Annotated in this window: 50 protein-coding genes, 1 tRNA gene and 1 other RNA gene (2 of these 52 only partly in view); 27 read left to right on the top strand and 25 right to left on the bottom strand. The window is 50.1% G+C overall.

What is annotated here, in order from left to right; all coding sequences use genetic code 11:
* From folP to rlmE, 3 genes are all read right to left on the bottom strand, one after another.
* A protein-coding gene (folP, locus tag ABD836_RS14105; protein WP_344937073.1) for a dihydropteroate synthase crosses the window boundary here: on the bottom strand, positions 1-526 show its 5' portion. It extends 350 nt beyond the left edge of the window; 526 of the gene's 876 nt are visible here — the first part of the coding sequence; its start codon is at positions 524-526; its stop codon lies beyond the left edge, outside the window.
* Positions 527-533: 7 nt separating this feature from the next.
* Positions 534-2,483 carry an ATP-dependent zinc metalloprotease FtsH gene (gene ftsH / locus ABD836_RS14100; RefSeq protein ID WP_344937164.1) on the bottom strand — a complete coding sequence of 650 codons (1,950 nt, stop codon included), beginning with the start codon at positions 2,481-2,483 and terminating at the stop codon, positions 534-536.
* 112 nt (positions 2,484-2,595) lie between these two features.
* The gene (gene rlmE, locus ABD836_RS14095; RefSeq protein ID WP_344937071.1) at positions 2,596-3,219 is read right to left on the bottom strand and encodes a 23S rRNA (uridine(2552)-2'-O)-methyltransferase RlmE; all 624 of its coding nucleotides are present in this window, start codon (positions 3,217-3,219) and stop codon (positions 2,596-2,598) included.
* 91 nt (positions 3,220-3,310) lie between these two features.
* Here rlmE and ABD836_RS14090 point away from each other — a divergent pair, with 91 nt between their 5' ends.
* Positions 3,311-3,619: a YhbY family RNA-binding protein gene (locus ABD836_RS14090; RefSeq protein WP_344937069.1), complete on the top strand. Its 309-nt coding sequence runs from the start codon at positions 3,311-3,313 to the stop codon at positions 3,617-3,619.
* A 4-nt stretch (positions 3,620-3,623) separates the two neighbouring features.
* On the opposite strand, the gene greA is transcribed toward ABD836_RS14090, so the two are convergent.
* From greA to grpE, 8 genes are all read right to left on the bottom strand, one after another.
* Positions 3,624-4,106 (bottom strand): transcription elongation factor GreA, encoded by a 483-nt coding sequence (gene greA / locus ABD836_RS14085; protein ID WP_344937067.1) that lies wholly within the window; start codon positions 4,104-4,106, stop codon positions 3,624-3,626.
* Positions 4,103-7,324, bottom strand: coding sequence for a carbamoyl-phosphate synthase large subunit (gene carB, locus ABD836_RS14080; protein WP_344937065.1), 3,222 nt, complete (start codon positions 7,322-7,324; stop codon positions 4,103-4,105). Before carB ends, greA begins: the two co-directional genes overlap by 4 nt.
* A 171-nt stretch (positions 7,325-7,495) precedes the next feature.
* Positions 7,496-8,626 (bottom strand): glutamine-hydrolyzing carbamoyl-phosphate synthase small subunit, encoded by a 1,131-nt coding sequence (gene carA / locus ABD836_RS14075; protein ID WP_344937064.1) that lies wholly within the window; start codon positions 8,624-8,626, stop codon positions 7,496-7,498.
* 284 nt (positions 8,627-8,910) lie between these two features.
* The gene (dapB, locus tag ABD836_RS14070; protein WP_344937062.1) at positions 8,911-9,717 is read right to left on the bottom strand and encodes a 4-hydroxy-tetrahydrodipicolinate reductase; all 807 of its coding nucleotides are present in this window, start codon (positions 9,715-9,717) and stop codon (positions 8,911-8,913) included.
* A 19-nt stretch (positions 9,718-9,736) separates the two neighbouring features.
* Positions 9,737-11,113: a YihY/virulence factor BrkB family protein gene (locus ABD836_RS14065; RefSeq protein ID WP_344937060.1), complete on the bottom strand. Its 1,377-nt coding sequence runs from the start codon at positions 11,111-11,113 to the stop codon at positions 9,737-9,739.
* 101 nt (positions 11,114-11,214) lie between these two features.
* Positions 11,215-12,342 carry a molecular chaperone DnaJ gene (gene dnaJ / locus ABD836_RS14060; RefSeq protein ID WP_344937057.1) on the bottom strand — a complete coding sequence of 376 codons (1,128 nt, stop codon included), beginning with the start codon at positions 12,340-12,342 and terminating at the stop codon, positions 11,215-11,217.
* A 176-nt stretch (positions 12,343-12,518) separates the two neighbouring features.
* Positions 12,519-14,447 (bottom strand): molecular chaperone DnaK, encoded by a 1,929-nt coding sequence (gene dnaK / locus ABD836_RS14055; protein WP_344937055.1) that lies wholly within the window; start codon positions 14,445-14,447, stop codon positions 12,519-12,521.
* A 120-nt stretch (positions 14,448-14,567) separates the two neighbouring features.
* A complete protein-coding gene (grpE, locus tag ABD836_RS14050) occupies positions 14,568-15,158 on the bottom strand; it encodes a nucleotide exchange factor GrpE (RefSeq protein WP_344937053.1) in 591 nt (196 codons plus the stop codon).
* Between the two features lie 192 nt (positions 15,159-15,350).
* Here grpE and recN point away from each other — a divergent pair, with 192 nt between their 5' ends.
* Positions 15,351-17,015 carry a DNA repair protein RecN gene (gene recN, locus ABD836_RS14045; protein WP_344937051.1) on the top strand — a complete coding sequence of 555 codons (1,665 nt, stop codon included), beginning with the start codon at positions 15,351-15,353 and terminating at the stop codon, positions 17,013-17,015.
* 70 nt (positions 17,016-17,085) lie between these two features.
* On the opposite strand, the gene fur is transcribed toward recN, so the two are convergent.
* Positions 17,086-17,502 carry a ferric iron uptake transcriptional regulator gene (fur, locus tag ABD836_RS14040; RefSeq protein WP_344937049.1) on the bottom strand — a complete coding sequence of 139 codons (417 nt, stop codon included), beginning with the start codon at positions 17,500-17,502 and terminating at the stop codon, positions 17,086-17,088.
* 76 nt (positions 17,503-17,578) lie between these two features.
* On the opposite strand from fur, the gene ABD836_RS14035 reads away from it, so the two are divergent.
* The gene (locus tag ABD836_RS14035) at positions 17,579-17,962 is read left to right on the top strand and encodes an outer membrane protein assembly factor BamE (protein WP_344937047.1); all 384 of its coding nucleotides are present in this window, start codon (positions 17,579-17,581) and stop codon (positions 17,960-17,962) included.
* On the opposite strand, the gene ABD836_RS14030 is transcribed toward ABD836_RS14035, so the two are convergent.
* From ABD836_RS14030 to ABD836_RS14020, 3 genes are read right to left on the bottom strand one after another with little or no spacing between them, the layout of a single operon-like run.
* On the bottom strand, positions 17,963-18,277 hold the full coding sequence (locus tag ABD836_RS14030; RefSeq protein WP_344937045.1) for an RnfH family protein: 315 nt from the start codon (positions 18,275-18,277) through the stop codon (positions 17,963-17,965).
* The gene (locus tag ABD836_RS14025) at positions 18,267-18,701 is read right to left on the bottom strand and encodes a type II toxin-antitoxin system RatA family toxin (RefSeq protein WP_344937043.1); all 435 of its coding nucleotides are present in this window, start codon (positions 18,699-18,701) and stop codon (positions 18,267-18,269) included. The genes ABD836_RS14030 and ABD836_RS14025 overlap by 11 nt, the downstream gene beginning before the upstream one ends.
* A gap of 17 nt (positions 18,702-18,718) precedes the next feature.
* Positions 18,719-20,089: a sodium-dependent transporter gene (locus tag ABD836_RS14020; protein WP_344937041.1), complete on the bottom strand. Its 1,371-nt coding sequence runs from the start codon at positions 20,087-20,089 to the stop codon at positions 18,719-18,721.
* 87 nt (positions 20,090-20,176) lie between these two features.
* Here ABD836_RS14020 and smpB point away from each other — a divergent pair, with 87 nt between their 5' ends.
* From smpB to ABD836_RS14005, 3 genes are read left to right on the top strand one after another with little or no spacing between them, the layout of a single operon-like run.
* Positions 20,177-20,656: an SsrA-binding protein SmpB gene (smpB, locus tag ABD836_RS14015; protein WP_344937039.1), complete on the top strand. Its 480-nt coding sequence runs from the start codon at positions 20,177-20,179 to the stop codon at positions 20,654-20,656.
* Positions 20,657-20,679: 23 nt separating this feature from the next.
* Complete coding sequence (locus ABD836_RS14010; RefSeq protein WP_344937036.1) at positions 20,680-21,177, top strand: SixA phosphatase family protein; 498 nt, start codon at positions 20,680-20,682, stop codon at positions 21,175-21,177.
* A 33-nt stretch (positions 21,178-21,210) separates the two neighbouring features.
* Entirely contained in the window at positions 21,211-21,834 is a 624-nt protein-coding gene (locus ABD836_RS14005) for a class I SAM-dependent methyltransferase (protein ID WP_344937034.1), read from the top strand.
* Between the two features lie 3 nt (positions 21,835-21,837).
* Here ABD836_RS14005 and ppk1 read toward each other — a convergent pair whose 3' ends face one another.
* A complete protein-coding gene (gene ppk1 / locus ABD836_RS14000; RefSeq protein ID WP_344937032.1) occupies positions 21,838-23,946 on the bottom strand; it encodes a polyphosphate kinase 1 in 2,109 nt (702 codons plus the stop codon).
* A gap of 158 nt (positions 23,947-24,104) precedes the next feature.
* On the opposite strand from ppk1, the gene ppx reads away from it, so the two are divergent.
* From ppx to ABD836_RS13975, 5 genes are all read left to right on the top strand, one after another.
* The gene (gene ppx, locus ABD836_RS13995; RefSeq protein ID WP_344937030.1) at positions 24,105-25,616 is read left to right on the top strand and encodes an exopolyphosphatase; all 1,512 of its coding nucleotides are present in this window, start codon (positions 24,105-24,107) and stop codon (positions 25,614-25,616) included.
* 35 nt (positions 25,617-25,651) lie between these two features.
* Positions 25,652-26,013, top strand: a transfer-messenger RNA (tmRNA) gene (gene ssrA / locus ABD836_RS13990).
* Positions 26,014-26,381: 368 nt separating this feature from the next.
* Positions 26,382-27,674, top strand: coding sequence for a replication endonuclease (locus tag ABD836_RS13985; protein ID WP_344937028.1), 1,293 nt, complete (start codon positions 26,382-26,384; stop codon positions 27,672-27,674).
* 90 nt (positions 27,675-27,764) lie between these two features.
* Positions 27,765-28,049, top strand: coding sequence for a hypothetical protein (locus ABD836_RS13980; RefSeq protein WP_344937025.1), 285 nt, complete (start codon positions 27,765-27,767; stop codon positions 28,047-28,049).
* Positions 28,030-28,338: a hypothetical protein gene (locus ABD836_RS13975; protein ID WP_344937022.1), complete on the top strand. Its 309-nt coding sequence runs from the start codon at positions 28,030-28,032 to the stop codon at positions 28,336-28,338. Before ABD836_RS13980 ends, ABD836_RS13975 begins: the two co-directional genes overlap by 20 nt.
* A gap of 72 nt (positions 28,339-28,410) precedes the next feature.
* On the opposite strand, the gene ABD836_RS13970 is transcribed toward ABD836_RS13975, so the two are convergent.
* Together ABD836_RS13970 and ABD836_RS13965 are read right to left on the bottom strand one after the other, a co-directional pair.
* Positions 28,411-29,283, bottom strand: coding sequence for a tetratricopeptide repeat protein (locus ABD836_RS13970; RefSeq protein ID WP_344937020.1), 873 nt, complete (start codon positions 29,281-29,283; stop codon positions 28,411-28,413).
* Positions 29,284-29,399: 116 nt separating this feature from the next.
* Positions 29,400-30,410: a hypothetical protein gene (locus ABD836_RS13965; protein WP_344937017.1), complete on the bottom strand. Its 1,011-nt coding sequence runs from the start codon at positions 30,408-30,410 to the stop codon at positions 29,400-29,402.
* Positions 30,411-30,535: 125 nt separating this feature from the next.
* On the opposite strand from ABD836_RS13965, the gene ABD836_RS13960 reads away from it, so the two are divergent.
* From ABD836_RS13960 to ABD836_RS13950, 3 genes are read left to right on the top strand one after another with little or no spacing between them, the layout of a single operon-like run.
* A complete protein-coding gene (locus ABD836_RS13960; protein WP_344937015.1) occupies positions 30,536-30,718 on the top strand; it encodes a hypothetical protein in 183 nt (60 codons plus the stop codon).
* Complete coding sequence (locus tag ABD836_RS13955; protein WP_344937013.1) at positions 30,694-31,776, top strand: Arm DNA-binding domain-containing protein; 1,083 nt, start codon at positions 30,694-30,696, stop codon at positions 31,774-31,776. Before ABD836_RS13960 ends, ABD836_RS13955 begins: the two co-directional genes overlap by 25 nt.
* The gene (locus ABD836_RS13950; protein ID WP_344937011.1) at positions 31,766-32,566 is read left to right on the top strand and encodes a hypothetical protein; all 801 of its coding nucleotides are present in this window, start codon (positions 31,766-31,768) and stop codon (positions 32,564-32,566) included. Before ABD836_RS13955 ends, ABD836_RS13950 begins: the two co-directional genes overlap by 11 nt.
* 689 nt (positions 32,567-33,255) lie before the next feature.
* On the opposite strand, the gene ABD836_RS13945 is transcribed toward ABD836_RS13950, so the two are convergent.
* Together ABD836_RS13945 and ABD836_RS13940 are read right to left on the bottom strand one after the other, a co-directional pair.
* Complete coding sequence (locus ABD836_RS13945) at positions 33,256-34,407, bottom strand: zinc-binding metallopeptidase family protein (RefSeq protein WP_344937009.1); 1,152 nt, start codon at positions 34,405-34,407, stop codon at positions 33,256-33,258.
* Positions 34,408-34,447: 40 nt separating this feature from the next.
* Positions 34,448-35,167 (bottom strand): SDR family NAD(P)-dependent oxidoreductase, encoded by a 720-nt coding sequence (locus ABD836_RS13940; protein WP_344937007.1) that lies wholly within the window; start codon positions 35,165-35,167, stop codon positions 34,448-34,450.
* A 607-nt stretch (positions 35,168-35,774) separates the two neighbouring features.
* Here ABD836_RS13940 and ABD836_RS13935 point away from each other — a divergent pair.
* From ABD836_RS13935 to ABD836_RS13920, 4 genes are all read left to right on the top strand, one after another.
* Positions 35,775-36,323: a porin family protein gene (locus tag ABD836_RS13935; RefSeq protein ID WP_344937005.1), complete on the top strand. Its 549-nt coding sequence runs from the start codon at positions 35,775-35,777 to the stop codon at positions 36,321-36,323.
* Positions 36,324-36,534: 211 nt separating this feature from the next.
* Entirely contained in the window at positions 36,535-38,280 is a 1,746-nt protein-coding gene (locus ABD836_RS13930; RefSeq protein ID WP_344937003.1) for an alkaline phosphatase D family protein, read from the top strand.
* Positions 38,277-39,407, top strand: a complete 1,131-nt coding sequence (locus ABD836_RS13925; RefSeq protein WP_344937001.1) for a metallophosphoesterase — start codon at positions 38,277-38,279, stop codon at positions 39,405-39,407. Before ABD836_RS13930 ends, ABD836_RS13925 begins: the two co-directional genes overlap by 4 nt.
* Positions 39,404-39,916, top strand: coding sequence for a hypothetical protein (locus ABD836_RS13920; protein WP_344936999.1), 513 nt, complete (start codon positions 39,404-39,406; stop codon positions 39,914-39,916). The genes ABD836_RS13925 and ABD836_RS13920 overlap by 4 nt, the downstream gene beginning before the upstream one ends.
* Before the next feature lie 102 nt (positions 39,917-40,018).
* Here the strand turns inward: ABD836_RS13920 and ABD836_RS13915 are convergent, their stop codons facing one another.
* A complete protein-coding gene (locus ABD836_RS13915; protein WP_344936997.1) occupies positions 40,019-40,993 on the bottom strand; it encodes a zinc-dependent alcohol dehydrogenase family protein in 975 nt (324 codons plus the stop codon).
* A 91-nt stretch (positions 40,994-41,084) separates the two neighbouring features.
* Positions 41,085-41,534: a DUF1499 domain-containing protein gene (locus ABD836_RS13910; protein WP_344936995.1), complete on the bottom strand. Its 450-nt coding sequence runs from the start codon at positions 41,532-41,534 to the stop codon at positions 41,085-41,087.
* 151 nt (positions 41,535-41,685) lie between these two features.
* Here ABD836_RS13910 and ABD836_RS13905 point away from each other — a divergent pair, with 151 nt between their 5' ends.
* Positions 41,686-42,147, top strand: a complete 462-nt coding sequence (locus tag ABD836_RS13905) for a MarR family winged helix-turn-helix transcriptional regulator (protein ID WP_344936993.1) — start codon at positions 41,686-41,688, stop codon at positions 42,145-42,147.
* Between the two features lie 90 nt (positions 42,148-42,237).
* Here ABD836_RS13905 and ABD836_RS13900 read toward each other — a convergent pair whose 3' ends face one another.
* Positions 42,238-44,547: a DUF6351 family protein gene (locus ABD836_RS13900; protein WP_344936990.1), complete on the bottom strand. Its 2,310-nt coding sequence runs from the start codon at positions 44,545-44,547 to the stop codon at positions 42,238-42,240.
* Positions 44,548-45,322: 775 nt separating this feature from the next.
* Between ABD836_RS13900 and ABD836_RS13895 the strand changes: the two genes are divergently transcribed.
* The 3 genes from ABD836_RS13895 (at position 45,323) to ABD836_RS13885 (ending at position 49,250) form a co-directional block, all read left to right on the top strand.
* A complete protein-coding gene (locus ABD836_RS13895; protein ID WP_344936987.1) occupies positions 45,323-47,545 on the top strand; it encodes a peptidase M19 in 2,223 nt (740 codons plus the stop codon).
* A 32-nt stretch (positions 47,546-47,577) separates the two neighbouring features.
* Entirely contained in the window at positions 47,578-49,026 is a 1,449-nt protein-coding gene (locus ABD836_RS13890; protein WP_344936985.1) for a hypothetical protein, read from the top strand.
* A 147-nt stretch (positions 49,027-49,173) separates the two neighbouring features.
* Positions 49,174-49,250, top strand: a tRNA-Met gene (locus tag ABD836_RS13885).
* 337 nt (positions 49,251-49,587) lie between these two features.
* Here ABD836_RS13885 and ABD836_RS13880 read toward each other — a convergent pair.
* Positions 49,588-50,607 carry an AraC family transcriptional regulator gene (locus tag ABD836_RS13880; RefSeq protein WP_344936983.1) on the bottom strand — a complete coding sequence of 340 codons (1,020 nt, stop codon included), beginning with the start codon at positions 50,605-50,607 and terminating at the stop codon, positions 49,588-49,590.
* 164 nt (positions 50,608-50,771) lie between these two features.
* On the opposite strand from ABD836_RS13880, the gene ABD836_RS13875 reads away from it, so the two are divergent.
* The 5 genes from ABD836_RS13875 to ABD836_RS13850 all read left to right on the top strand — a co-directional run bounded on the left by ABD836_RS13875 (position 50,772) and on the right by ABD836_RS13850 (position 56,476).
* Positions 50,772-53,780 (top strand): parallel beta-helix domain-containing protein, encoded by a 3,009-nt coding sequence (locus ABD836_RS13875; RefSeq protein WP_344936981.1) that lies wholly within the window; start codon positions 50,772-50,774, stop codon positions 53,778-53,780.
* Between the two features lie 100 nt (positions 53,781-53,880).
* On the top strand, positions 53,881-54,270 hold the full coding sequence (locus tag ABD836_RS13870; RefSeq protein ID WP_344936979.1) for a hypothetical protein: 390 nt from the start codon (positions 53,881-53,883) through the stop codon (positions 54,268-54,270).
* 418 nt (positions 54,271-54,688) lie between these two features.
* Positions 54,689-54,928: a type II toxin-antitoxin system ParD family antitoxin gene (locus ABD836_RS13860; protein WP_344936976.1), complete on the top strand. Its 240-nt coding sequence runs from the start codon at positions 54,689-54,691 to the stop codon at positions 54,926-54,928.
* The gene (locus ABD836_RS13855) at positions 54,928-55,221 is read left to right on the top strand and encodes a type II toxin-antitoxin system RelE/ParE family toxin (RefSeq protein WP_344936974.1); all 294 of its coding nucleotides are present in this window, start codon (positions 54,928-54,930) and stop codon (positions 55,219-55,221) included. Before ABD836_RS13860 ends, ABD836_RS13855 begins: the two co-directional genes overlap by 1 nt.
* Positions 55,222-56,302: 1,081 nt before the next feature.
* Positions 56,303-56,476 (top strand): hypothetical protein, encoded by a 174-nt coding sequence (locus ABD836_RS13850; protein WP_344936972.1) that lies wholly within the window; start codon positions 56,303-56,305, stop codon positions 56,474-56,476.
* A 264-nt stretch (positions 56,477-56,740) separates the two neighbouring features.
* Here ABD836_RS13850 and ABD836_RS13845 read toward each other — a convergent pair whose 3' ends face one another.
* Positions 56,741-57,671, bottom strand: the 3' portion of a protein-coding gene (locus ABD836_RS13845) for an acyl-CoA dehydrogenase family protein (RefSeq protein ID WP_344936970.1). It continues 215 nt past the right edge of the window; only the last 931 of its 1,146 coding nucleotides appear in the window; the start codon falls outside the window, past its right edge — the gene reads right to left on this strand; the stop codon is at positions 56,741-56,743.

The following is a 57,671-nucleotide window of genomic DNA, read 5'->3' as shown; positions in this document are numbered from 1 at the left end:
AAAAAGCATTGACCTCTGCCGCAATATCTCTATATACCGGGTTGTCTTGCATTGAATCGGGCTCGCCTTGCATATGCATCAAACTCACCGGCAAACCACTAGCAGCCGCCACCTGCAAAGCATTGGGTCGCTGCAATGCCCGCACATCATTAATAAAGCCAGCACCCAAGCCCACGCTTTCACGCATTACGCCTGCACTACTAGTATCAACCGAGATGATTACATCAAACCGCTTTGCAATAGCCTCAATCACAGGCAGCACCCGCTGACACTCTTCCGCTTCAGTTACTGGTGCAGCGCCAGGCCGCGTAGACTCACCGCCAATATCAATAAGACCGGCACCCTCTGAACAGGCCAAATCGACTTGCGCTAAAATTTTGTCGAGCAAAACTGAGCCGGCGTGGTATTTACCGCCATCAGAAAATGAGTCAGGAGTGACATTAATGATCGCCATAACCTGCGGCTCGCGCAGGTCTAACAGGCGTTCACCGCAGCGTAGCTGCGATGAGGGTTGAAAGTTATGCATTACCGACCTAGTGATCGCTCACCGAGTCGACAAAGGGATCTTCTGGACGATTTTTCTTATCAGGTTTAGGCGCCTGATCTTCATCGACTTCGTCTTTAACAGCTCGGCCACCACGACGGTCATCATCATCACCCCAACCCGCCGGTTTGCGAGGCGTACGGCCGTTCATGATATCGTCGATTTGTTTTGCATCAATGGTTTCATAGAGCATTAAGGCATCAGCCATCACGTCTAACTTACCACGATGCTCTTCCAGAATTTTGCGCGCAGCGGCGTAGCACTCGTCAATGATGCGACGCACTTCTTCATCAATCTGCCGAGCGGTTTCACCCGAGTGACCCTTACCGGCCTGACCGGCAGAGCGACCAAGAAAAACCTCTTCTTCAGCATCGTCATACATCAATGGACCCATCTTGTCGGACAAGCCCCATTTGGTCACCATTTTACGCGCGATATCGGTGGCACGCTGAATATCGTTCGACGCGCCAGTGGTTACACCATCCGCCCCCAGAGTCATCTCTTCAGCAATTCGACCGCCAAACAACGAGCAGATTTGGCTAATGATGTGGCGGCGACTCAAGCTATAACGGTCTTCCTCGGGAAGGAACATGGTCACGCCAAGAGCGCGCCCACGAGGAATAATACTGACCTTATAAACTGGATCGTGTTCGGGCACGGTGCGGCCAACAATAGCGTGACCAGCCTCGTGATAAGCGGTATTTAGCTTTTCCTTATCTGACATCACCATAGACTTGCGCTCGGCGCCCATCATGATTTTGTCTTTTGCTAAATCAAACTGCGACATGCTAACCAAACGCAAGTTACTACGGGCGGCGAACAGCGCCGCTTCGTTAGCAAGGTTGGCCAAATCGGCACCAGAGAAACCTGGGGTACCACGCGCAATAACCGAAGCTTCAACATCATCACCCAAGGGCAATTTGCGCATATGTACTTTTAAAATTTGCTCGCGGCCACGAATATCAGGCAGACCTACCATCACTTGGCGGTCAAAACGGCCAGGACGCAATAACGCGGGATCAAGTACGTCTGGGCGGTTAGTTGCGGCAATAACGATTACGCCGTCATTGGCTTCAAAACCATCCATTTCAACCAGCAATTGGTTCAGGGTTTGCTCACGCTCGTCATGACCACCACCCATGCCAGCGCCACGATGGCGACCTACGGCATCAATCTCATCAATAAAGATAATGCACGGCGCCTGCTTCTTAGCTTGTTCGAACATATCGCGAACACGAGACGCACCGACACCAACAAACATTTCAACGAAGTCAGAACCGGAAATTGAGAAGAACGGCACCTTAGCTTCGCCTGCAATCGCCTTCGCTAGCAAGGTTTTACCGGTCCCCGGCGGGCCCACCATCAAGACACCACGCGGAATACGACCACCGAGACGCTGGAACTTACCTGGGTCACGCAGAAATTCAACCAACTCCTGTACGTCTTCTTTGGCCTCATCCACACCTGCAACATCGGCGAAAGTGGTTTTAATTTGATCTTCACTCAGCAAGCGCGCCTTGCTCTTACCAAAGGCCATCGGGCCGCCCTTGCCACCACCAGCACCACCTTGCATCTGGCGCATAAAGAACATGAAAATCGCCAAGATAATCAATATCGGGAAGCTCGCCACGAGCAGCTGAGTCCACAAACTTTGACGCTCAGGCTTTGTGCCCTCAACGACGACGTCGTGTTGCAGCAAATCGTCAATGAGTTTCGGGTCGTCAAGCAACGGCCGCACGGTTTCAAAGCGGCTCTTATCCGCCCGCTCACCGCTGATCATAAGGCCGTCAATAACCACCTTGCGCACTCGCTCATTCTGAACCTCAGAAATGAACTGGGAGTAATTAAGCTGTTCTGTTGGAGACTGAACGCTAAAATTATTAAACACCGTCAATAAAACAGCGGCGATAACTAGCCACAACAGTAAATTCTTTGCCATATCGTTCAAAAACCGATCCTCACGCTGCACTGTTTGCAGAGGCTGCAAACGGGAAAAATGCCCGGATATCTGCCCACTCTACACCATAAATCCGACACCCTCTACGCAATATTCAAGCGCGCAGACCAGTGGCCACTAAATATACTTCTCGAGATCTCGGCCGCGATGCCGCAGGTTTGCGGGTCACCACTTTGCTAAATCGCGCTCGAAGTAGACGCATATATTCATCGAAACCCTCACCCTGAAATATCTTGGTGACAAAGCTCCCACCCGGACGGAGCACTAATCCCGCCATATCCAGTGCCAGCTCGCACAAATACATAGATTGCGGCTGATCAACATCTCTCATACCACTCATATTGGGGGCCATATCTGAAATTACAAGGTCAGCCTTGGTATTCCCCATATGTGCCATCAACTCATTAAAGACAGTTTCTTCAGTAAAATCACCCTGAACAAACTCAACCCCAGCGATGGAGTCCATCTCCAATATATCCGAAGCCAATACCCGGCCGTGATGCCCCACTAGCATAGCGGCAACCTGCGACCAGCCGCCCGGCGCGCTACCCAAGTCTACAATGCACATACCCGGCTTAATCAGGCGGTCTTTTTCCTGAATTTCGAGTAATTTATAGCAGGCTCTGGAGCGGTATCCGTCACGCTGAGCCATTTTGACGTACTGATCGTCAAAATGTTCCTTCAGCCATGCACCGCTGGATCCTTTAGGTTTCGCCACACTAACTCCGTTATTAGCGAGAATTGAGATACCGACAGCGCGCGCTTTCGAGTAAAATAAGCGCCCACGCTCTTTCCCGGTTCGATATATTATGCCCAAATTCAGCGCCAGCGATAAAAAACACCTACGCAGCATCGGTCACAAACTAAGTCCCGTTGTTATGATTGCCGACAAAGGACTTAGTGAAAGCGTTGCGCTGGAGCTGGATCGAGCACTAGATGATCACGAATTGATTAAAGTTAAAGTCAATATAGCTGAGCCAACTGAGCGCCGTGCACTTATTGAGCAACTGTGTGAAGCGCACAAGGCGCTGTTGATTCAGGCTATTGGCAAGATTGCCTTGATTTATCGCCCAGCGAAAAAGCCAAACCCGAAGCTGTCCAACCTGCTTCGGGCTTAAGCAATTACTCGGCGAGGTGCTCTACCTTGTCGATCTCATATTCAATATTGCCACCTGGCGCAACAACGACCGCGACGTCTCCCGCTTCTTTACCAATTAAGGCGCGGGCAATAGGCGAAGTCACCGAAATCTTACCAATTTTTACATCGGCCTCGTCTTCACCAACAATGCGATAGGTCACTTCTTCATCAGTGTCACAGTTAATTAACGACACTGTTGTGCCGAAAATAACCTTGCCAGTATAAGGGATGGCAGTAATATCAATGACCCGCACACCACCCAGCTTACCCTCGATCTCTTGAATCCGGCCCTCACAAAAACCCTGCTGGTCGCGGGCAGCGTGATACTCAGCATTCTCTTTTAAGTCACCGTGAGCGCGCGCTTCGGCGATCGCCTGAGTAATCCGCGGGCGATCAATCGATTTTAGTTTTTTTAACTCTTCGCGCAGGGCTTTTTCCCCTGCCACAGTCATTGGCAATAAACTCATTGCATAAACCCCTTGTGAACATCCTGTAAGCGGCGCACAGTTTTCTCTTCACCAAACACCAATGCCTGACAAATTGCCTCAGCACCGGCTAAAGTCGTGGTGTAACTCACCTTATTGGCTAGAGCGCTGCGACGGATCAACGAAGAATCCGCTATTGCCTGCTTACCTTCAGTCGTATTAATTATCAGATCGACATCACCATTTTTTACCATATCCACAATATGGGGGCGACCTTCCAATACCTTGTTCACACGCTGGCATTTAAGACCCGCTGCCGTCAACACCTTGTGAGTTCCGCGGGTTGCCAACAGGCTAAAACCTAATTCGACCAACTGACTTGCAACCGCGACCGCGCCCTCTTTATCTGGGTCACGAACACTAATAAACGCCTTGCCACTGGTCGGAAAGACTTCACCTGCGCCAACAGCAGCCTTGGCAAATGCTTCAGCAAATGTCTCACCCAAGCCCATGACTTCGCCGGTCGATTTCATTTCTGGCCCAAGAATGGGATCAACGCCAGGGAATTTATTAAAGGGGAAAACCGCTTCTTTAACAGCGAAATACTTAGGAACACGCTCTTCGGTAAAATCCTGCTCGGCCAAGCTGGTACCGGCCATGCAGCGCGCCGCAACTTTCGCTAGCGAAATTCCGATGCACTTAGAAACAAAAGGCACGGTACGTGACGCACGAGGGTTCACCTCAATCACATAGATTTCGCCATCCTGCACAGCCAGCTGTACGTTCATCAAACCCACTACGCCTAACTCGAGCGCCATAGCTTTGACGATTTCGCGCATGCGATCCTGTACATCCGCATCCAAAGAATAGGGAGGCAATGAACACGCGGAATCACCAGAGTGGACACCCGCCTGCTCGATATGCTGCATAATCGCGCCAATGACGACATGCTTACCATCCGAAACAGCGTCAAGATCAACCTCAACCGCTGCATTCAAAAAGTGATCAAGCAATACCGGCGAGTCGTTAGAGACACGCACCGCTTCACGCATGTAGCGCTCAAGCTCTTCTTCTTTGTAAACAATTTCCATGGCCCGACCACCCAATACATAGGATGGACGCACAACCAAGGGGTAACCAATTTCTGCCGCGGCGCGCAGCGCTGCTTCTTCAGAACGCACGGTGGTATTAGGCGGCTGCTTAATATTCAAACGCTGCAGCATTTGCTGGAAACGCTCGCGATCTTCGGCGCGGTCAATCGCGTCAGGTGTCGTTCCAATAATCGGCACGCCAGCTGCTTCTAAATCACGCGCTAGCTTCAGCGGAGTCTGCCCGCCAAACTGCACAATGACACCCTTGGGCTTTTCTTTGGCGACGATTTCAAGCACGTCTTCCAATGTTACCGGCTCAAAATACAAGCGATCTGAAATATCGTAATCGGTCGATACTGTCTCGGGGTTACAGTTAACCATAATGGTTTCGTAACCGTCTTCGCGCATGGCCAGCGCCGCGTGAACGCAACAGTAATCAAACTCAATACCCTGACCAATACGGTTTGGCCCACCGCCAATTACTAGAATCTTCTCACGATCAGACGGATTGGATTCGCACTCTTCCTCGTAGGTCGAGTACATATAGGCAGTAGACGTGGCAAACTCTGCAGCACAGGTGTCTACGCGCTTGTACACCGGGTGAATATCAAGACTATGACGCAAGCCGCGCAGCTGCTTTTCGCTCACTGCCAGCAATACGGCCAAACGCTGATCTGAGAAGCCTTTGCGCTTCAAACGCCACATCATATCTTTGGTGATGTCGGCCAAGGCCACCGTTTTCAAAGAATTTTCAGTTTTTACAATGTCTTCAATTTGAACAAGGAACCAAGGGTCGATCCAAGAGTGTTCATAGACTTCTTCAACACTCATACCCGCGCGGAAAGCATCGGCAACAAACCAAATGCGCTCTGGACCTGGGTTCGTCAATTCAGCAATCAGAATATCGCGGGCATCGTCACGATCAGTGTCGATCTGATGTTCAAAACCAGCAGAACCGACCTCTAAACCGCGCAGTGCTTTCTGCAACGACTCCTGGAAGGTGCGGCCAATCGCCATAACCTCACCCACCGACTTCATCTGGGTGTGCAGACGCGTCTGCGCTTCACCAAATTTTTCAAAGGTGAAACGTGGAATTTTAGTGACAACATAGTCGATAGCGGGCTCGAAAGACGCTGGTGTCGCGCCACCCGTAATTTCATTTTGCAACTCGTCTAAGGTATAACCAATCGCTAATTTAGCCGCAACACGGGCAATCGGAAAGCCAGTAGCCTTAGAAGCCAATGCCGAAGAGCGACTCACACGAGGATTCATTTCAATTACGACAAGACGACCGGTATCCGGCTCCATACCAAACTGGACGTTTGATCCACCAGTTTCAACACCGATCTCGCGCAGCACTGCACAAGAGGCGTTACGCATGATTTGATATTCTTTGTCGGTCAGCGTTTGCGCTGGCGCAACAGTTATTGAGTCGCCGGTATGAACACCCATGGGATCAAAGTTTTCAATGGCGCAGATAATAATGCAATTGTCGTTCTTATCGCGAACAACTTCCATTTCAAACTCTTTCCAACCAATCAAGCTTTCATCAATCAACAGCTCATTCGTCGGCGACAGATCTAGACCACGGGTACAGATCTCAATAAATTCTTCTTTGTTATAGGCGATACCGCCACCGGAACCACCCATGGTGAAACTAGGGCGGATAATCGCAGGAAAACCGATAGAGTCCTGCACCTGAAGCGCTTCTTCCATGCTATGAGCAATCGCCGAGCGTGGTGTAGCCAGACCGATACGCTTCATCGCTTTATCGAACAATTGGCGGTCTTCCGCCATATCGATGGAATCTTTAGTGGCGCCAATCATTTCCACGCCGTATTTTTCCAGCACCCCTTCGCGATCCAGATCCAGCGCGCAGTTCAGTGCAGTTTGGCCACCCATGGTGGGCAACAGCGCATCCGGACGCTCTTTCTCAATAATTTTGGCAACAGTCTCCCACACCACTGGCTCGATATACGTGGCGTCGGCCATTGACGGGTCAGTCATGATGGTCGCGGGATTCGAGTTTACCAAAATAACCCGATAACCCTCTTCGCGAAGCGCCTTACACGCTTGCGCGCCAGAGTAATCGAACTCACAGGCCTGGCCGATAACGATCGGACCAGCACCGAGGATGAGGATGCTTTGAATATCAGTTCTTTTTGGCATAAGTTCTAATCATCTGACTCTGTGCTTCGTTACAAAAAGTCGGACGTCGGAAGCTGGACGTCAGACGCTAAAGTCGGGCGCGATAATGCAATTTCTGGCCCGACGTCAGTCTCACAACGTCGGGTCAGTAAAATAGCCTACAAAACCGCGAGGCCGGACTTTCTACTCAGCCTACTTAGAGGCTTTAATCAAATCTATAAACTGATTAAACAATGGCGCGATATCATGGGGACCTGGACTCGCTTCAGGGTGCCCCTGAAATCCGAATGCGGGGATATCAGTGCGCCGAATTCCCTGCAATGACCCATCAAACAGCGATTTGTGGGTCACTTCTAAATTCCCAGGCAAGGAATCTTCATCAACCGCAAAACCATGGTTTTGGCTGGTGATATGCACAACCTTGGTCGCCAAGTCTTGCACTGGGTGGTTAGCGCCGTGGTGGCCAAATTTCATTTTGACGGTCTTGGCACCTGAAGCTAAAGCCAGCAATTGGTGGCCAAGACAAATACCAAACACCGGCAGACCTGTTGCAAGAATTTCTTTGATCGCCGCAATGGCGTAATCACAAGGCTCTGGATCGCCTGGGCCATTGGACAGGAACACGCCGTCGGGCTTCATCGCCAATATCTCGGCGGCGGGCGTCTTCGCCGGCACAACGGTCAAGCGGCAACCCCGATCGGCCAACATGCGCAAAATATTACGCTTAACGCCGAAGTCATACGCCACAACATGGTAGGGCAATTCAGCATCAGTCATGCTGCGACTGCCTTCACCTAGCTGCCAGCTGCCTTCGCGCCACTCATAAGACTCGGCGGTTGTCACTTCTTTCGCCAAATCCATGCCTTTCAAACCGGCAAAGTCTTTCGCTAATTGCAGTGCCTTGGCCTCATCGATATCGCCAGCCATTAAGCAACCACCCTGCGCACCTTTATCCCGCAGAATACGAGTGAGGCGACGGGTATCAATATCGGCAATGCCGACAATATTGCGGGCTTTTAAATAATCAGAAAGGCTTTGTTCACTACGGAAACTGCTAGCCGTCATGGCCAGATCACGAATAACCAAGCCAGCGGACCAAATTTCGGTCGCCTCTTCGTCTTCGCTGTTCACACCGGTATTGCCGATGTGGGGATAAGTAAGGGTCACGATTTGGCGGGCGTATGAGGGATCGGTTAAGATCTCCTGATACCCTGTCATCGCGGTATTAAACACGACCTCGCCAACCGAATGCCCATCGGCACCAATAGCGATGCCCCGGAATATGCTGCCGTCTTCGAGGGCAAGTATGGCTGGAACCGTCAAGACTACCTCCTGGATCAAACTTGCGGCCGAGAGTTGCCACCGACAAACGCGCCGGAACAACAACCTAGGTACCACAGAGGAAAATACGCGTGCAAAAAAGCGAGATGAAGACCTACTTCACCTCGCTCCCTGCGGGGATACGGAGCTTATAAAGCCCGGCACCCTAATCTGATGCGCGATTTTACGCGAAACCACCCCCGCTCGTCCACCGCAATAAATACCAGCAATGGCAAACTCGACGCGTTTTTGACCCACAATTCGACGTAACGCCGAGCCCGAACGGTTTACTTTAGCCCCAATACGTCCTGCATATCGTAGCGACCAGCTGCTTGCGCACTCACCCATGCCGCTGCACGCACAGCACCGCGACCAAATGACATCCGCGAACTGGCTTTATGGGTGATTTCAACCCGCTCGCCCTCGGCAAAGAATGACACCGTATGATCACCAACCACATCGCCGCCGCGCACGGTGGCAAAGCCAATCGTCTCGCGATCACGCGCGCCAGTTTGACCCTCGCGACCATAAACTGCGACTTTTTCAAGATCTCGACCCAGAGCATCAGCAACCACATGCCCCATGCTTAGTGCAGTTCCAGACGGCGCGTCTATTTTATGACGGTGATGCGCCTCAACAATTTCAATATCGACGTCGTCACCCAAGACCCGTGCCGCCATATCCAGTAATTTAAAGCACAAATTCACGCCAGTGCTAAAATTCGACGCTTGGCATATCGCAATTGGCGCAATAGCGGCATCAAGCTCAGCTTTTTGCTCAGCATTAAAGCCGGTGGTACCAATTACCATGGACTTACCCGCAGCGCCGCACAGACGGGCATTTGCCAACGTAGCCGCGGGAACAGTGAAATCAATCAACACATCAAAATCATCCAGTACGGCATTTAGATCGCCAACAATGGTAACGCCATTGCGACCTAAACCCGCCAACTCACCGGCATCAGCACCAATCAATGAACTCTCTGGACGCTCAATTGCCGCCGCCAACACACAGCTGTCATTGAGCGCGATAGCTTCAATTAGAATTTTGCCCATTCGCCCTGCGGCACCCGTCACTGCTACCCGTACTGTCATATTTCCCACCAAACGTAACTTAATTGTTCTTGCTGATATCGGTATCGCCAGATCCCGATTCCTCGTCTTCAATAGCCATATCCCGCACACTGGTCGCAGCCAATGCGGTATTCAATGCCTCATCAATCGCTTTCGTTACAGCGGCCACACCATACACCGGCCTGCGCGGCGCACCCAAACCCAGCATCGACGCAGTACCTTCGCTACGCACCGCATCGACCACCTGCTTTAAAGTCGTTTTTTCTAGTGGCGCATTAGGCAGATAACGTGGCGGCTCCTCGCTATTTTCGGTAATTAGGCCCGCTTCTTTAAGCGCACGCAGCACCCTCGTTACACCCTGAATTTGCACGCGCAAACGCAGCACAAAATCACTGGCCGAAAACGGCTTACGGGATTTGTAGTGACGCTGCGCAATCACACCCATAATTTGCAGCGCCAAGGTCTCGCGCTGCTTAATACTTAGGTCGCCACTGCGTCGAGTTGGCGCCACATACTCTGGATGCTGAACGTAAAACGCCACACTGCTACCGACCAGCAAAATCAGCCAGCTAATATACATCCACATCATAAACAAAATGAGAATGGCAAAGCCCGAGTATATTGCATAGGTGCCGCTGCCACTGGCCGACACGACCACGCTACCAAAACCCCAACCTAAACTCTGAAATAAAACACCAGAAACTACCCCAGCAATCATTCCCGCTCGCACCGTCACCCGGGTATTGGGAATAAACATATAGAAGAAGGTGAAGGCCGCAATAATCATCAAATACGGCGCTGCTTCGGTGGCAAAAGTGATCAAATGCTGCACAAAGGGCAGCTGATGACTAATTGCCTGCACAAAACTACCGCTGAGCACGCTGGCCGACAAACCAATTGCGGAGAAAACCAGCAGCGGCCCGATCAACATCACACTGCCATAGTCGGCAAAACGGCGACCAATACTGCGATGCTGATCTAGGCGCCAAATATAATTAAAGGTCGCTTCAATTTTTTGGATCAGTGATATCGCGGTGTAAAACAGTAGCGCGACACCAAAGGTCCCAAGCACGCCGATTTTGACATTATCGATAAAGCCGATAATTTTGTTGGTGATCTCCACCCCCTGCACACCCATCGGCGCCAGAAACTGGAGCATAATTGGCTCTAACTGCTTATTGTGCATCCCAAACGCTTTAAGCACCGAAAAGCTTACCGCCAGCATTGGCACTAAAGACAGCAAGGTGGTGTACACCAAGCTCATGGCGCGCAAAGTCAGCTCACCCTTGGTCAGGTCGTCCAACACCACATACACGTAACGGAGCACGTGTATCAATTTGCGGCGCAGCGCAGAATAATCAGCAACCTTTTCAGACCACAGATAATTCGCAACATATTGATTGAGGGTCTTATCCATACTTAATTCCGCGGCGTTTAGATGCTGCCAAGAATGGAGAAAAACAGAAGGGAAGTCGAGGGCCGATTCAGTAAATCAGCCCTCTGCTAGGCTTACCGAGTTTAGATTTTCATGTCGTCAAAAAAGGTTTTTACGCCGTCAAACCAGCTTTTCGCACGGGGCGACTGCTTATCATCTCCCGCAAGACTGGCCTGCAACTCCTGTAACAGCTCCTTTTGACGTTTACTTAATGACACAGGCGTTTCAACGGTCACTTTACATATGAGATCACCAGTACTACCACCGCGAACCGGGGTAATACCCTTACCACGCAAGCGGAAAGATTTCCCAGTTTGCGTCTCTTGAGGTATCTTGAGTTTAACTCGTCCCTCTAGCGTAGGCACATCCAACTCACCGCCCAACGCCGCGTCGGCAAAGCTAATTGGCACTTCGCAATGCAGATTTTTACCGTCACGCTTGAATATAGCATGGGGCCGCACCTGCATTTGCACATACAAATCACCCGCAGGACCGCCATTCGGGCTAGCCTCACCCTCACCAGTCAAACGAATACGATCACCCGTATCAACACCTGCCGGCACTTTTACTGACAAGGTTTTGGTTTCTTCAACCCGCCCCTGACCATGACAACTATTGCACGGATCGGCAATGATGGCGCCAGAGCCGCGACAATGCGGACAGGCTTGCTGCACAGCAAAGAATCCCTGCTGCATCCGCACCTGTCCCACACCGTTACAGGTACTACAAGTCACTGGCTTACTGCCTTTTTTAGCGCCGCTGCCGTCACATGGCTTACATGCAACCAAGGTCGGAATACGAATCTTGGCAGTGGAACCGTGCACCGCTTGCTCTAGATCAATATCTAGGGTGTAACGCAAATCCGAGCCGCGCTGTGGCCCGCGCTGACGACCACCGCCGCCTCCACCACCACCAAAGATATCACCAAACACGTCGCCAAAAATATCGCTAAACCCACCAGCGCCGCCGCCTCCGCCGCCACCTGCATTCACGCCTTCATGGCCAAAACGGTCATAGGCCCCGCGCTTTTCCTCATCAGAGAGCACTTCGTAGGCCTCAGTCGCCTCTTTGAAAATATCCTCGGCCTTGGGGTCTTCGGGGTTACGATCGGGGTGGTTTTTCATGGCAATACGACGATAGGCCTTTTTAATTTCCTTGCTGTCGGTATCGCGGCTTACACCCAGAATTTCGTAATAATCTCGTTTAGACATCGTTTCGCTTCACGCTTGACGGAAAATGAGAGGCGCTTGCGCTACCTCTCAATTCCTTAAAAAATTGGACACTCATCACATGCGAAACGGGAGTGCGCAAAACGCACTGCAAAATTGCATCAGCGTTCTCCGTCTCCCGTCTGGCATGCGGCTATGTGGGGCTACTGCCCCTGTACTTACTTTTTGTCGTCGTCTTTCACTTCTTCAAATTCAGCGTCGACTACATCATCGGCACCGCCGCCAGCTTGAGCTTCTTCAGCGCCACCTTCAGCCTGCGCCTGAGCCGCTTGCTCGGCATACATTTTCTCTGCCAAGCCACCAGAAGCTTCAGTCAGCTTCTTGGTTGCCGCCTCAATTGCTTCTATATCGTCACCTTTTAGCGCCTCATCAACCTCAGTCAACGCTGCTTCGATAGCCGCTTTTTCTTCATCAGAAGCTTTATCACCGGCTTCTTCCAAAGTTTTACGCGTGGCGTTAGCCAAGCCTTCTGCAGTGTTACGAGCAACCACTAGCGCCTCGAACTTTTTGTCTGCTTCAGCATTAGTTTCAGCATCGCGAACCATTTGCTCGATCTCGTCCTCGCTCAGACCGCTTGAAGCGGTAATGCGAATAGATTGCTCTTTGCCAGTAGCCTTGTCTTTAGCAGATACATGTAAAATACCGTTCGCATCGATATCGAAAGTAACTTCGATCTGCGGCAGGCCACGTGGCGCAGGTGGAATATCTGCCAAGTCGAAACGGCCCAGAGACTTATTGGCACTGGCCTGCTTACGCTCACCCTGAACAACATGGATCGTTACTGCTTGCTGGTTGTCGTCAGCTGTTGAGAATACCTGTGATTTCTTAGTCGGAATCGTGGTGTTTTTCTCAATCAGGTGAGTCGCCACGCCGCCCATGGTTTCAATACCTAGACTCAGTGGAGTAACGTCTAACAATAGAACGTCTTTTACTTCGCCAGACAGTACCGCACCCTGCAGGGCCGCACCCATGGCAACCGCTTCATCGGGGTTCACGTCACGACGAGCTTCTTTACCAAAGAACTCTGTAACCTTGGTTTGTACCAAAGGCATACGAGTCTGACCACCAACCAAAATGATTTCGTCGATTTCAGAAGCAGACAAACCTGCATCTTTCAGGGCGACCTTCATTGGTTCAAGTGAACGAGTAACCAAATCACCAACCAGTGATTCCAATTTAGCGCGGCTCAATTTTACAACCAAGTGCTTAGGACCGGTCGCATCGGCAGTAATATAAGGCAGGTTAATTTCAGTCTGCTGGCTAGAAGACAATTCGATTTTGGCTTTCTCTGCCGCTTCTTTCAGACGCTGCACAGCCAAGGAATCGCCTTTCAGGTCAATGCTGCTTTCTTTCTTGAACTCTTCTGCCAAATAATCAATCAGGCGCATATCAAAATCTTCACCACCTAAGAAGGTGTCGCCGTTAGTCGACAACACTTCAAACTGGTGCTCGCCGTCTACTTCTGCGATTTCAATAATGGAAATATCAAAAGTACCACCACCCAAGTCGTATACCGCAATGGTGCGGTCGCCCTTAGACTTATCCATACCGTAGGCCAGTGCCGCTGCAGTAGGCTCGTTGATAATACGCTTAACTTCTAGACCGGCAATGCGACCAGCATCTTTAGTCGCCTGACGCTGAGAGTCATTAAAGTAGGCCGGTACAGTGATAACCGCTTCGGTGACTTTCTCACCTAAGTAATCTTCAGCGGTTTTCTTCATTTTCTTCAATATTTCCGCAGAAATCTGCGGTGGCGCCATTTTCTCACCCTTCACTTCTACCCAAGCGTCGCCGTTATCAGCTTTGCAAATATTGTAGGGCACCATCTTAATGTCTTTTTGAACTACATCGTCTTCAAAACGACGACCGATCAAACGCTTTACCGCATACAGGGTGTTATGCGGATTGGTAACGGCCTGACGCTTAGCGCTCTGACCAACCAGAATTTCTTTGTCGTCGGTATACGCAACAATCGATGGAGTAGTGCGCGTACCTTCTGCATTTTCGATAACCTTAACCTTGTCACCGTCCATAACAGCTACACAAGAGTTAGTGGTACCCAAATCTATACCGATTATTTTACCCATTTTAAATCTCCGATTTACCTGGTCGCCACTTTTGGCGAACGCTATGTCTTGTTGTCAGATATTGGCCCTTATCCACAATTTTCAAGGGGACATAGACCATTTTTTACACAATATTAAAATTTATTCCGGCGCTTTAGCCACCACCACCATGGCAGGGCGCAATAAACGGCCATTCAAGGTGAAGCCTTTCTGCATTACGTCCATTACCGAGTTGGGCTCGGCATCTGGATTCGGCACCATGGCCATGGCTTGATGAAATTCAGGGTTAAACGGTTCACCCAGCGGATTGATTAACTCAACATTGTGGCGAGCTAAAGCGTCGAGCATCGATTTATGCGTCAACTCCACCCCGTCGATCATCGGCTTCAGCGATTCATTGTTCCTATCGGCCGAGGCTAAAGCGCGGTCGAGGTTATCGGCCACCACTAGCATGTCGCCTGCAAATTTCTCTAAAGCAAACTTACGGGCGTTTTCAGCGTCTTTCTCTGCACGGCGACGAATATTTTGAGCATCAGCCACGGCGCGCAGCGCCTGCTCTTTAGCATCGGCAGCGGCTTGCTTAGCCTCCTCCAACTGCACCTCAAGGCTCACACCCTCGGCAGCGGCCGACTCTTGATCAGCACCATCAAGCGCATCCTGAATCTCGCCGACAATCGCCTCTACCTGCGCATCCTCATCCTGCAATGCTGATTTATCCTGATCTTCTGCCACTTAAGCTATCTCCGTCATACCCTAATTTCTTGCGGCAGCAAGGCCGCGCTGACTGGTATATGGGGCTATAGCGTTTTTTTTCAAGGCAGGGAGAAAAATTTTCAATACCTTATTTACGATCTATTGCTCTGCCACAGCACTTTACTGTATAAATATACAGACAATTTCCCACACCCACCGTGAGAGAACCTTATGCTGAGCCACTTACACATCAGCAATTACGCTATAACTGAACGCCTCGACATCGAACTGCATCCAGGTATGACAGTGCTTACCGGCGAAACTGGCGCAGGCAAGTCCATTATGCTCGACGCACTCGGCCTCGCCTTAGGCGACCGCGCCGACAACGGCATTGTTCGCCCCGGCGCAGACCGTGCCGACATACACGCGCTTTTTGACATCAGCCAAATTCCAACGGCAAGCGCTTGGCTAAAAGAACATGAGCTCGATGACGACAATGAATGCCTTCTACGCCGCACCATAAGCAGCGAGGGCCGCTCCCGCGCCTATGTCAACGGCCAGCCAGTCACTTTGCAAGACGTTCGTGAACTTGGCAACTTATTGATCGACATCCACAGCCAGCACGCCCACCAATCGCTACTGCAAAAACCCTATCAGCGCGAGTTACTCGACGCCTTTGCCGGCACCACAGCTCTTGCACTCCAGGTTGCCGAGCACTGCGCCCAATACCAGCGCAGCAGTAAAGCCATTGCCACTCTGAGCGATAACGTCGCCGAGCAAAATGCCCAAGAACAACTATTAAGCTACCAGCTAGAAGAACTTAATCGCCTAAACCTTCAAGCCAATGAACTGGAAGAGCTAGAAAAGCAACAGAAGCAATTAGCGAATGCCGAACAGATTCTTGCCGCCAACCATCACAGCCTACAGCTGTGCAGAGAAGGCGAAGTCAACGCCATGGGCATTCTGCATCAGGCCCTGTCGTCATTGAATAGCAGCCAACATCAGTGCGCCGCTCAAAGCAACGCCGCGCAGCTTATGGAAAGCGCTCGCATTCAAATTGAAGAAGCCGCGCGCGAGCTACAAAATGTTATAGACAGCATCGAACTCGACCCAGACCGTCTAATTGAAGTCGAAGCGCGACTCGACGCCATATACCAAACTGCCCGCAAACATCACTTACAAGCGAGCGAGCTTCCCGCCCTTCACACTTCACTAGCAGAGCAACTAGAAGGCCTAAACGCCAGCGACGAAAAGCTAGAGCAACTTCGCGCCGAGCAGCAACAGGCCCTGCAAGCGTATAACGACAAGGCTGCCAAACTTAGCGAAAAACGCCGCAAAGCTGCCGCCACCATGAAAAAACGCGTCGAAGAACAGCTCCGCGCCCTGAGCATGAAGCATTGCGAAGTCGATTTTGCCCTGCACGCTCTTAGCGACGAGCCCCATAGCTGCGGCCGAGAAGAAATCGAAATTCTGCTTAGCACCAACCCAGCTTCCGCCAAAGGCCCACTCAATAAAATCGCCTCAGGTGGCGAACTTTCACGAATCAGCCTTGCGATCCAAGTAGTCACAGCACAGGTCGCGGCAATACCTACCATCGTATTCGACGAAATAGACGTCGGCATTGGCGGCGCCACCGCCGAAATCGTTGGCAAACTATTAAACGAACTCGGTAAACGTAGCCAAGTACTCTGCGTCACCCACCAACCTCAGGTAGCCAGCCAAGGCGACCACCATATTCGCGTACAGAAAGTCGGTGACAAAAAACACCTGCGCACCGAGCTAGAACCATTAAAAGACGAGCAAAAAATTGACGAAATTGCTCGAATGCTGGGGGGTATCGCGATTACCGAGAATACACTGGCACATGCGCGGGAAATGCTGGGGGTAAGGCATTAAGGCGGGAGAGGCTTAACGGGCGACGGGGAACGCTAAAATCAAAACTGCGCCTCCCGCCTAGCATATAGCGTTACGCTTTTTTTGGCTTCACATACAAAACCAAGCTGTGATCAACCAGTTCGAAGCCACGCTCTTCGACTAATTGGCGTTGACGTGTTTCGATGACGTCATCGCAAAATTCAATAACCTCGCCGGTTTCCATGCACACAATATGATCGTGATGGTCGCCTTTCTCCAATTCAAAGACGGAGTGACCAGCTTCAAAATTATGGCGAACAACCAGACCTGCGGCCTCAAACTGGGTGAGCACGCGGTAAACCGTTGCCAAACCAACGTCTTCACCTGACTCCATTAGCGCCCGATAGACATCCTCGGCACTAAAATGCTGATTGTCACTCTCAGCCTGCTCTAATAACTGTAAAATCTTGACACGAGGCAAGGTAACTTTGAGCCCGGCTTTGCGGAGCTCCTTATTTTCTATAGACATGTGCCTTCGACCTTAGCGTTGCGGTGGGGATTGCGTTATTATCCCACGCCTCTGTAAGCGATTGGAACCCTTTAACATGTATAGAAGATTTGCCACAGCATGCTTGCTTTTAACCTTGGCGGCTTGCAGCTCTCTCGAATTCCCCGGCGTTTACCGTTTGCCTATCGATCAAGGCAATATCATTACTTCTGAAATGATAGATCAGCTAGAAATTGGCATGAGCCGCAGCCAAGTTGAATACATCATGGGCACACCCATGGTGCGCGACACATTCAGCCCCAACCGCTGGGACTATATATACACCCTAAACAAGCCCGGCAAACCCAAAGAGCGCCACCAATTAACGGCCTACTTTGAGGGCGACGCCTTGGTTAATTTCACCACCAACGTCAAGGCCAGCGAAGCGAAGCCAGTACCAGCCAGCACAAGCGCCGAGCCAACGGCCAGCGCTGACAAATAATCACTCTGCGGCTTTGCGGGCCTTTACTTTAGCGGCCCGCTGCTTGCGCACTTCCTTTGGGTCCGCAATCAGAGGGCGATAGATTTCTACCCTATCGCCATTTTTTAACATCTGCTCGTCCGGCTTACTAACCCCTTTGCCAAACACCCCTAAATCCACATTACGCAAATCCAACTCAACGAATTGCTTATCTAAGCCAGACTGCATCGCGGCGTCCCTAACAGAACTGCCAGCTGGCAATTCCAGCGCCACAATGCGCTGTTTATCTGGCAGCGCGTAGGCCACCTCAACATGAATAGTTTTATTATCGTCCATACTGTTCATTCGCTCGCTTCACTAAGGCATCTACCAAATTATTGGCTACCGAATTAAATAATTGCTTGGTCGCAGCGCCGACCAAACTGTTCGCCAAGGAGAAGCGCAGATGCAAACTCACCTTGCAAGCTTCATCGCCCAAGGCAAGCAGAGTCCACTCGCCAGTTAAATCATCGAAGGGGCCATCGACTAGCTTTAAGCTAACACTGCGATTGGCTTTCAGCTGATTACGGGTAACAAAGCTTAATTTTATCCCGGCTTTGGCCAAATCTAAACGCGCTTCCATCATCTCGTCGTCACGGACAAGCACTTCTGCACCAACACAGCCGTCCATATATTGAGGGTAAGCCTCAACATCGTTGATTAATTGATAAATAATGCTCGCAGAATACGGCAATAGCGCGCTGCGTCGAATCTCGGTCATTCTGTTTCTCAATAATGTTAAGCCGTCACTCGCAAATACAGCCCTACAACGAGTACAAGCAATATTGCAGGGGGCGCAATATACCGCAACAAAGCCTGCCAAAGCCAAAAAAATACCGATTCAAACCAACCATCGCGCACACCGTATACAATCTTAGGCACTCGCCACGCAGCAAATAGCACAAAACACCACGCCGATAAGGGCAACAAAATATTGGCCGACAAAATATCTACCCACTCCATTAAACTGCGCGCATGCCAACGCAATTCACTGCCTGGCGCCAGCGAGGAGATTGCCAAATCACCGCAGATCAAAATCAAACTGCCGGCAGTCAATGCCGCCATTGGCCGCCAAAAGGCCCAACGCTCCACCAAATAGGCAACCAAGGGCTCCATTAAAGCCACAATCGTCGTTAGCGACAGAATACTTAACAGCAGGAAAAAAGCCGTACCGGCAATATCGCCAAACACCAGATTACCGAAACTAAAGGGCAAGCTAATAAAAAGTAGTGCAGGCCCTCGCCCCGGAACAATATGCTGATCAAACACTAGCGCCAAAATAGCCAGCCCTGCAAGAATCAATACCCCAGTATCTATCACTACCAAAGCGAAAAGCTGGCGGGTAATGGATCGCCCAGAAGGGAAATACGCACCGTACGCCATCAGCGCACCAGTACCAATACTCAAAGTATAAAAGGCATGCTGAAGCGCAGAAAAACCGCCGCGCCAAGTCAGATCATCCATTCGCAGCGTAAACATCCACTTAACAGCCGACGAAAAATCGCCCAGCGCATAGCTGTAATAAACAATACCGAACAACACCAGCAACAAGACCGGCAACAAGACTCGCAACAATCCCGCCATGCCGCGTACCACGTTCATTGCTGACAATAAAACGACCATCGCAATAAAGACACGCTGCCAAAAGCGCATTAGATCGGGATCGGCAATTAAATTGGTAAACTCCGCCGCAACGGCATTCAAGCTGGCACCATCCATCATGCCAGTCGCCATTTTCTCAATATATGCTAGCAGCCAGGACGAAACCACCGCGCCATTTGCCGCAAGTAGCAATGCGGTAATTGTGGCGATCTGCGTCACTAGCGACCAGTGCTTGCTCGCCTTGGCATAATGCGCCAACTGGTCTACCGCATGAATGGGATTACCCCGGGCGCGCACCGCAATACGAACCTCTGCCACGGCAATTGGCAGCATAATAAAAAGCACGCACGCCAAATAAATAACTAAAAATACCCCGCCGCCGTTATGGCCCAGTTCCTGTGGTGTGCGCCAGAAATTACCTAAACTGACCACCAAACCGGTGGCTGCTGCGAGAAATGTCCAGCGGCTAGACCAGATACCTTGTATTTTTCGTTTCTTTAAGGCCATATGCCGTCAACATCATTTTTTGCAAAGCAGGAGTCTTTTTACCTGACCCCAATAGGTTTTGCCAGCAACTCCCTCTATAATCGCCACATGAGTAAAAACAAAAGTAAAACCACTAGCGGTACGATCGCCCTAAACAAAAAGTCGCGGCACGACTACACCCTCACCGACAAGTTTGAGGCGGGTTTAGTTCTGCAAGGCTGGGAAGTCAAAAGCCTGCGGCAGGGTAAAATTCAGATCGTCGACACCTACGTATTGCTACAGAATGGCGAGGCCTATCTGATTGGTGGCAACATCACGCCTCTGCCCAGCGCCTCAACGCATTTTGTAACCGATCCAATTCGCACTCGTAAGCTCTTGCTTCACCGCAAAGAACTGAGCAAACTGGAAGAAGCCGTGCAGCAAAAGGGCTACACCTGCGTGTGTACTGCACTGTACTGGAAGAAGCACATGATCAAGGCAGAGATTGCTTTGGCCAAAGGTAAGCAGGACCATGACAAACGCGAGACTGAAAAGAATCGCGATTGGGATCGCCAAAAAATGCGCATAGTGCGTCAACATAATTCCTAAGCCGAGCCAGTCAACCAACGCCAATGAAAACTCTCTATTTGCTGCGCCACGCCAAATCTGGCTGGGACGACGATCAGCTCAGTGACGCTGAACGCCCAATCACCAAGCGCGGCAAGCGCGATTGCCAATTGATCGCCAGCGAAATACAGCGCCGCGAACATCTCTTCAAATACGTTTATTGCAGTACCGCCAAACGCGCTCAGGAAACCCTCAAACGCTTTCAAAACGATGCAAGCGTCTTTGATGAGGCGGAAATTTTTCACGACGATGCACTCTACACCTTCGAAGCACCCAAATTACTCGCGTGGATCAAAGAACTACCCCAAACTCAAAACCACGCCGTTATTATTGGCCACAACCCTGCGCTAGCTGATCTTGCCAACTATTTATACGATGGCAAACTTAGTCATGTTGGCACTTGTACCTTTATGGAGCTGGAAATTAATATCGAGTACTGGGACCAACTCCGTGCCGACAGCGCCAAACTCATCGAGATTATTCGCCCGAAACAATTCCGCTAACTCAACCAACTAAACAAGGGATGCGACCCGCCGATGGCCGATGATCCGATTTTAAAAGACATCAATATTGTTAATGACGTTCTCATTCTCAAAAAAAGTCACAAACTGATCCGCCGCATGCAGCGCAATCTACCTGGCCCAGAGATACACGGTTATCAAGTCTGGGGGTCGTCATTTTTGATTATGGATTATCTGCTCGAAAATCCCCCTAAAAAACGCAGCAAAATGACAGAAATTGGCTGTGGCTGGGGAATTTTAGGTATTTCCTGCGCGCAGCACTTCAAGGCCAAAGTTACCGCCATTGACGCCGACGAGCACGTATTCCCCTATCTTGACGCCCACGCGCTACTCAATGATGTAAAAATCAAATCCCGAACAGCACGCTACGAGCACCTCAAAACAGAAGACCTAAAAGGCCACAGCCTGATGTTGGGTGGCGATATTTGCTTTTGGGACAGCCTAGTTAAACCATTATTTTCAGCCATTAGCGCGGCGCGCGAAGCCGGCGTTGGCAAAATAATCATTGCCGACCCCGGCCGGCCACCGTTTCACAAGCTCGCCAAACGTTGTCAAAAAGCCTTTGGTGCTGAACTGATTACTCGTGAAATTCGCAGCCCTAAAAAGCTGAGCGGCGAATTATTAATAATTTCCCAGTAAGCCTCATTTTTTAGACTTTTTGAGGGGCTTAACTGGCCGCGCGCGGTACTCCAATTTAGCCAAACGCGGCAGCTTCCCAGTACTCAAAAATTTGTACGTTAAACCCTGTGAGCGAATTTTACCGCCACTCTTTTTCCGAGTACGGAAGCTATTACTCTGCGATGCGTCAATAATTCGTGCTTTAACATTGTCTGCCCACTGCAAATCAATTATCGACTGCAACATCTTCTGCAAAGGCTTACTGTTAATTGGGCAGGTCACCTCAACGCGAAAATCGATGTTGCGGGTCATCAAATCGGCAGAGGATATAAAATAACGCGGCTCACCCGCATTGCGAAAAACATACACCCGCGGATGCTCTAAAAATCCATCAACAATACTAATCGCCTCAATATTCTCACTCAGGCCGACCACCCCCGGCACCAAAGAGCACATACCGCGCACTATCAAGCGCACCGGCACACCAGCCGTACTCGCCTCATAAAGAAGATCAATTAACTCGCGGTCAACGAGATTATTGCACTTAAGAGTAATGCCGCATTCTTTGCCTTTCTTGGCATTATGTATCTCGGTTCTCACCAAGCCTAATAAACGCTCACGAGTATTAAGCGGTGACACCCCAAGGTGAGTAAATTCATGGCGCTTATAATTGTAGGCAATAAAATCGAAAACCTTCGCCACCTCGTCACCAAGCGCTTGATCATACGTCAGCAAACTAAAATCGGTATACACCGTCGCTGTTTTCTCATTAAAATTACCCGTGCCCACATGTGTGTAGTAACGTTGCACGCTGCCTTCCTGACGTAAAATCGAAATTAACTTACTGTGAACTTTCAAGCCCGGCACACCCAAAATAACATTCACACCGCCGTCAGTTAAACGCTGTGATAAGGCTATATTAGCCTCTTCGTCAAACCGCGCCTGCAACTCCACCACCACCGTTACTTCTTTATGGTTGGCCACCGCATTAAGCAGCGCGTCCACCACATGTGAATTAGACGCCACCCGATACAAGCTTGCCTTAATACTCTTAACGGCGGGGTCAATCGCCGCCGTTTTCAACAAATCGGTTAAATAGTTAAAGCTGTGGAAGGGGTAGTACAGCAAAATATCCTGCTCACGCAGGCAGCTCAGAATATTGGCGGCTTGGTCAATTACCGGCACAGGAATTGTCGGCAAAGCCTTTGCGTCTAAATACGCGGGCCCCAAATTAGGAAAGCGCATAAAGTCCTTAGAGTTATGATACCGCCCACCAGGAATCATGGAATCCAACTTACCTAAGCCCATGCGTTTGACCAAATAGTCCAGCAAGTCATTCGGCATCGCCGCGTCGTAAACAAAACGCACGGGGTCACCTTTTTTACGACGCTTAAGACTCTGAGTCATTTTTTCGACAAAAGTGTGAGTCACCTCTTCGCTTAATTCTAATTCTGCATCTCTTGTCAGTTTAATAGTGTAAGCATCCGCCGACTCTAGAGGAAAAATCCCTCTAAACACCTCCGGCAAGCACACCCTAATCATATTCTCTAAGGCAATTAACACCTTGCCGCGCCTCCCCTTGCGACCAGGAATGCGAATAAAACGATCTAAACGCGAGGTGGGTATTTCAAGCAAGGCAAATCGAGTTTGTGATTCAAAGCCCAAACGAATTGCTAGATATATCGACGACTCATTCAGCTCTGGAATCGGATTGGCGTCATCGAGAATTATCGGCACCAATTCCTGCTGAATATGAGAATGGAAGTATGACCGCACATACACCGTTTGCGCCTCGTCTAATTGCTTCTCATTGACTAGGTATATTTTACGGCGACGTAATTCCTTTAAATTCTCGCGATACACCAAATCAAAGCGCTGCTGCAGTTTCAGCACTTTCTGCCGAATCTCTTCCATTAAGGATTTGTATTCTACCTGCTTAGAAGCCGCCGAAAAAACCGCCAAACGACGCACATCCGCTACCCGCACCCGGAAAAATTCATCTAGATTATTTGAAAAAATACCCAAATAGCGAATGCGCTGAATAATCGGCACCGTGGGGTCGGCGGCCTCTTGCAATACCCGCTCATTAAATGACAACCAGCTCAATTCTTTGGCAACCCACGTACTGTCCACGTCCTGCCTACCCCTCTGTTAAAACCTTAAATTAATGTAGCAAAAAAAATGCATTCTAGTGTAGCCGCCCGACGTGTCAGTTTTATGACAACACACTGGAGTCGATTTTACGCCTTTCAGCCGATACACTAAGCAGCCAACAGGGAATTAATACTACCATGGCTCAAAACAGCGACTCCTATGCAGCACTGGATCTTGGCTCCAATAGCTTTCATCTGCTCATAGCCAGCTTTAGTGACAATAAAATTCGCGTCATCGATCGCCATAAAGACATGGTTAGACTGGCTGCAGGTCTCGACGATAATGGTCGGCTCAGCGATGAAGCCCAAGATCGCGCCCTAGAAAGCCTCGCCAAAATGGCCGACCGCCTGCGCGGCGTACCTCGGCGCCAAATACGCATAGTAGGCACTAACACACTCCGCGCGGCCAGCAACGCCGTCGAGTTTATGACCAAGGCCGAGGCGGTACTCGGCCTCCCGATCAATATCATCTCCGGCACCGAAGAGGCCCGACTGGTCTATCTTGGTGTCGCCAATGATTTTGCCCCGGAACAAAAGCTGCGACTGGTCATCGACATTGGCGGCGGCTCCACCGAGCTGGTGGTAGGTAACAATACCCCACGCCAACTCGAAAGCCTTCCCATGGGCTGCGTTAGCTTCAGTATGCGCTATTTCAAAAATGGCGACATCAATGAAAAATCCTTCAAAAAAGCCGTTAACGCCGCAAGGCAAATGATCGGCCCCTATGTAGAACACTTCCGTGGACAATGGCAGGAAGCCGTTGGTTCCTCTGGCACCATTCGCAGTATTGGTAAAATTCTTGCGGAACAGCAACTTAGCGAAGCGGGATACATCTCAGCAGACGGCTTAGAGAAGCTCAAAAGCCAAGTATTAAGCGCAAACAATAGCCGAGACTTAGATATTCGCGGACTCAGCGAAGATCGCCGCGAGGTTTTTGTTGGTGGCTTCGCTGTGCTCTACGCCATATTTGAAGAATTAGGCATGCAGGGCCTGCACGTATCCAATTACGCCATACGCGAAGGCATCGTTCACGACCTCGCCGGTCGCCTGCACCACCGCGACAAACGCGACGACACCATTAAACAGCTCATCAGCCAATACAGCATTGACGAGGCCCAAGGCAATCGCATTGCCGCGCTCTGCGCTCGCTGGCTACCCGCCGTCGCCCAACACAGCACCACCCCCGACCAAGAAGCCGAACCACTGCTGCGCTGGGCCGCCCAACTCCATGAACTCGGGCTCGCCATCGCCCACGGCGGCTACCACAAACACGGCGCCTATATACTCGGCAATGCCGACATGCCCGGCTTCTCTCGGCAAGAGCAGGCCCGGCTCAGTTTTTTAGTCGCCAACCACCGCCGCAAACCCAAGCCCATTGGCAATCCAAGTTATGGTGTAACCGCTGACTGGCCATTAGTTTGCTTACTGCGCCTAGCCTGTATTTTCTATCGCCGGCGCCAAGCCAAACAACTGCCCACAAACATTACACTCACCAGCAAAGACGCCAATAAACTCTGCGTGAACATTCCCGAGGACTGGCTCCTCGCCAACCCCCTAATCGCCGCAGACTTGGAAGACGAAGCCGAGCTCCTCAACAAAAGTCTCGACATCAAACTCAGCATCCAACAAAACCAAAGTGAACAAGCGTAGCGGCGGCCGGTCCAAAAGAGTACAATCACCGATCTGGGGCCGATTTGGATTCGACGCCGGTTACAAAACTTTTGGTGCATGCCGTGATGACAGCCAATCACGTAAATCCAAAGCTGTAAACCTAATAGTTGCCAACGACGACAACTACGCTCTAGCCGCTTAAACCCCGGTTAGCGGTCGCTACCAGATGCTTGTAAATGGGACGCGACTGTCATATAGAACAAGCTAGCGAGTAAGGTATGTCTGAGACCGAGCCGCGAAACACCTTATCAGAATCGCCAATTACGTCCTGCCCGTCGGGCTGTTTGCGGCTAAATTAATTGACGGAAACCAAGCATGTGAAGAGCCATAAGCAGCGGACTGGCGGACGCGGGTTCAATTCCCGCCGGCTCCACCAAACAAGGGTCTAACTCAGACCCATCTACACCCAGTAATACCCAGCACTATCAAAGACTTACCGAGATCAGCAATGATCTCGGTTTTGTCTATGTGGGTGCTGATGGGTCCTCAAAACGACACGAATATGACACAAGGACGGCACAAGGCCCCTATACCCTTACCCGATCCGCAGTTGTCCGAATACGCCTATTACTCGATGAAATCGAATATAAAGGTGCCCTCCACCGAATAACACCAGCTTATGACACGGCCTTTATAGCCGACTTTGACCTCTCCCTTTCAAACAAAGACCTAAGGGACTTCGCGACCGAAAAAGCAACACTGGCTAGCCGCCAACTCACCTGGCACCAAGACAACGTCAACGCTATGACCCGAAATCTGGTCAAGCAAATAGCCGTATACGGCATTTCCCCTCCAGATGATAAAGACCCCTTATCCGCTGCCTTGAAAATGACTGACAAGAATTGGTGGATTGGCCGGCTAAAACAACTACAGGCCCAATACCACGACACAATATCCCGCGATATTGGCCTAGTCAGCAAGAAAGTCGATAGTTACTCAGGCCACAACACGGTGCTAATTCACCGCGCGCAACAGGAAAGGAACAAGGATTACCTGCTAAACACTGAACTCCAGAACTCGAATGGCAAGGTTATTTCCTTAGCTGAAATCGCGGAGCACAACCTGTCGAACCCTGATATACGCAATGCTGAATTTATGGTGCGTATCAAAGGCTTTGAACATGTCAGTCAGATATATGGCCACACCGCGCTATTCATTACCCTGACGACCCCTTCACGCTTCCACCGAACCCTATCAAGCGGAGCCAAAAACCCGAAATTCGACGGCAGCACCGTTGCCGATGGTCAAAAGTGGCTCAAATCACAATGGGCTTTAATTCGCGCAAAGCTGCACCGTAAAGGTATCTCCCCCTACGGCTTCCGCATTGTCGAACCCCATCACGACGGCACGCCACATTGGCACATGCTGCTATTCACTGCGCCTGAACATGTAAAACCACTAAACCGTGTAATTCGACAGTACATGCTTTCAGAACATGAGCGCGGATCAGAAAAGTATCGTGTAAAGACTGAGCTTATCGACCCAACTAAGGGGTCGGCGGTTGGCTATATAGCCAAATACGTCTCTAAAAACTTAGATGGTAAACACCTAGACACCGATCTCGACGATAAGCCGGCTATCGAATCAGCCGAACGCATCACCGCATGGGCCAGAACATGGAATATCCGTCAATTTCAGCAAATTGGAGGACCAAGCGTTACCGTCTGGCGCGAGCTACGCAAACTCAAACCGGAAGTCGAGCATGCGGATGCGCTAGCGCAAGCGCGCACCGCTGCCGACGCCGGTGATTGGGCTGCATTCGTCATCGCCATGGGTGGCATTGACCTTCCTCGAAAAGAACAATTACTGGCCCCCTACCGAGAGTACAACGAACTCGTCGATACCAATACCGGCGAAATTACTCTCGATGATCTAACCCGTCATGGAGCAAAAAAAGTGCCTCCGCTAAAGGGTTTGAGAATGGCCGATGTTGTGATCGTCACACGTACAGAGCGATGGACTCCGGTGCCCGTTGGGAGCTGCGCGCGGAATACGGTTCGGCCAGAACCGTATGAGCACGGAGCAGCAAGGTGTTGATTTTGCTTTTCCTTGGACCTGTGTAAATAACTGTACGGGACATATTTCTATATCCAAAAAACGACATTCCAAACCCAAAAGGACACGAATATGAATGCAAGCCGAGTGATAGAGACTTTCGGTAGCTGGGGAGGCTATACCCTAGAAGAAGCAGTTTCACTGATGAATTTACACGTCGTTAAAAAGGAACATTTCAAAAAGAACAAAACACCTGACATTGAAAAGCTGGGCTATATCGCCGGCGTGGTATCACTTAATGACGAGATTGAAATCATCGTTAAATTCCATGAGGAAATGCTTCAACTCACCAAAGAGGCCGTAAGCCAGCAGATCCACATCATCCCAGATGATGACGATGATGATTTCGGAATCTGAGCTTTACACGGTCTTTGACCTTTACCTACAACACGGCGGACGCTTTGGTTTTGCCGTTGTTAATGCATTGCCTCGTAGCTACGCGGTGGTGCGCGACTTCGGCCGCTTTGTCGGCCGAGGTGACGAAAAAAGGTGGCTCAGCTTCGACCCATTGCAATATACGGAATATGAAGCCCGAAGGAAGAACTTGGGATACCGGGTCGATCGTTTTGAGTTTGAAACTGATCTCCTGATTTCAAAAGACCTGTTTCTCATCGACGGGAAAGACTGGTCACTGCACCGGCCTTGATCTTTAACATATCATCTACCAAAAAGGCAGTCGGCCCTATTAACACTAGGCCTACTGTCTACACACTACTATCTACCTGCTCACACAAACCTTCAAAAAGATATCGCAGGTAAATCCTGGGCCACAATCACCTGTACTATCACATTGCGGGTTTGTATTAACTCCAATGCTTTCATACTGAGGAGGCTGGATTGTCTTCACTCCATACGAATCTACCGAAGTCATACAAGTGCCTGTTGAGTTAAAAGGGGCTTTAGCACAGGATTGACCAGAACCGCAGTCAAAATCAGACGTACAACCGAAGTCTGTATTGCTCCGCCGCTGGTAATCTGGCTTCACGGAATTGACCGACGGCGTGTAAACCGGGACAGCGGGTCTGCACCCACCAGCTGCAGCGCATCCAAGTGCGTGTCCCATATTGCCCATGCTTTGTATCATCATACCCGCAGCCATCGCCTCATACTGCGCTTGTTGGGCTTGTTGCTGGTAGTACAAGTCTGATTCCGTGACTGCTTGACCAAGGTTCGTCAATAATTGTTTGGCTTCGGGGTTGCCCCATCGCGAAGCCAAGGCAAGCCATGATTTCGCAGCATCATAATAACCCAGCCGCAGTTGCATCTTTGCCGCATGCACCATCGCAGGGACATAGCCATTTTGCGCTGATAGGACAAACCACTCCGCGGCTCGGGTATCGTTCTTCTCAAAATAATACCCGTGCTCCCAAAGCACCCCCATATTGTTTTGTGCAGTGGCATCCCCTTGTTTGGCTGCCATCCCCCAAAGATACGCTGCTTGCTCGTAGTTGCCAGCAAGGTAGTGCTTATAACCAATGTCGTTAATGGAGGCGCAGCCGAATAGGGCGAAAAAAAATGTCAGGAGTAAAAGCTTAGAGAAAAGACGATTTATTATCATTTTTACGGCGCTCCATGCCAGAACAAACACCATAATAATACACCCGTCTATCAGGCTACCTCAATATTGATAGGTAGACGGAGCCACCAAAATATCCGGGCGCCCGGTGAGCGCCTGACTATAAATCAGCATAAATCCGGCGCATCGAATCAGCCAACTGTCGAGAGATAATAGGCATTCACCCGAAGAGGTACGCCGACTTTGGTGATGTGATCAAAGGAGTAGATATGCTCAGCACGGGCACGACTGCATTCGCCAATTAAGCGGCCTTTAAATTCGCGCTTGCCGTCTTCAATAATTACTCGGCCACCACAGATCGGGCATTCGCCCTCGTACACAGCAAGCCTGATCTGGCGTATCGTCCGGCCAGCATCAGTTTCACCGATCTCGCGTAGCTCCAGCTGTGCCGATGGCACACTTAGCCCATACATCCAGTCCGGGGCTTTTAAGATCGAGCGGTCAAGAACATCGTAGATTGGCCGGATGGTATAAAAGGCAATGGCGCTTAAAGACACCGTGTACAGGTGCCATACCAAAAGCTTCTTAAGAATCAGTGCATGAATTAATGGCCCTGCCAGCCCAATCACCAGCGCAAATATTCCCGCAAGGAAGACGCCTCGTCGCCAGCCTGCCAAGGTCAACGCCATAAATGGCTTAGCCCACAGCGCCGGACGCGGTAACTGCTTAACCCGATACTGGACATAGCGTGGATCAAGGGCTGCGGCCTTCTCCGCCTTTGGCGTATCAGCCAAGGGCTCCAGCTTTAGGTAGTAATGCTTTTTGTGCCGGCCTTGGCTTTCCGTCGAGGCAATGACAATTCGCTGATGTTGGTCGTGCTGGCGCAAGTAGGCATCTAAGGACTCGCGATTCTCTGCCACTAGCTCCTGGTACTTTTTGAGGTTATCGACCACGTACTTCCGAGCAACTTCGGGGCTGTCTTCGCCCTCGCCTTTGCCTTTCACAACCGCGTTCAACTCAGCCACCGTGAACTGGGCATCGTCGACATTCACCCCCTGGGCGATGTAATCACGGGTTTTCTCATAGAGCGAGATAAAAAGATCCACTGGTCGCACCGTGGCATTGCCACTTTCGCGCAACCAGTCCTGCATCATTTGGCCTGCCTTCAGCAATTCCTCTGCGTCGACTTTTTCCACAGCCAATCTCTATCTCCTTGATTTTAAAAGACTCTCTACCCACCGACTGGGTTGCAACCGGGTTGTGTTCTGTTGGCAGCCTAGCCCATCGGCAACTATGGAGACCACTTTACACCAACGGAGACAAAGTGATGAACAAGTGGGTAACGATTAAAAAGTTTGCTGAGGCAAGCGGGTATTCCGAAGACGCTATTAGAGCAAAAACCAAAAACGGTACGTGGGCCTACCGACTGCATTTCACCAAAGGCCCAGACGGACGAATCATGATTAATGTAGAGGAGGTCAACAAATGGCTAGAAAATACCGAGGCGTAAGTGTGCGCGGCGAAGAAAGTATTCAGATCGAATTTATGTTCAAGGGCAAACGCTGTCGGGAGAGTCTTAAGATCTCCCCCACGGACGCCAACTTGCGCTATGCCAATAACCGTCGAATCGAGATTCTATCGAAAATCGAGCGGGGTAGTTTCGACTACCCTAGCGAATTCCCTGAAAGCAAAAGTGCAATGGCTAAGGCTTCAAAAAACGGATGCCACATACTGGTTAAGGACGCCATGAACGACTGGCTGGTGTCCTGCCAGAAGCGCCACGCCTATAGTACGGTACGGGACTACAACTCAGCCGTGGGCTTTCACCTTGAACCCCGATTCGGCCACTACACCTTAGACGAGCTAAACCGGCAAGAGATCGAGACGTGGATCAATGGACTCGACATCTCAGCCAAGCGTATTAATAACATCCTTATCCCACTGAGGCAGATCATGGAAAGAGCATTTCACGACGAACTGATCGACAACAATCCAATGTCACGTATCAAAAATCTCAAAGTAAAAACGCGGGAGCCACAACCCTTTACGCTGAGGGAAATTGACGCGATACTCAGCCAACTGGAAGGAAGCGCTAAGAACGCAATACAATTTGGATTTTGGACAGGACTTCGTACCTCAGAACTACTCGGACTGAGATGGGAAAATGTATCGCTTGAGGAAGGAACCGCAGTGATTAAGGAAGCCTTAGTACATGGACGAATGAAACAGCCAAAGACCAAGTCCGGAGAGCGTAAAATCACCCTCCACGCCAATGCCCTTGCAGCGGCTAAATCTCAATTTGCTATTCGCTCCGGCTCCGCCTTCGTATTTCACGACCCGAAATCAAAAGAACAGTGGGCATCTGACCAACCATTCAGAAAGCGTGTTTGGATACCCGCTTTAAAGGCTGCAAATGTGAAATACCGTGAGTGCTATCAAATGCGCCACACATTCGCATCTCAAATGCTCTCAGAGAATCGCAATCCAGTCTGGCTGGCACACCACATGGGGCATTCAGACTGGGGCATGATCCGAAATATTTACGGAAGATGGATAAATGAAAGTTGACCATAAATCACACAAATCATTGCTAATATTAATTAGCTTCTTAGCACTCTTAATTACTTTAGCTGTTATTTTTGTTTATTTTTCAATTTTTAATGATGGGCTATCAAACCACCAGGATGTGTGGGGTAGTTTCGGCGATTATATCGGAGGAACACTAAACCCCGCCTTAAGCTTTTTATCTTTGCTTGCACTCCTCTACACAATACATCTTCAAAGTAGAGAATTAAGTATGACACGTCTCGAAATGGAGCGATCGGCAGACGCGCAAGTAGATTCCAGCAAAGCACTGCAGCGTCAACTAAAAGCAATATCAATACAAAACTTCAACTCTATTTTTTATCCGATGCTAAAAATTTATGTTTCGTCCATTAAAACACTGATTTCTATTCGCCCAAACAGAACATCACCACAATACATTCTCGACGAACTACATATCAAGGCTGTAGACAGTTCGTCCGAAGAACCGAAAGTCACATCGAAAACATTACAAAATGATTCAGATTTCCACGTGTTTGCTACAATTTTCTTTCAAATATTATCGATAGCAAAAGCTAATCATACCAACCAAGAGAACAACCCATTCACCGAACAAGTCACATCATTACTTAACAAAAAACTTAGCGAACTTCTTACAATTTATTTGGCAGATGACGACATTTACGAAATATTGGACAAAAGAGCATTATTCATTGAGAACAAGTGTGATCAAAAGATTCGAGATAGCAGTGGCGTTGCAGGAGAAAAACTTAACAACCTAATTACCGAATACAAAATGTTAGATCATGTATAAAAAACTCACACACATAATAATTTAAAGTTTTCCCACATAAAAAAAAGATATATTATCTATGTTAGAAAATTTAACCAATACATTAAGGCAAGACACAAATTAGACACAAACCTATATAAGGCATTGATTTAATGATAAATAATACGGGTTCAATTCCCGCCGGCTCCACCAATTTAAAAGGGTGAACTGACCTCAGTTCACCCTTTTTTATGTCTTATACCTACGCCACAGTTCTCGCGGAGCAATAGTTAACGGAATTTCACCGTCAACTCACCTCTAAATGGCCAGATACTCTCAGTGCCTATATAAACTACACCAAGCCCAAGTTCATGAGCTGGGAATAGAGAACCGTTAAGTTTAGGCTGTGGGCGACACCGAAATATGGTCAAACAAGGCACAACATGTATAAAAAGTGTGATTTTTTATGCATTTCGCCAGAACGTGTATATTTTTAGGCATTTTTTAAACATATCAGTTTGCCATCTAGAAAATATAATACCGCTACTTCTTATTTTATTATTACCTTAAAAATATAAGTACGAGCAGCCTTAACTTACTGAAGCAACTATGGAAAGAGGCCTCACTGGGCAATACGTATCCAGCGTTGCGGGCGGCGTAAACTGCAAAGCGTTTGTCCCCGCCACCCCACCAAAACAAAAACCCCAAATACACTTTATCGTCCTCGCTCACTATCCTTTTATCAAGCTTAACTTGTTGTGAATTGCATGATGAATAAATGACAGTTTCTCCCGCACCGGCTGAGACAGCACAAAAGGATAGGCGTCGTTCATGCCCATACTTCTATTTAAGGAGTTTAGAATCACGGAGAACTCCATCCACGCATCCAGCACCGATGTGATTGATGTTTGAGAATAAAAGAAGCGTGACCCCTGTGGTAAATTCAATTCATCAGTCTCTTCAGAGTCCGCTGCGTCACCGGTAATTGAGCCGGTAATTGAGAAGTTTTTAGCCGTCTCTAAGGTATCCATAATATGCATGTAATGCGCCCAGGTTTCTGCCCAATCTTCATACGGGTGCATTGTGGCGTATTCACTTATAAATTCATCGCGCCAATTATCAGCAGCTTTCTTTTTGTAATACTTTTTCAGCGATTCTTGATAATCTAGCTCATCATCACCAAAATATTTTTTACTTAAGGCATGTTTTTTCTTCGAGCCAACGATCAGTTGATCAAAGTAGTAGTGGCCTAACTCATGACGAAAATGCCCGAGCAAAGTTCGATAATGCTCACTCATGGCATGCTTTGTTTGAGAACGAGCGACATCGTCAGCTTCCGCCAAATTAATAGTAATATGGCCGCAGTCATGACCGGTAAAAACAGATTCAGAGTCGTCTAACTTACTAACAAAGTGGTCGCTCACATCTCGATCAGTGGTAAAGTCAAAACTCAAGCCATTCTCTGGGTCCTGCCGAATATTACGCAGCGGCAGAGACAAGGCCTTTAGGGTATACAATGCCCGACGCTTAGCTGCCTCCATTTTCTGCCACAAGGGAATATGCTCAACAATAGATAAGTCGGGAACCGTTTCATTAAAACGGCAGGCAAAACACAACACTTCGTCATTGTCGGTATCAGGAACAAAATCATCTAAGTTAACCATGCCATTACAGACATTGTAGTTGGCATTATTGTCACACTTTTGGAAGCGAACAGCTGGCTTACCGGTTTTGAAATAATCGCCACTGTCCTCATCAAAGTCATATGCTTCTACTGTGTCAAAAGCATCATCAAGCCCAACAGTTCTTTGACATGAAACACAGCTACTGCTTTCAAAAAACAGTAATTGCTTATTCTCGCAGCTACATCTAAAGGTTTTCATAGGCTTTCTCAAGTTTATATCGTGTTTCAACCACAGAAGATCAACAAGGCACTTCTTTACCGTCCCAAGCAAAGATCTTACCGCTATCCTCTATATTAAGCCCTTTTATTACCGCAAGTAATTGCCTTGCAGAGTAATCCGTATTAAACAATTTATTACTGGCAACCCGTTGCTGGAAGGGCTGAGATAAATGGGTATCCACGGTGCCGGGGTGCAGGCCCACTACAATGGCTTGTTTTTTACGCCATGCGACTTCAATACTGGCGGTTTTTATTAGCATATTCAGCGCGGCTTTAGAGGCGCGATAGGCATACCACCCACCGAGGCGATTATCTCCGATGCTACCAACACGAGCCGAAAGCGCAGCAAATACCGCTCGTTGCTTGCTGTGCAGTTGGGGTAAAAAATACTTGGCAACCAATGCAGGGCCAATTGTATTGACAAAAAAACTCCGCTGAAAGTTATCCGAATTTAAATCGCGCAGTGACTTTTCTGGCATCAAGTCACTGTCGTGCAGCAGTCCGGTGGCAACAATCACACAGTCCAGCGAGCCTTCTTTGGCACTCTGCTCGGCCGCTTTTTTGATCGATTCTTCGTCGGCATAATCGAGGTGGCCGTAATACACATTGACTAACTTACTTTTTATTTCTGAACGAGAAAATGCATGAACGATATTGTCGGAATCCGCGGCAAATAATTCAACAAATGCAGAGCCTAATCCCCCTGAAGCACCAATGATGACAATATTTTGCTTTGGCATACGGATTCTCTATATGTTGTGCCTAATTTTGCATTTAACCAACGACAGTGATGCCGTCAAACAAGATCATCTAGAGCACTACAACTTTAGGCCTTTTTACTCGCAATTGCACAAAGTGATTAGACACGCTTAGCACCTTTTCTGAGACACACCGTTAATCAAAGCCCGTTCAAGTTCCAAAACACCAAGCAGCGCGTACCAATGTGGCTTCTTACGTTTTATCAGCGTGTTTTGCATTTCCAGCCATTCGACAACATCAATATAAAAATCAAGGCGCCATGCCTCCACTTGATCCGGATGAATGCCAGCAAGCGATAATTACTCTTGATCATGAATCGTTGAATATAATGAGCGTAGGAGTAGGTCAATGACTGGTCGATGAGATGTTTCCAACAGTTCATTGTAGTGTTGCCATCCCCAAAATGCTGAGGCTGATCACCCTGGGCATTAAGGTCATTACAAGTAACGTATTCGGGCATGTTCGTCCAATAGAACTCGCGGTTGGCCACTGCGGATATTACCTATTAAACTGGGTATAGACAGAGTGCTATCTTTGCGTCGCGCAAAAACTAAAGCGCAGATTATACAGCCAAGGAGATGGACCTTAATGATTTACAAAAACTTGATGCTAACCATGGGCATGAGCGCACTTACTTTGAGTAGCGTACTTGTACAAGCCGACACACCTGCGGTTTACCTTGGAGGCAACCTCGCGGCATTAAAATACACAGAGGCTGGGCTTCACGACGACGCAACGTTCAAATCAATTTTTGGCCGCATTGGCTTACAAATAACGGCTAATTTTTCTGGTGAGTTGCGCGCAGGTATGGGCCTACGCGATGAATCAGTGGCCGTGTTAGGCACAGACGTTGATTTAGAGCTGGATCATTTCTATGGCGCTTACCTTCGCGGTAGCTTTCAGGCCAGTGATGAGGTCTCCCCCTATGTCATTATTGGTTATACCAAAGGTGAATTAACGGGTTCTGCACCGGGAGCTGAAAGCGCAACTGTATCTGAGTCTGATATGTCACTTGGTTTCGGCGTTGATTTTCTGGTAGACAATTCAGTTACTGTGAATATCGAGTACATGCGCTATTTAGATAAAGACGGTTTTGATGTTAGCGGCCCCTCACTCGGGATTTCATCCAGCTTCTAATACCACAGGCCCGCAGACGCGGGCCTAGCTTGATATTCTTCCAATCTGGCCAAATTACCACTCTGCGCCCCTTTCCCACCTCGCTTCCTGCATTTGGCAATCATTGCTATATTGAAACATTCCACTCATTCCACAATTTGTAATATTTGTGCCATAGTGGTCTGCCACACTACAAACTAATTAAATTCGTTAGGCGTCGGAGAATAAGAATATGGGAAAGCGTAAATCCCGTCGTGGTCTGTCACGGCGCAGTTTTTTACGACGAATAGGACTTGGCGGCGCCGCAGTTGGCGTTGCTGCGGGCTCCACTGCCACGGTCAGTATTGCTGCGTCTAGCTCAGAGCAAAAAGCAATATCACAAGCACAGTCACCATTTCAGCACGGCGTGGCAAGCGGTGACCCGCTGCAAAACGCCCTAATTATTTGGACTCGCCTTAGTATTGAAGGCAGCTTGCCCTGCGATGTGAGCTGGGAGGTGGCCGAGTCGCCCCTGTTTAGCAGCATAGTGGCGCAGGGCGTGTTTACCACCGACAGCAGCCGCGATCATACCGTTAAAATAGACGTAACCGGCCTCTCGCCTGAAACAAGCTATTACTACCGTTTCTCGGCTTTAGATTTTGTTAGCCAGATCGGACGTGGCCGCACGCTGCCCCAAGGCACTGTAGATCATTTGCGCTTGGCGGTAGTGAGTTGCGCAAGTATTCCCCACGGCTTCTTTAACGCCTACCGTCGTGTTGCCGAGCGGCCTGACCTAGATTGTGTGATTCACCTTGGCGATTACATCTACGAATACGGCAATGACGGCTATGGCAGCGACGTTCAAGCTGGCGGCCGTATTTATGAGCCGGGCCACGAAATGGTCAGCCTGTCTGACTACCGTCGTCGCCACGCCCAATACAAGCGCGATTTAGATTTACAGCGCTGCCATCAACAGCATCCGTTTATTTGTGTATGGGATGACCACGAGTTTACCAACGATGCTTGGTTGGGTGGCGCTGAAAACCACAACGACGGTGAAGGCGATTGGGCCCAGCGCTCGTCCTTTGCACTGCAAGCATATAGCGAATGGATGCCAATTCGCTTACCGGAGCCGGGCAATAGCGCGCGCATTTACCGGCAGTTCCGCTTCGGTGATTTGCTAGACCTCATTATGCTCGACACTCGCTTTGTCGGCCGTGACCAACAACTCGCCGGTAGTATTCCGAATGAGGTACCCGGACTCGGCGGCTTTGGCTTTATCGACGCTGGCGACATAGCCAGTACAGAGCGCGGTTTGCTTGGCGAGCCTCAAAAACAATTTTTAGGCAATGCGCTTACTAGCAGCCCGACACAATGGCGCTTTCTTGGCCAGCAAGTTATGTTCGGCCAGCTAAAGCTTATTGGCGAACCTAATGCCTTGAATATTCTGAATCCAGGCGGCCAAGGCGGCATCTTTTTAAATACAGATCAATGGGACGGCTATCCCCGCGCTAGGGAAGAGATTTGGGCAATGATACGCGGCAGTAGCGGTGCACCCGTCGACAATGTCGTGGTGCTCACCGGCGATATTCACACCGCATGGAGCATGGACATTAATGAAGACCCAAATAACCCGATAGCCTACAACCCGCTTGATGGTAGCGGTTCGATGGCGGTGGAATTTGTGGCAACGTCGGTGTCATCTCCGGGGCTCGACGAAGTGCGCGAGCTTGGTGAGGAAGGGCTGAAGATTGTGAACCCCCACATGAAGTACATCAATTTACGCGAACACGGCTATTTATTATTAGACCTAACGCCTGAGCGCTGCCAGGGCGAACACTGGTTTGTCGACTCCATTGAAGGGCCATCGCGAGGCGAAAGCTTGGCTGCGGCTCATTTTACCGCCAGTGGCGAAAATCGCCTGCAAAGTGCAGCTGGGGCCAGCACGGCCAAAGCGAATCCACCCGCACCAGCACCTTACGAGGGAATTCCGCTATGAAAAGGCTATCGATAATACTTCTACCATTATTGCTGGCGGCCTGCGGCGGCAGCTCTAGCACCGGCAATACCAGCACACCACCGCCGGTAGATAAGGAACAAACCCTGCGCTTCATCGCCATTGGCGATACCGGCACCGGCAATGATGGCGACGCCACGCATCTGCAATATCAGGTTGCAGAAATGCTAAAGCAAGTGTGCGAAATACGCGGCTGTGATTTTGCGGTATTGGCCGGAGACAATATGTATGAAAGCGGCGTGGACGGCACGGATGATCCGCTGTTTGCCGATGCCTTTGAGCAACCCTACGGCGATATTGGCATTCCCTTTTATGTCGCGCTCGGTAATCACGACAACTCGGTTACTCTAATTGGCGAGGGCTCACAAAACGCCAAGGGCGATGTGCAAGTGCAATACACTGAGGTGTCACCGTCGGGCGCGTGGAAAATGCCAGAGCGCTTTTACACACAAACATTTAAAGGCAGTGTTGGCGACGATGTGTTTGCGCAATTGTTCACACTAGACTCTAGCCCGATAAGCCATTTCTTTGACGACAACAGCGCGGAATGGAGTGGCGATGCGCTCGATACATACATTCTCAGCCAAGCGAATTTTATGCAGGAGCAACTGGCGGCCAGCCAAGCCCCATGGAAAATCGCCCTAGCGCATCACCCCTACGTCTCGAATGGTCAGCATGGCAACGCAGGGCAATACGATACCGGCACCATGCCAGACCCTTGCATTGGCGCAGGTAGCGTAATGCTAAGCAACAGTTGCCGCGGCGAAGACTATAAAGCGTTTCTTGAATCGACCATTTGCGACAAAGTGGACTTATTTATTGCAGGGCACGACCATGAATTATATTGGTTTAAACCCCAAGCAGGCTGCGGTAAAACCCAACAGATCGTCTCCGGCGCAGGCGCAAAAAGCCGTGAAGTATTTGATGCCACCCGCAACGATGCCTATTTTCAGCTGGGTATGAGCTGGGGCTTCTTTTGGATTGAGCTGCGCGAAGATCGCTTGGTGGGCGCCGCCTACGCTCTCTACCCAGACGGCACACCCTACAATGCCGACGATCAAGGGCGGCCGCTGCCGGTGTTTGAGCAAATATTGATGAAACAGCCGTGAGAACAATATTACTAGCAGGCTTACTGTTGCTATTGGGGTGCACCGACAACCGTCAGCTATACCAAAATACGCCGCTCGGCTTTAGCCTGCGGCTACCAGCAAGCGTGCAGCTGCGTGAAAATTATATGGGTAGTGCGGTGGTGATTGAGCCGCGCGCAGACTCTGCGCTCGCAGGTAAGCTCAGGTATCTTAGTGTTGACGTTAACGAAGCGAAATCTGCGACCAGCAGCTTAGAAAGTTACAGCCAGTTTCGCCTAAAGGGCTTACAACATTTTGCGGTTCGCAGTGACATTACCCACCGCGAGGAAGTAAAACTGGCGGCTTACCCCGCGCAGCGTTTGCGCATGAACGTGCAATTTGGCGCCCAAGAAAGTGAACTACTACTGCACTACCTAATAGCCGGTGGCCGTGGCTACACGTTTACTGCGGCATTTCCGCCAAATGCAGACCCCAGCGCCATTAAAGTAGTTGACTCGATCATTACTAGTTTTAGCGCTCCCTTAGACTGACCAGAGGGCGTCGGCTAACCGCGAACTGCATAATAGCAAGCAACCAAGGCAATGCACGTCTAGCGGTCTAAAACCACTAGACGTGCGAGCAAGCCTTCAATATTAAGCAACAACGAGCACCTTACCGTCTCGCCCACCCTCGGCCGCCGCTGCAACCGCTTGTTTGATTTCGCTTACAGGGTACTCGGCGTGGATTTTAGTTTGCAGCTTGCCTTCAATAATATACTTGGTGATTTGACCAAACACCGCCATTTGCTTTTCTGGCGTGGCGCTGCGGAACCAGCGTGCCAACCAAAACCCCTTGAGAGTAACATCACGGAACACCAGAGACTTCGCCGACAAATGACAAGGCTCACCACTCATCAAGCCGTAGTTCACCAAGGTACCGCCCGTTGCGAGACAACCGCCAACACGATCAGTCGCCGCGCCACCAATGGCATCAATCGCGAGCTTAGGCAGATTGTCGCCGGTGATTTTAGCAACGTCTTTTGCCAGGTCCGGCCCGTCGACCAACACTACATCGCCGCCCAAGGACTTTACCCCGTCAATCGCCGATTCACGGCGCACCACATTAATGGTTTTGAGGCCCTTAATTTTTGCCAACTGAATTAAGTAGCTACCTACGCCGGAATTAGCAGCATTTTGAATTACCCAATCACCGGCCTGCAGCTCCACAAATTCTTCGAGCATCAACAAAGCCGTTGGCGGGTTGATGCTCATCATTGCCAGCTGCTTGGGATCGGCTTCATTGGGAACCGGTATCAACTGCGCGGTTTTACACACCATGTGGCTAGCCCAAGTACCAATGCCTACAGGCAACATGACCGTTTGACCAATAGCTGGGCCCTTACCGCCAAGCTTAACTATTTTCCCCACACCTTCATTGCCACCAATCGCAGGCAAGGGCGGTAAAATGCCGTATTCGCCAGTCAGGGTCAGCACGTCGGATGGATTGATCGGTGAGGCAATTAACTCTACTAGGGCTTCGTCTTCGGCCAAGGCCGGTGCGTCAAACTCTACGGCGGCGATCGACTGCTCAGGGATCGGTCCGCGCTCGCTGTACTGTGCTTTTAACATAAACTGCTCCTTTGTGATTACGCCCAGACCAACCTATAGAAAGCCTGCGCGAATAATAGGGATTAGAGTTTGAGACTCATTCTGGCGGCCGTTATTGGCCTTGATATAATTCTGCGATTTTGTTGTAGCGCTTGCGATTCAGGCCCATGTCAGAATAACCCGCTCGGCTAGACGAACGAAAATGCACTTGCCGATTTTCGGTGTCGAGCCAAAACTCCACGTCGTCGCGATAACGCATAAGCGAGGTAGTGAAGATCACGTAAAGGTAATCATCAGTCTCCGTTTCGATCTTGCCGCCGCCGTAGCTCGCCACGGCCGCCTTCAAGGCGCTCATGGTACTTGCGGGCGTATCTTTAAATGGCAACGTCGCCACCTGCTTTTCAGGGTCATCGGCCTGACTCGAAACATTATTAGGCTTGCTGCTAATCGCGGCCAATTTGCCGTTTTTCACACCAAGTTCAGGAACCTGATTACCCTGAATAATGACTCGCGCAAAAAACAACACAACAAGAACGCCAATTACCGTAAATACAATTTTCATTGCCTTATTCCTCTAGCCTGCCGCGCGCCGCCTTGCATTGAAGGGCTCGGCATTAAATACGTAAATTTACTTTGTGCGCAAAATAATGGCAGGCGATCATTGACCTGTCAATGTTTTGCGCGCAAAATATTTCCAACTTCGGAGAGCCGCTTTGACAGACATTCCAGCCCTTAAGCTAAAGAACCAAATTTGCCACTCGCTATATTCGGCCACCAACGCGCTGATTCGAGCCTATCGGCCGCTGCTAGATCAGCTCGGTCTCACCTATGCGCAATACTTAGTCATGCTGGCACTGTGGGATGAAGACAACGTTATTATTAAGAACTTAGTGCAGCGCACGCGTTTTGACGCCGGAACACTCACACCCATACTCAAGCGTTTAGAGAGCAAGCAGCTACTGACTATAGCCAAGTCCAGCAATGACTCTCGGCAAAAAGTCATTGTTTTAACGCCGCAGGGGAAAAAGCTCGCCGAATGTGCAAAGAAAACGCCGGACAATATCACCAGCCAAATCGCCATGTCGCAAGAAGACGCCAAGCAACTCAAAGCGCTTGCCGAGCAACTTTACTCGCTAATAAACACCAACTTACTCGGTGAGATTGAGCAGGGCTAAAATCAACAAGAATTGATAAATAACCGCGCATAAAAAAGGCGAGATAGATTAACTATCTCGCCTTTTTTATTTCAGCCTAGGTTAAACAACTTACGGCTGCTGCCAGGTTGGCTCCCAGGTTTTAGCAAAAGCAGGGCTCGCCCAACCAGCGGGGAAATCAGCCGGCGTCATCTGCTCACCACCCGTAATCACATCGCCTTTATCGTCTTGATAATTTAGCCACGTCACCGTGCGCTGCCACTCCAATGGACGCTTAGACCAATCACAGACGCCTGTCGCAAAGGTTTGCTCCAACTGCAACCAGTCAGCTTCCTGCCAAATGGTATTACCCAGCCCGTAATTATCTGCGCGGCTAAAGGGTTTTAACTGACACTGCACTTGATCACCGTATTTGTCAGCCCCTGCTTGTGTGCGAGGCGTGCCAAATACCGTCATCAACTCTTCTGGGCACATTTCACCGGGCACACCATTACACTGGTCTTGCACGTCGGCAGGCTTGTTCACAATAATTTTTTGGGCAAGCGGTGTATCACTGGTATCGGCCTCAATGGCGTCTAGCCAAGATGCCATGGCCACCAAGGATTGATTCATGTAGTTAAGATCACCGATCAAGACCGTAAGGCCGCCCCAGTGAACAAAATTATCGCGGTGACCAAATTCGCGCTCAAGACGCCAACGCACCCAATAGCCGTGTACGGCGTCATGCGCCGCACCGGGGTCAGGTCCAGTCATGTTAATAATGGGCACGGTATCCATATTCACAACGGTGTTCAAAATACCTGTTCGGTAGGCATTGGGCAGCGCCGGGTAATCTGCTTTCATACGGCCGGCTGTCACATTCAAGCTAGGGTCCAGACCACCGATGTTCGTGTTCAGCGCGATAAATTGTGAGGGGGTTATCGTACCCGTTTGTAGCGGAATCAATCCGTACTGCACGCCTTCGTTACCCAGCGGGAATCCGGCAAATCCATAGCCAAGATCTTTTTCGATTTGTGACCAACGGTCGCTCAACGGGTCTGCAGCAGGGAAACGCTCACGCTCGCCAACCATATTTTCCATAAAACTAATAACATCGCAGCGCACGCCGCCAGGATTGGTGTCCTGATCAAAACGCTCTTCGGCGCTCACGCCGCCACAGGCGGACGCAGGGTCCACTGCCTCGCCAAACAGCGCGGTATCGGCCACAGTGGCGTTAACAATGCCGTTCACGTGTCCGTAGATTTCGTTCTGCTGCGGTATGGCATAGAAAGTGCCATCACGCGACGTTGGCGCCACAGGATTATCCGCGGTAATTCCAAAGTACCTTAGCAACATATGGTAATCGGCAAACTGCGTTGCCGTACTCATTACATCTGGGTAAGTGCAGGTGGTTAGCAAGCCCTGATACAATCCGGGGTAGGCATTGGCGATCATATTTTGGGTGATCGCGCCACCAGAACAACCGGTGCCCACGGTGTAACGCAGCTCACCGTATTGCTCAATAAAACGCTCTTTGGCCATCATCAGCGACTCCGCCTGATAGCTCAAATTGCAGTTATGGCCCAAATTAAGCTGCGCGGTTGAAAGCACCGACCAGCCCATGCTTAAAGCGGTGATGTACGACTGCTCGGTAAGCGGAGTACCCGGTATCGTGCCCGAATAATCGTCGGTACGCGCGGAGCTCGTATCGTGGTCGCCGCGGCAATTACCACCATGGGTCACCAATAAACGGCGGTTCCACTGTGACTGAGGCTGCACTGGCGTCCAGTCGTCACCGACCTTGTGCAAAGTGAAAATAGTGTATTGATCCCGGGCCTGATAGCCAATTTCCTGCCGCACAATAAAGGGCAAGGTTTCGCCACCATCGGTTGTTGTGTCGGCAACATCTGTCGGCGGGTTCTCTAGATCATAGGGCTGCAAACCGGAAAGCAGTGGATTAGAAGATTTATACAACCACTGGTATTCCACCGGCTGATTACAGTTTTCATCCGTCGCGCCGTCTTGGCATTCCCAAGGCTGAATATGCGGCCCAGTAAACACAGGCCCGCCAGAGGGATGATTCACCACAGTAAGGCTATTACCAATATTCGCGCTAAGGGTATTTTCACCCACACTTAATCCGGTAACCACACCCAATAAGCGCAGCGGATTGTCAGACGTCGCCTGCAAGACACTGGTGACATCGACGTTATTCAGAAGCAGTTCCAGCTCATCTGCCACGTCGGCACTTGCCAAAACTACCTCAACCAACACATCGCCGGCCGACACCAAGTCAGGTCTATTCGACAAGACCCGAATAGTGGCTCGGTCATCAACTTCGCCTCCGGAATCGGGGTTAGTAACCACCCCAACCCGCGAGCTACTGCCGCCACAGGCGGCGAGCATTAAGCTAATCATGATAGTGATTATTATATTCTTCACGGGCGTTCTCCTCTGCGCACCAGCTGGCACACGTCCCAATGCAATGACATTACCTATGACACTTTATCGTATTTTTGTGTATTTTTAAATGACCACACCTAACCCAAGCATAGACCCTCAACAAAAAACGAGTGAAATTAGCCGCGATAATTCTGACTAGGGGCGGCAAAATTCACAGCATTACACCACCGCCCACGCGCTATAAACATCCAAACCCAAGCGCACCCATCGCCAAGCGAGATACCGACGCCAAACCGCAAAAACCAAGCCCGCTGATAACACTTCACTGCAAATATCGCGGCAGGCTCAGCTGCTTTCGCTGCGCAGTACAATAGCAAGCCTTACACACGGCCTAGCTTAAAACTCTGATTGAGAGAGCACCTTGACGTAAAAATCAAAGAAGTCGGTATTACAGACTGAACGACAATCACCAAAATTACCGATATTTCATATGACCAGCAGCTAACTCGTCACGTTATTCAATTACACACAACAGGGTTACCCGCACCAACTACACCGATGATTTTTATTTTGTTTATCAACCGCTTGAGCGCGCCCAAGAAAACGTCCGACACACGACCTAACGTTAACGCCAACCCTTTCATCTTTATAGCGCTTTTTAGTGACCGGCAATGTCACGAATTTGCCATATCGGTACTTTTCATTCCGGCAATTTACGGTACCCTGTGAGCACTGAGTACACCTCCTGGCACACTAAAAACAATACCAGCCAGGGTTATAGACCCATTTGCAGCCACTACTTACGGTCAATTTTATGAATTTTCGCCTACTGACTCTTATCTTCATATCCTGCACATTAATTAGCGCCTGCGGTGGCTCCAGCTCCAGCAGTAATCACAGCACACCAAGATCCGGCTCAGAAGTGCCGCAAACCCGGTTCGCCATGGCCAACGGCTGTTATGCGCTGCAGTCAGTTAAAAACGACAAATATCTAGCCGCAACTACTGAAGGTAGCTACACCAGCACCGCAAGTAGCTCAGCAATCGCCGAAGCATTTTTCTTGCAGCCGGCCACCCTCGGCAAGTACCTCCTGTACACCAAAGACAAGCTCTTACTGACCGCCGGCAGCGGTGCAGTTAGTGGCGAAGCCACAGCGGCCGACGCGGCGATTTGGACCATTACCATGAACTCAGCCAATGCCAGCTTTAGCATTGCGTCTGAAAGCACCACTCAAACTATGCAGATCAGTGACACTGGCGATTTGATCGCTGGCGCCGACAGCAACAACGCAGCCTCCCAGTTTAAATTTACCCCGGCAACGACCTGCAGCAGCTACCCAGAAATGCCGACGTCAATTAGAGGCGAAACGTATAAAGGCAACGGCGTCGACAAACCCATTATTGGTTTTGCCGACATCCACACCCACATGGGTATGTCGAATGAAATGTCATATGCGGGCGATGTCGGCCCCTCTGCTGGCGGCGTATTATACGGCGGGCCTATTCACCGTTTTGGCGTCGACCACGCACTAGAAGACTGCGAAGAGCTACACGGCCCCAACGGTATTCGCGATGGCAACAACGTTATTAGCCTAAATCCAACCGACACTCATGAAACTATCGGCTGGCCAACCTTTGTCGATTGGCCGCGCCGCGACTATTTAACCCACCAAGTGATGTACTACAAATGGGTTGAACGCGCGTATCTTTCCGGCCTGCGACTCATGGTTAACCACGGCACCAATATTGCCGGCTTATGTAATGTCGGCAAAGTACTTGCCGCCAACCCAAATGCAGACTGTAACGACATGAGTGTTGCGGTTAAGCAAATTGAATACCTTTACGACGTCCAAGATTATGTCGACGCCCAATCTGGCGGCCCCGGCAAAGGCTGGTACCGTATTGTAAGCAGCCCACAAGAAGCGCGCGAAGTTATCAACGACGGTAAAATGGCCGTGGTGCTCGGCGTTGAAGTTGCCCAAGTATTTGACTGCGGCGTAACCATATTGCTCGGCGGCATCGAGCAACGCAACTGCGACGAGGCGCAAATTGACGCTGAAATTGAACGCTTATGGGAACTTGGTGTACGCCATGTATACCCCTTCCACGACATAAACAGCTCGTTGGGCGGCGCCGGTATTTTTAATGGCGACACCATGAACCTGCTTAACTTCATGGACACCAAGTCCTTTTTCAACACAACCACCTGCCGCGCCTACCCCGATGACGAGCCTTCGGTTCGCACCCCTGGCGCAGAAATGACCACCGGGATTCCCGGTACAGGTAACGACCCAATTACGCAGGCCTTCTTCGAAATTAGCGGCGGCATAACCCCCTTCTACCCAGAAGGCCGACGCTGCAATGAACGCACCATGACCGATTTGGGCGAATACGCCCTACGCGCTCTAATGCAAAGAGGCATGGTGATCGATATCGACCACGCGGCTTATCACAGCAAAGACATAATGCTCGACCTTGCCGATGAAGTTACGCCCAAATACCCGCTAGCCTCTTCACACGACGCCCACGGTGGCCTAACGAGCGACCAGGTTGTGCGCATGCTTAAAAACGGCGGCGTCGTCTACCCCTACAAAGGCAACGGCATTAAGCACAAAGAGTTTTTAGCCAAGCTGAAATTCTGGCGCACCAAAGCAGGCATTAGCGACAGCGATCAAGTGTTAGGACTTGGCTACGGTGCCGACGCCAACGGCTTTGGCGGTCACCCAGGCCCACGTGGCGGTGACTCAGAGCCCGTTCAATACCCTTTCACACTTTTCAGTGGCGATGATTGGGGCCCACAATTTGAGGGCTTTAAGCCAGTCACCGTAAATATGCTAATGATTCCCGAGAGCGGCAAATACTGGCATATCGACGAAACCGGCATGTCGCACTACGGTCTAGTCGCTGACTTTGTCGAAGAAGTACGACTCGAGGGCGGCAAAGAGGCACTGGATGCGCTGTACAATTCAGCCGAGGGCTATGTGCAAATGTGGGAGCGCGCCTACAACCGCAATGCCAATATTAGCGCGGCCCAATAAGCCAGCGCTGCATTTGCAAGTTCATACCATTAATGCCTCGGTCTAAGCGCCTAGGCCTGCCCCTCACTGGACTATTCACCTCCAGTGTGGCGCAGGCCCACTCCTTCGGTGAACCCTACGTCCTACCCATGCCCTATTGGATGTATATCTATGGGGCGATGGCAGCGCTGATTTTATCCTTTATCGTATTGGCCTATTTCTACAATGCCGATACTGCCGAACGCCCAAGACGACAGTGGCATATTGGCCACCCTCGCCTATTAACAATAGTACAAAGCCTAAAACTTAGCCCGATACTCAAAGGACTAATGCTATTCAGTTTCGGCCTAGCCATAGCCAGTGGATTCATTGGCAACCAAGATCGCTATCGCAATTTCAACATGACCTTTTTTTGGATCAGCTTTGCGCTAGGCGCATGCTACCTAAGTGCGATCTTTGGCAACTGGTACCACTACCTCAATCCCTGGCGCCTCATCCTAGCCCCGCTAAAGCAGTTTAGCCAAGGCCGCCAAGCCTACCCCCAACAATTAGCCTATTGGCCCGCCGTGATCCTGTACATGGCATTTATCCTTCTAGAGTTATTTGGCGACACCAAGCCCTTTTCGCTGTCAGTGATACTTATCGTTTATACCCTCATAAACATTGCTGCGGTGTGGCGCTTCGGCAGCCAAAGCTGGTTCCGCTACGGCGAACTGTTTTCCGTCATGTTTCAACTAATCGCCAAAATGGCGCCCCTCCGCTACGACCCTAGCGCCCAGGGCAATGCCAAGCTAAGCCTATGCATGCCCTTCAGCGGTCTATTGCACCAGCGTTTAGAGCATCGCAGCCTACTGATATTCCTTTTATTCATGCTGTCTTCTACCGCCTACGACGGCCTACGGGAAACGACGCTGTGGTTTAATCTATTTTGGCGAGATCCTCTGCATATCATAGAACCGCTTCTAGGCAAGCACCCACTCTTTGCTTATATCACGCTACGCCCTTGGTATTTCGCTTTTGAAACCCTGTGCTTACTGCTGTCGCCGTTTATTTACCTAGCGCTGTTCCGCTTTTTTCTATGGGCGGGAAAATGCCTAACACGAAGCGAACTGAGCGTCACCGAGCTGTCTTTGCGCTTTGGTTACAGCCTCCTGCCCATCGCCTTGGTCTACCACATCACTCATTACTACACGCTGCTACTCAGCCAAGGCCTTAAAGTACGCGGCCTAATCTCCGACCCCTTCGGCTGGGGATGGGATCTATTTGGCACCGCCATAAGCGGCCGCCTACCCGTACTCCCGGACATGGGCCTGATCTGGAACAGCCAAGTGTGGCTAATCCTTATCGGCCACGTTGCCAGCGTATACCTCGCTCACGCTGAAGCCCTGCGTAGCTTTCCCACCCAGCGCCAAGCCAGCCTCAGCCAGCTGCCCATGCTTCTGCTTATGGTTATTTTCACCGGCGCGGGATTATGGATACTTGCACAACCCCTGCAAGGCTAAGCGGCAAGGTCTTGAAAACCCTATCAAATCGTATTCAGCCAATCTAATTTGCCTTAATTTAAACTTATATCCGAATAGGGCTTGCAAGATCGAATTTCCGCTCCTATAATGCGCGCCCTGTCATCGAGAAAACGACAGCAGATCAGTTGCGGGGTGGAGCAGTCTGGTAGCTCGTCGGGCTCATAACCCGAAGGTCGTAGGTTCGAATCCTGCCCCCGCTACCACATTAAAGAACGGCAAATCAGTTACTTACTGACTTGCCGTTTTTTTTCGCCTGTTGCTTTTAGACCCCCGTGACACTCCGTGACGTTTTCCGTGACACTTTTGAATTTAGACCCGCGCTGAGCAACTGCCTCTATGACCTTCGGTCACCACGCCACGATTACAGCAGTGATAAAAATAGTCCGAAGTAGTAATGCCTGAAGGACCAACAAGATCAAACTAAGGTTCGCGCAATCTCACCGCATTGGCCCGGCAATATCGATGGAGTAATACGATCCGGTGAACGCGCAGCCGCTGAGATTAACGACAAACTATTGGCATAGATGGGTAGCTGCGCACTTAAGGCTTAGCAGCCCTTTGAGCTTGCAACTGCAGCTGTTTAGGGGTGAGCCCGTTCATCTTGCGGAACGCCCGAGAAAACGCGCTGTGCTCAGAGTAGCCGAGTAGCATGGCCACCTCAGTGATCTGCAGTCGCGAATCTGCGAGATAGGATTTTGCCAGTTCATTGCGGACCAGATTAGCTTCGCTACGAAAATTTGTACCTGCATCAGTGAGTTTCCGCTGCAATGTACGCACGGTGCATTGCAGCTCACGGCTCACGTTTTTAATGTCGGGCTCACCATTACGTAGCTGGGTTGCCAATATCTCACGCAGCTTGGTAACAACGTCATTGCTACCCGGTAAACTCACCAATAGCTGCTGCACATGTGGCTCAAGCACCTGCAACAAGGCAACATCAGTCCGTTTTAGCTGCATGGCGAGTAACTCGCGGTGGACACGAATTATCGGTGCCGGACAGCCAAAGTTTACCGGGCACTTAAAAAAATCTTCGTAGGGCTTCACATCAGCTGGCGCGGGATGAGCGAAATCGATCGAATGCGGGTTCTCGTCGCCTTCCGTCACGCCGCGGCAAAACTGCACCATGGCAGCAAAACCGACTTCTCCTACCAGCGGTCCGGTGCGGAATTCGCTGATATCCCAGATCATCTCCACCATATCGGCAGCATCGTGGCGGGTCATCGGAATGGCATCAAATATCAAACGCTGATATTGCACTAGGCGATTCAGCACACCATCAAAGTTTTCGCAGGCAAGTAATAGGTGACCTACCAGCCCCAAGTGCCGGGCACTAATCAAAGAGCCCAGTTGCAGCGCCAGATATGGCTCCGAGAGCGCTCGTGCCGCATTTATAAGTTGCTTTTCCCAATCAAGCACATCGACACGATCATTGTCGTCTGCGCCAGCCTTGGGCCGTGCCGCAGCTAGCACCGCTTCGGAATCCTGCCCGCGGAACTGCAAATATTCGTGCAGCAGTAGTGTAAACGCGGCGGGTACAGCTCCTGCACGTGTCTGGCTCATAATCAACAGGTATTAGAATGGTGGCGTAAAGTGTCAAATTTTCGTGCGATTATGTCAAGCATTTAGACTAGCATTAACCGATAATTTCTGACTGTGAAGAAGCGGCTTGGTATTTAGGTTTACAACAGATGCCCGCAGCCCAAACAACATTCGGAGTACCCTCTATGAATATCCCTGCCACGCTGAAAGTTTTATTACTTTCTGTCGCCCTATCCCAACTTGCTGCTTGCGGCAGCTCCAGCTCTGGTTCATCCGCTGTGGAGGATGGCGGAACCGGCGGCGGTGACACGGGTGGCGGTGACACGGGCGGCGGGACCACGCTAGGCCGTACCTTCCTAATCGACGACAGCCCCGACGAGGAAGACAAGGCACTATCTGCCTTTTTCTTGGCCCGCGACGGCGACACCATCGAATTTGCAGAAGGCACCTTCGACATCAACACCACGCTGGTGATGTCGCATAAATCGAATATCACCATCAAAGGGCAGGGTCTTGGCAAAACCGTGCTCAACTTTGCGGGCAGCACTACACCAGAAGGCTTATCCCTGAGCCACATGGAAGGTATCTTTATCGAAGACCTTACCGTGCTCGACACCCCCGGATTCATGATTAAGGTTTCCGATTCAAATTTCGTCAACCTCACTAACGTCCGGGCGATGTGGTCTAGTGGCGACGGCGGTATGGATCCGGAAGTTCCGTCAACGCTGGACACCGAATGCGTGCATGAACTCTCAGCCATTGAAGCCTTTGGCCGGTATACCGACGCCAATGGTCTAACACGGCGCTACATAGTCGACAGCAGCAACGGCGGCTACGCGCTGTATCCAGTTCTATCTAACAACATCGTGCTGGATAATGTGATCTCGCTGGGTGCATCCGACGCTGGTATCTATGTCGGCCAGTCCAATGACATTATCGTGAAGAATAGCGAAGCGTTATTTAATGTTGCAGGCTATGAAATCGAAAACTCGGACAACGCTGACCTGTATGACAACGTAGCCCACTGCAACACCGGCGGCTTCTTGGTATTCGATCTACCTGGTATCAATCAGTACGGCGAACGCACCCGCATCTTCGATAACTACACCGGCTATAACAACCAGGAAAACTTCGCCCCGGGTGGTATTGTATCCATCGTGCCCCAGGGCGTAGGTGTTTTGCAGCTCGGTTATGACGAAGTCGAGTTCTTCAATAACATCGTGGAATTCAACCGCACAGTAGGTTACGTTACTGTCAGCCACGAGCTGGTGGAAGGTAAGGCCGAGCATCCTGATACGCGTATGGACTTGTATGCAGAAGGCATTCATATTCACAACAACACCTTCACTTCCAATGGTCTCTTACCACAACCGCCGGATGAGGAAGCGATCATATGTGCTGAAGACATTCCCGATGTCGGATCAATTGTCGGATCAATACCTTTATTAGGCGACCTGCTGCCGTCAGAAATACTCGACGCATTACCCTGTATCCCCGCAGGCATCGACGATACACATACGTCGCTGCTGCCAACGCTAATCGTCATCAAAGCATTACAGGCTTTCGACGGCTACGGCCCTACTGGCGCGCATATCGTTTGGGACGGCATGTATGACAAAGAAGCCAACGATTGCGAGCTGGCCGATGAGTTCCAGAGCAAGGTCGACCACAATGGTAAACCCGACTTCAACGGCAGCGACTTTCCTAGTTGCCTGTACAACAAATATAAATTTACCGACCCGACGGATCCCTCCACACGACGTCACCCGCTCTATTGGCATTGCTACACCGCCATGGGTGCGGCCAATGGTAATACCTTCTCGCGCGACGGCCGCCCGTTCCTGAACTTTCAGGACACTGATCCGTTCAACCCACCACTCACTGATATTAGTGCGCATGATTGCCCCACCCTGTTCGGCGAACAGTTACCAGCGCTGCCAGAGGTTGTTGTCCCCGAATTTGTACCGGGCGCAAACGGAGCGGAAACGCTGTCTGACGAAGAAGTGTTGGCGATCTGCGAAGGATTCAGCGGCAACAACATCAACCGCGCAGCATTGCAATACAACTGCCCGAAACTGTCACACTACAATCTATTCGCAGATTCCACCGACCCGCGTAGTGGTTTTAACGAAGACGGCATTTTGTATGACCTGACCACGGCGCTGTTTTCAGACTACGCCAGTAAGTACCGGGTACTGTTTTTGCCACCCGGCACGCAAATGGCTTGGAACGAAGGCAACGCAAGCATGCCGAATGCCACACTGGACTTTCCAGTCGGCACGGTAATCGCCAAAACCTTCAGCTTTAAAAACGGGGAAAACGAAAATATTGTTGAAACGCGGCTACTCATCCATCGCGATGCCGGTGACGGAGCAAGCTTGTGGGAAGGTGCCGCATGGTTGTGGCAAACCGACGACGACGGCAACCGTATTGATGCGGAGCTGGCACTATCCGGCGCTAAAGTCGCGGTTAGCTGGAATTACCAAGACCCAGATTTCGACGTTAACGCAAGCTATGTAGGTAGCACTGATAGCTATGTCGTACCGCACCCGAACCAGTGCGGCAGCTGCCATATCAATGAAGACCGCCAATCCGGTGATGCGCCAATCGGTCCAAAGGTGCGGTTACTGAACCGTCCGATGAACTACGGCACATTCGAAGCCAACCAGTTACAACACTGGGTGGATCTAGGTATTCTCAAAGGCGCACCTAGCCTAGGCGTGGATGCCCAACTGATTGCTGCCAATGCTCAGCGCTTACCCCGGTTCAACGTGCCCAACGACCGCTTTATTAATCCCGGTGTGCAGAATAACAATCCAACCAACGCCACGGCCCACAATACCGAGCAGCGGGCTCGCGCCTGGTTAGAAACGAACTGCGCGCACTGCCATAATAGTAAAGGCTTGGCCAGCAGCACTGGCGTATTCTTTGATGCCTTCCGCAAGGTCAACCTGAACTACGGTCTCTGCAAGTTCCCGAACACCGCAGGCAGTGCCTCTGGTGGTAACGATTACGACATCGTTCCCGGCAACGCCGCTGAATCGATTGTCTCGTACCGTATTCACGCTGAAGATTCAAGCATCAACATGCCGCCCGTCGCGCGTAGCGTATTCCATGCCGAGGGCGTTTCGCTGATAGACGACTGGATTACCAATGTGGTCAACGGCAGCTATGATAATGCAGGTTGTGAATAAACCACTGCCGTTATGACAACAGTGGAATGAGCTAAGCAAGCCCTGCAGCTAAAACTGCAGGGCTTGCTGTTATCAAATCACGCTATCGGCTACTTATAACATGATTTATTCACACCCATTCACGCCCTACCGGCTCGCTGTTGCCATACTGCTATTGGCAACTGCACCGGGCCTAACTGCCGATACGCTCAGCAAACAGTACGTCGGCCGTTGGCAGGTGAACCGCATCATGCAGGAACACAAACTGCCTTATTACCCGCGCGGTTGCGATGCAGCTAAAGACATCCGCGAAATCGTCGCCATAAAACCCAACACTATTGAAATTCGTGGTGCAAAGCAGCCCCGCACTTATCAGGTAGGGCAAGACAATAGTGGCTATTTTTTCGAGCACCGCGGACGCACTAAAGTACTCTGGGAAATTCCTGGTGACACCTTCCTACACGGTGCAGGTACGTATTGGAATGCCTATCGACGCTGTACTGGCGACTAAACGACCGAGAGTATCGCTGACATAAAAAACTACTAGCGACAAATTCTGGACGGGCTTCCGGCACACTTCGATCTTGAATAATTCAGCAAACGTATAGCATCAAGAGTCGCTGACCCGAATGAACCAGGAGCACTCTGCCGCATCTAAATGGCCGGCAAGTTCACACCTCTGTTTGCTCCGCTATCTCCAATGTGTCGTCGAGCTCCATACCTAAATACCGCACTGTACTATCCAGCTTAGAATGACCAAGTAATAACTGAACTGCACGAAGATTGCGTGTACGCCTAATTTAATGAGTCCCGTACGCCGTGCTATCAAGTCCGATCATCGAGCCCTAACGCCACAAGCAGCCGCGCAGCCTTGCCTTGTTATGGGTGTTTTGGCAGAATATACCAATATTTGGTAAAGGAGGCTTTCCATGGCTAGAAATACCAGCATTACGCTTGGCCCCCACTTTGATGAATTCATTGCTGCCCAGCTTGAAAATGGCCGCTATGGCTCCGCAAGCGAAGTGGTTCGAGCAGGATTGCGCTTGCTTGAAGAGACTGAGAGCAAACTTGAAAGATTGCGGCGCCTCTTGGATGAAGGCGAGCAAAGTGGGATAGCGGAGTATTCGCTTGAAAGTGTTATTACCGAACTGGATAACGAAGTTCACTAATGCTTCCATTCCTACTCACCTCCGCCGCTCGAAAAGACATAATTGATATTGGCCGCTTTACCACTGAGAAGTGGGGAAAGCGTCAGCGCGACAAATACCTCAAGCAACTTGACGATGCTTTTAGGATCCTTGCTCGACAGCCGGAGATTGGCCGCAATGCGGAAGACATAAAGCCAGGATACAAAAAGTTTAGCCAAGGCAGTCATATCATCTTTTACCGAGCCGGCACAGAATCCAAGATTGTCGTGATCCGCATTCTCCACAACAGCATGGATGTGGAACAGCACCTCTAAAACCCATAACGCCGCCAACAAGCGACCGTTTGTAGTGGAGCAAAGCGCAACGAAAAATGGGTCGCCTTGCTTGGCATTGTTAATGGTACAGACTCTTATGCCTATTCGGGGCAAGCTCAATATTAGTCACAAATATGTATCCCGCACGCCTCCCACTGCTAGCCCCTTCAGATGTTTCTTTAGCGCAGAGTTTGAGGAAAATACGTAAACGTAAAAGTAAATATAATTAAATTAGGAAGGCAATACAGACACATAGCTAGTCGCTGATGGCGCCACAGAGACTTGCATTACCTAGCAGTCGCTCCGCGCTGAATCAGGCGCGAAGCGTAGGTGCCCAGCACTACCGCGCCAAGCTGAGATTACTACGATACAACCATTCGAAGACGCCCAACCCTGCGACAAATACGGCTTCCAAGATAAGATGTGCAAGTCCAAAGATACTCGCTGTGTTCAAGTACTTAAAGACCCACAACACACATAGAATCCCCCACAATATGTTACCGATGACCAGAATACAGAAAAGCCAAAATGGTCTAATTTCTCGAATTGCCAGGGAAAATGAAAACATACCATAGGCGAAATTCATAACGCCAACAAACACGATGAACATCACAGGAAGGCCATAGAAAACCGAGAACCACGCATGGAACAGCGTAACAACAATTCCTGCAGTCATACCACCTATACAATCAATCCACAAAATCTTTGTCGCACATTTCATTTGCAAGTCGATTCCAGAAAATAGCGCTTGGATTTACAGATATAGGCTCCACTGGGGGCACACTTCATACTAAAAACCCTGAACATTCGATAAGCAGTATCTTACTTGTCTTTTTAGAGTGTCAAAAGGCGAATTGCGCTCTAAGCTATCATTTCTACAATGACCTACTGGGGGCGCCACAGACACACAACGGCAGGCTCCGGTCATGAACGCCACCTTCCGTAGAAACGCCTAACGAGCGCTAATTCTGAGTATCGACATGGCCTAAGCTTACTGTGTAATGATATTATTCGTGAACAAACTATTTAAGCCAACTAAATCCATGACGCTTTGCGCAGGGATTCAGCACTAGGACCAAGCGTGACAGAAAAGAAAGAACCGCCAGTCGTACTCGTTCGTACATGGATAAACTTACTAACTTCCAGTGAAGAAAAGGAAGTCAAAGATAGGGCGGCGGAGATGTTGCTGAACGCTTTTGGAAACATGAAAAACGCTGTAGCATTTGCAGAGAGACATCGAATCCGCTTCCCTTGATTTTAGCGGCTATGGTATGACGCACTGACTATTGTCCAGTAAGCTCAACAGTATCGTCGAAATGCCTACCTTACGCTGGGAAGCCCATAACCATATTTCAGTATTTATAAACAGCTGATTATGGGGAGGGTCGCGCTGAAATAATGCGACCTTTCCCCAGTGGACTTACACTGCCATGAGTAATGCACCTAATCCGAAAGCTAAAATACGCAGTGATTACTACTAAGCCTCAAATGCAAAACACTTAAATTTAAAATGATCTGCTTACCGACCAACCACCGAGCGAGCAATAACTTCACGCATTATTTCTGATGTTCCGGCGTAAATAGTTTGTACACGCGCATCGCGGTATAAGCGCGAAATAGGATACTCGTCGGTATAGCCGTATCCGCCGTGTAGCTGCAGGCACTCATCAATAACTTTTAAACACATTTCCGTAGACGACAGCTTTATAATCGACGCGTGCTCGGTGGTCATTTTGCCTTCTTTAAAGAGTCCAATGTACTTCTCTAATAAAGCTTTAGATAATTCTATTTCTGTTTTGCAGGACGCCAGCTTAAACCGGGTATTTTGAAATTGACTAACCGCTTGCCCAAAGGCTTTGCGTTCAGTCACATAACCGGCGGCCAGCCCTAACGCACACTCAGCCAAATAAACAGCTTGGGTGGCACAGCCCAAGCGCTCTCTTGGCAGCTCTTCCATGAGGTAGACAAAGCCTTTGCCCTCCTCGCCCAGCAATGCATTTGCGGGGATACGCATATCAGAGAAAAACAGTTCAGCGGTATCGCTGCAATGCTGCCCCATTTTTTCAATCTTTTTACCGCGAGAAAATCCAGGCAACGATGTATCGACTAGGAATAGGGAAATACCTTTTGACCCAGCACTCGGGTCAGTCTTTGCGCATACAATCACGAGGTCGGCGTGTACGCCGTTAGTGATAAACGTTTTAGAGCCGTTGAGAATATACTCATCGCCATCTTTCACTGCATTCGTGCGCATACCCGCTAAATCACTGCCTGCGCCCGGCTCAGTCATCGCAATCGCCGCAACAATTTCGCCACTGGCCATTTTGGGTAGCCACTGCTCTTTTTGCTGCTCAGTGGCAATATTATTGATATAGGGCGCTACGATATTGCTGTGGATGCCGTAACCACTGGCGAGCGACAGAAAGCCGAGTTTGGCCATTTCTTCCTGA

The sequence above is a fragment of the Zhongshania borealis genome (genome assembly GCF_039539625.1).
In the GTDB taxonomy this organism is placed as follows: Bacteria; Pseudomonadota; Gammaproteobacteria; order Pseudomonadales; family Spongiibacteraceae; genus Spongiibacter; species Spongiibacter borealis.
Note: the sequence above shows the minus strand (reverse complement) of the source record. Positions and strands in the feature narration are given on the sequence as shown.

Bases quoted from the DNA above. Each gene is read 5' to 3' on its own strand.
- ABD836_RS13880 (WP_344936983.1), bottom strand. From the start codon at position 50,607: ATGAGCCAGACACGTGCAGGAGCTGTACCCGCCGCGTTTACACTACTG.
- smpB (WP_344937039.1), top strand. From the start codon at position 20,177: ATGAGTAAAAACAAAAGTAAAACCACTAGCGGTACGATCGCCCTAAAC.
- ABD836_RS13980 (WP_344937025.1), top strand. From the start codon at position 27,765: ATGAATGCAAGCCGAGTGATAGAGACTTTCGGTAGCTGGGGAGGCTAT.
- ABD836_RS13940 (WP_344937007.1), bottom strand. From the start codon at position 35,167: ATGCCAAAGCAAAATATTGTCATCATTGGTGCTTCAGGGGGATTAGGC.
- ABD836_RS14020 (WP_344937041.1), bottom strand. From the start codon at position 20,089: ATGGCCTTAAAGAAACGAAAAATACAAGGTATCTGGTCTAGCCGCTGG.
- ABD836_RS13860 (WP_344936976.1), top strand. From the start codon at position 54,689: ATGGCTAGAAATACCAGCATTACGCTTGGCCCCCACTTTGATGAATTC.
- ABD836_RS14030 (WP_344937045.1), bottom strand. From the start codon at position 18,277: ATGGACGATAATAAAACTATTCATGTTGAGGTGGCCTACGCGCTGCCA.
- ABD836_RS13855 (WP_344936974.1), top strand. From the start codon at position 54,928: ATGCTTCCATTCCTACTCACCTCCGCCGCTCGAAAAGACATAATTGAT.
- ABD836_RS13910 (WP_344936995.1), bottom strand. From the start codon at position 41,534: ATGAAAATTGTATTTACGGTAATTGGCGTTCTTGTTGTGTTGTTTTTT.
- ABD836_RS13930 (WP_344937003.1), top strand. From the start codon at position 36,535: ATGGGAAAGCGTAAATCCCGTCGTGGTCTGTCACGGCGCAGTTTTTTA.
- ABD836_RS13870 (WP_344936979.1), top strand. From the start codon at position 53,881: ATGATTTATTCACACCCATTCACGCCCTACCGGCTCGCTGTTGCCATA.
- ABD836_RS13970 (WP_344937020.1), bottom strand. From the start codon at position 29,283: ATGGTGTTTGTTCTGGCATGGAGCGCCGTAAAAATGATAATAAATCGT.
- carB (WP_344937065.1), bottom strand. From the start codon at position 7,324: ATGCCAAAAAGAACTGATATTCAAAGCATCCTCATCCTCGGTGCTGGT.
- ppx (WP_344937030.1), top strand. From the start codon at position 24,105: ATGGCTCAAAACAGCGACTCCTATGCAGCACTGGATCTTGGCTCCAAT.
- ABD836_RS13975 (WP_344937022.1), top strand. From the start codon at position 28,030: ATGATGATTTCGGAATCTGAGCTTTACACGGTCTTTGACCTTTACCTA.
- ABD836_RS13875 (WP_344936981.1), top strand. From the start codon at position 50,772: ATGAATATCCCTGCCACGCTGAAAGTTTTATTACTTTCTGTCGCCCTA.
- dnaK (WP_344937055.1), bottom strand. From the start codon at position 14,447: ATGGGTAAAATAATCGGTATAGATTTGGGTACCACTAACTCTTGTGTA.
- ABD836_RS13960 (WP_344937015.1), top strand. From the start codon at position 30,536: ATGAACAAGTGGGTAACGATTAAAAAGTTTGCTGAGGCAAGCGGGTAT.
- ABD836_RS14090 (WP_344937069.1), top strand. From the start codon at position 3,311: ATGCCCAAATTCAGCGCCAGCGATAAAAAACACCTACGCAGCATCGGT.
- ABD836_RS14035 (WP_344937047.1), top strand. From the start codon at position 17,579: ATGTATAGAAGATTTGCCACAGCATGCTTGCTTTTAACCTTGGCGGCT.
- ABD836_RS13890 (WP_344936985.1), top strand. From the start codon at position 47,578: ATGCCTCGGTCTAAGCGCCTAGGCCTGCCCCTCACTGGACTATTCACC.
- ABD836_RS13950 (WP_344937011.1), top strand. From the start codon at position 31,766: ATGAAAGTTGACCATAAATCACACAAATCATTGCTAATATTAATTAGC.
- ABD836_RS13985 (WP_344937028.1), top strand. From the start codon at position 26,382: ATGACCCGAAATCTGGTCAAGCAAATAGCCGTATACGGCATTTCCCCT.
- ABD836_RS13955 (WP_344937013.1), top strand. From the start codon at position 30,694: ATGGCTAGAAAATACCGAGGCGTAAGTGTGCGCGGCGAAGAAAGTATT.
- ABD836_RS14005 (WP_344937034.1), top strand. From the start codon at position 21,211: ATGGCCGATGATCCGATTTTAAAAGACATCAATATTGTTAATGACGTT.
- ABD836_RS14010 (WP_344937036.1), top strand. From the start codon at position 20,680: ATGAAAACTCTCTATTTGCTGCGCCACGCCAAATCTGGCTGGGACGAC.
- ABD836_RS14065 (WP_344937060.1), bottom strand. From the start codon at position 11,113: ATGGATAAGACCCTCAATCAATATGTTGCGAATTATCTGTGGTCTGAA.
- ABD836_RS13935 (WP_344937005.1), top strand. From the start codon at position 35,775: ATGATTTACAAAAACTTGATGCTAACCATGGGCATGAGCGCACTTACT.
- dnaJ (WP_344937057.1), bottom strand. From the start codon at position 12,342: ATGTCTAAACGAGATTATTACGAAATTCTGGGTGTAAGCCGCGATACC.
- ftsH (WP_344937164.1), bottom strand. From the start codon at position 2,483: ATGGCAAAGAATTTACTGTTGTGGCTAGTTATCGCCGCTGTTTTATTG.
- recN (WP_344937051.1), top strand. From the start codon at position 15,351: ATGCTGAGCCACTTACACATCAGCAATTACGCTATAACTGAACGCCTC.
- greA (WP_344937067.1), bottom strand. From the start codon at position 4,106: ATGAGTTTATTGCCAATGACTGTGGCAGGGGAAAAAGCCCTGCGCGAA.
- ABD836_RS14025 (WP_344937043.1), bottom strand. From the start codon at position 18,701: ATGACCGAGATTCGACGCAGCGCGCTATTGCCGTATTCTGCGAGCATT.
- ABD836_RS13945 (WP_344937009.1), bottom strand. From the start codon at position 34,407: ATGAAAACCTTTAGATGTAGCTGCGAGAATAAGCAATTACTGTTTTTT.
- ABD836_RS13895 (WP_344936987.1), top strand. From the start codon at position 45,323: ATGAATTTTCGCCTACTGACTCTTATCTTCATATCCTGCACATTAATT.
- ABD836_RS13915 (WP_344936997.1), bottom strand. From the start codon at position 40,993: ATGTTAAAAGCACAGTACAGCGAGCGCGGACCGATCCCTGAGCAGTCG.
- ABD836_RS13925 (WP_344937001.1), top strand. From the start codon at position 38,277: ATGAAAAGGCTATCGATAATACTTCTACCATTATTGCTGGCGGCCTGC.
- dapB (WP_344937062.1), bottom strand. From the start codon at position 9,717: ATGACAGTACGGGTAGCAGTGACGGGTGCCGCAGGGCGAATGGGCAAA.
- fur (WP_344937049.1), bottom strand. From the start codon at position 17,502: ATGTCTATAGAAAATAAGGAGCTCCGCAAAGCCGGGCTCAAAGTTACC.